Source organism: Pseudooceanicola batsensis HTCC2597 (assembly GCF_000152725.1).
Classification (GTDB): domain Bacteria; phylum Pseudomonadota; class Alphaproteobacteria; order Rhodobacterales; family Rhodobacteraceae; genus Pseudooceanicola; species Pseudooceanicola batsensis.
On sequence record NZ_CH724132.1, the window covers coordinates 1 to 54,682 of the forward strand.

Consider the following 54,682-nt stretch of genomic DNA (forward strand, 5'->3'; position numbering starts at 1 on the left):
TTCGGCAGGACGTGGACGCGGATGGTGGCGACTGCGTGATGGCACAGGTCAATCGGGTCCCTCCTTTTTGCTATGCATGTGGATCGCACGGGGTCGGCCCGTTCGTGCCCTCAGCTCACGCTTCGGCAAGCACAAATACGGTTTCCACGGCGGGGCCGCGGGTCCTCCGCATTTGCGCTTGCGACCGGTCCTCTTGCCCCCGTGCTGGGTGATCCTCATCGCAATAAGGAGTAACCCAAATGACCAACCACTACGTCGCCACCGTTCCCGTCAAGTTCACCGATACCGATGGCCAGGAGCGCACCCGATTCCAACGCGTGGGCGCCATGTTCCGCAACACCCGCAACGGGGACGGCTCGGAGTTCTTCAGCCTCAAGCTCGACTTCCCGGTCGCGGTCTCGGAGCTGGTGATGTTCCCACCGAGCGCGAAAGATCCCCAGGACTAAATCCTCTGGCGAGGATGGGCCGCCCCAGGACGATCTTGGGGCGGCCCGATCCCTGTTCCAGGGATGCCGTGTCCGGCGGTCAGTTCGCCCGAGGTGACCTCCTCTTGGTGCCGGTCGCTGCGCGCGCAACGGACGATCGCCGCTCGGAATGATCAGGCCGCGACAGACCGGCCAGTCAGCCTCAAGGGGGCCATCCACAAAAACCTATCGGCCAGGGCCTCCCGGTTTTTGCGGCAGAGATTTGGCGGAGCCAAATCTGGCCCTCCTTGACCCTGCCTGTCCGCTCTGTCGGTGGGGTTTGCGCCCGCCCGCGGTTCCGTCCGAACACTTGGTGTTCGGCCAGACCTGCGGGCGGTGCTGGGGAAGGGGGCCTATTGGACAGGTGGGTCGCCCGGTGGCGAGGGGGTAGGCCCGCGTCCCTGCGGTCTGCGGGGGAAGCGGACACCAAGGCTGCCTGAGCCCGAATGCAACGTAAGTATATAATTGACAGTGCGGTATATTATCGTAAGGTGGGGGCAGCCTTGGTGGAAGGTGGCAGGAAATAGGGGGTCTTTCTTCCGCATGTCCCGAACAAAACGCCTGACAGAGATCGAGAAGATGCAGATCGTCCGCGAGGCCGCGGAGGGTGTGTCGACGTCTGAGCTGGCTGAGCGTTTCGAGGTCACATCGCGGGCCGTGCGCTACGTTCTGAAAGCCGATGCCGAGCGTCAGATGGATGCCGCGATCCCGGTCTCGGCGGTCAGTGTGAAGGTCACGGCTGCGGAGCTTGAGGCGCTCGACGAGGTGTTGGCGAAGGCCGGGATCGAGAGCCGTGCCGAGGGGCTGCGGCGGCTCATTCAAGCGGCCGGCGGGGTGTTCGTTCCGGACGCGCAGATGGCGGCCGAGATGGCGCGCTACCGCGCCTCTTTGCACGAGGTTGGCAATGGGGTCGCGCAGATCGCCAAGCAGATGACGCGGGCCAACCAGATGGGGCAGGGGGCTAATGGTGGCACGCGTGCGGAGTTCTCCGAATTGCGCCTCGCGCAGATGCGCGGACTGGCGCGGTTCATCCTCGACTCCGCGGATGAGATCGACCTGCTCCTTCGGCGCCGTCGGGACGCGATGCAGCTCGAGGCCACGGCCGCGCTGAGGGAGTTTGCCCATGCGGCTGAATGATGCGGTTGACGCGGTCACCGGGGAGGTCTTCAGGGATGGCTGGAGCCGAATCCGAGGCTCGATGCAGGGGCTGTATGTCGCCAAGCAGAGCCAGCTTGCGCGCGCGGCAGCAGGGCATCGGCCAGCGGTCTTCAAGGCGATCCAGGGTGGGGGCACGCATACCAAATCGCAGCTGATGAACCAGCTCGACTACCTCACCACCAAGTCTACCCATATCGTGGACAGTAGCGGGTTCCTCGATGGCAAGGCGAAGCTCGAAGCGAAGGACATCAAGGACCTCACCGAGCGCTTTGCCAAGCGGTGGGACGCGGGCTTCAAGCCCAAGCTTGGTCAGACCACTCACATGCTCATGTCCTTCCCCATCGGCACGCGGGGCGAGGATGTGCGCGACATCGCGACGGATGTGGCTGAGCGGTTCTTCCAGACCGATGCGGGGCATTTCGACTACATCATCGCGGTGCATGAGGACCGCGATCATCCCCATGCGCATCTGGTGCTGAACCGCCGTTCGCAGGAAGGTGAGTTCTTCTTCCTCGGGCGCAACCATCGGTTCAACTATGACGATTTCCGCCTCGCCATGGTCGAGGAGGCGGAGAAGTATGGTGTGCGCCTGGAGGCCACGCGCCGGGTGGATCGCGGGGTTGTGCATTACCCCGCCCGGACCAGCGAAGTCTATGCGGCGAAAGAAGAGGGGCGCGCACCCCGCGAGCGGGAACGCGTGGGGCAGGACCTGACCCGGACGCTCGCGGAGATCGCCAACACCAGAACCGTCTACCATTCGCTTGCCGCGGAGGCTTCGCGCGAGGCCCGCGAGGATATTGCCGCAGCCCTCTTCCGCGCGGGCGAGGTGCTGGCGCGGGGCGGGCAGGTGGATCGAACAGGAGATGTCTATATGGCCGAGGATCAAAGTTTCGAGGATCTGAGAAGCCTCTATGCGGAGAAGCTGGCGCGGGTGCAGGGCATGATTGCCGAGAAGCCCGATGCGGAACGTCCAGTGCTGGAAAAACGCCTCATCGAAATTCAGGCGCAGGTCCAGCACATGCAGCCTCTCGGTTTGCGATCATCCACGCTGTCAGAGACACCCTCGGATGGTGGGATCTATTCCGAGGCGAACATCGACACCAACCAGCTTGAGCGTTTGGCCGAGCCCGACCTGAGAGCGCGCATTGACGCGGCGCTGCGGGGCACCGGGATCAGCACATCGGAAGTGGTGGCCCGGATCGAGACGGGCGCCTCAAATGCGGCTCTCGAGCATCAATGGATCGCCGATGATCTCTCCAAGGTGGCCGAGGCGCGCGATCTGAACCTCGAACGCCGCGCCGACTTGGAAAAGGCGCGTGACATCCTGAATGACGTGCATGTCGAGCTTGGCACGCTTCTGGAACGGCAGAACGTGCTGCGCCGGGATGGGGTCGTGGAGGAGAAAGCGGTCAGCGAGCGCTTCCACTATCACGAGGACGCGGTCCGGGCGATGGAAGGGACAATCCGACAGGAGATGCGCGCAGACGGCCTGACAGCGCAGCAGATCGAGGACCGGGATTGGCAGGTCGTCTCGCGGGCGGAGCGCCGGATCGAGACGGAGCAGCGCGCGTATCTCGAGGCACACCCGGAGCTGCTCGCACGTCCGGGCGATGTGATCGACCGGTCTGAGCCCTATAGGGAGTCCATCACTGATGCAGCCCGCGCCAGCGAGATCACCCGCGAGGTCGACCGGATCATGGAGGCACGCGACGTCCGCACGCCCGTTGCAGATGCAGTCGCGGATGACTTGCGCGCGCGCTATCCGGACATGCCGGCCCACCTTGCCCGTGGGCTCGGAGCGACCTACGCGGCCGTCGTCGAGATACGGGACACGGAGGCCATCAACCAGGTCCGCCGCGACAATGAGTTGCGCGAGGGGCTCAGGTCTGCCAAGCGCGACGACCTCCTCGCGGCCCGCGATGAAACCGCGCCGCAGTCTGACCGTTCCGACCGGCTCGCTGAAGAGATTACGCGTGTTCTGGAGCATGAGCGGGCGGGAGAGTTGTCCGCGCCCTTCGAAACCGAGGCGGAGCGGGACGCCTTCCGCGAGGAGATCGCGCGGGTGCTGGATGACCGCCAATTGGGCCGGCTCACATCCGGCGATGCCGATGCGCTGGACAAGGTTCTCGAGGACCGTCTCGACCGGCTCTATGTCGCTAAGGTCTATCTGCAATCCGATGCCGCGACGGCCAACACCGAGGCCTTGCGCCAGGTGGTCGATGAACTCGCCGATGCTGAGTACGAAAAACACCGCGCGACAGACGTGGACGGTGAGACCGAGCGGGGTCAGGTCCATTGAGCGCCGCCATGGGAAAGGCGCGGATCGCGACCGGCGTTTTGCTGGTGACGCTGGTGACAGCCGCCATCGGCTACACCATCGCCTCGGCGGTGCTGACCTACCAGGATCTCGGCTTCGGGGCCGAGATCGACTTTGCCTATATCGCGCAAAACTATCTGGCGATCCTGGACCGCCGCCCGGAGGACGCCCAGCTTATTCACCTGATCATCGGCAGCTTCGCCGCCGCCGGCCTGATGCTGAGCCTCGCCCTCTCAGGGTCCGCCCTGACACGCTTTGGCCAGACCCATTGGCAGACCGCGCGAGAGATGAAGGCCAATGGGTTTTTCGGCGCACCCGGAACTGGGTTCATTCTCGGCAAGCTCGGTACTCCAAAATCCCGCGCGAAATACATCTGCTCGAAAGTCTTCCCGCACGCGCTGATCGTGGCGCCCACGGGCCGCGGCAAGACCACGGGCTTTGTCATTCCGAACTTGCTGACCTGGCAAGGCTCTGCCGTGACACTCGATGTGAAGGGCGAGTGTTTCGAGGCCACGGCCCGCCACCGCGCGGCCCAGGGCGACAAGGTCTATCGCTTTGCCCCCACCGATTGGGAGGGCAGGCGCACGCATCGCTACAACCCGCTCCTGCGCATCTTTGAACTGAAAGACCCCGCGCGCCAGCAAATGGAATTGCAGCTCCTGGCGACGCTCTTCCTGCAAAGCGACAATGACCGGGTGCAGGGCCTCCTCAAAGGCGGGATCGATCTCTTCGTGGCCGCAGGGCTCTTGGCCTTCCAGCGCAAGCGTCCGACGCTAGGCGAGATCTACCGCATCGCCGCCTCGGGCGGGAACAAGCAAAAGGAGTATTTCGCGCGGGGTCACGAGGTCGACAACAGGGCGGCCAAACTGATCTTCACGCGGCTCGCTTCGACCAATAACGACACGCTGACCTCCTATGTCTCGCTCCTGATGACCTCGGGGCTCGACCAATGGCAGAACCCTGCCATCGACGAGGCGACGGCGGTGTCGGATTTTGATTTCCGGACGATCCGCAAGAAACCCTTTTCGGTCTACCTCGTGGTCCAGCCGCTGATGGTGAAGCCGCTTGCGCCGCTGATCCGGCTCTTCTTCTCGGACCTTCTCTCCGCAATGCAGGAAAGGGATCCCGGGCCCGACGAGCCGTGGCCCGTGATGATCATGCTCGATGAGTTCAATCGCCTTGGCAAAATGCCGATCGTAGTCGAGAGCATCGAAACCCTGCGGACCTATCGTGGCCATCTGGCCGTGGTCACCCAAACCATCCCCGCCCTCGATGAAATCTATGGCGAAAACACCCGCCGCGCCCTGCAGGGCAACGCGGGCGTGAAGCTCTATCTGACGCCTTCTGACGAGAAGACCGTCGAGGAGCTGAGCAAGGCGGTCGGCAAGACCACCAAGACTGTCGTCACGCGGTCGCAATCCATCGGCAAAAACCCCTTCGAGGGCCGAAGCCAATCCACACGGACCGAAGAGAGCTCTCTGCTCCCCGAAGACGAGGCGCGCCGCCTGCCGCTCGACGAGATCGTCATGGTCATCGATGCGCAGATGCCCGTACGTGCGAAGAGAATCCAGTATTTTGACGATCGGCTGTTCAAGGCGATCCACGCGGCGCAGACGGGCGAGTTGCCGTTCCCGGAACCGGGGGGAGGTGGGTCGCAGGGCACGCTGCCGCTGAGCATGCGCGCCATGCCGATGACACCGCCACCGGACGGCCCCCGTGGTTCTGAAGCTGATGTGGAGCGGGCACGCGAGGGCGTTGACGGTCAACCGTCAGGGCAATCTGATGTAGTTCCAAAGAAGACCGCGCCTGTCGTTCAAGCCGTTATCGCCGAGGAACAGCGCCAGATGGAGATGGATTTTGGGGGACAGCTTGCGGATGCCGAGACAGTGGGGGTGGATGATGAGGCGCAGATGCGCTCTGCCGTTGATGGCTTGGACGATATGGAAGCGATGCTGCGAGAGGGGGATGTCGAAAAGCTGGTTGCTCGATAGCGTGGTGTGCATCGCCATCTTTCAGGGACGGCGGATTCCGGACCTTCTCTGCACGCGCGAACCGATCTCTCTCAGATCAGGGAAGCGGACACTCCGCCAGTATCGCGCCGCGGAACCTTGGTTCACCCACAGGAACAACGGAAAGCTGACTTGCGGCAGTGAAACGTGGCTTTGGCATTTACCATGAACAAGCAGTCATTCGAGCCGGTTGCGGCTGGAAAATAAATGGATCAGTCCGTCACAGACGGCGAGAAAACCGTTGATGCGGCCCGCAAAAGTCTCAGTTACAATCGCAAACTGTAGAGCCGACCATAGCAATTCATTGCCTAAAATCTGTTGCTAATGCATATACTTGAGGCAAAATAACCCAATACCAGCGGGATGGAGTGTTACTCCTTAAGGGACATTATGTATCTGGCATCACTTACAATTAACAATTTTCGGCGCATTAAATCTGCAACAATAGAATTCGAACCGGGCCTCAACGTCATTGTCGGCCCAAACAATATCGGAAAGACGGCCGTTGTTGACGCTTTGAGAGCGCTTCTGGCCGGAACAGATGATCCCTATCCGCGCTTCAGCGTCGATGACGTTCACCTTCCTAAGGGGGGCTCGGCAGCGGGTGATATTGTCTTCGATTATATCTTCAAAGACCTGTCTCTCGACGATGAAGCCGACTTTATGCATGGGTTAAGGGCTGATGGCATGGGAAAGGCGGAAGCCCTTCTCCGAGTGACCTATGGCGATGCGGATAAATCCGGACGGCTGCGGTCAAGAAAAACCTGCGGCGTCCATCACGACATCGCGATGACGGCGACCATGCTGGAAAACCTGCGCAGCGTCTATCTACAGCCTCTGCGCGATGCAGAGCTTGGCCTCCGCCCGAGCCGTTCAAGCCAGTTGTCTCGGTTACTGCACCTTTTGTCTGATGACGCTGGAAAAGATGAGATCACCCAGAAACTCGCAGACCTCGATAAGGATATAAAGGCGCTTAAAGCAATTGTTGAGACGCAAGACGCCATCACTGGGCGCCACAATAGCATGCTGGGCGATCAGCTGGCCCAGATGTTGGCGGTTGAGCTTAGTGGTTCTGATTTCACGAAGCTCGCCTCGCGCCTATCGTTACTGGTCGACAGCTTCGAGATAGAACGTAACGGCCTTGGCTATAACAACCTTATCTTCATGGCTGTGGTTTTGAGCGAACTCGCGAAGAACGCGGATTCGGCCTATCGCAGCTTGATCGTCGAAGAACCTGAAGCGCACCTACATCCGCAATTACAGGCCGTGCTCTTGCGGTACCTATCAGACATCAAGGTCTCGGAAGGCGAGCGGCCCGTGCAAGTCTTCGTCACAAGTCACTCTCCGAATTTTGCTAGCATCGCCGATCTGAACGCCGTCGAATGCCTGGTTGAGACGGATTCAGGTGTAGAGGTCTTCCATCCGAGGTCAGTCAGTTTTGGCAAGGGCAAGAAGGAGAAGCTTAGGCGCTACCTCGATGTAACGCGCGCAGAACTCTTTTTCGCACGCCGTGTCATCTTCGTCGAAGGTGCCGCCGAACTGATGATGATCAATCTGCTGGCCAAGAGCATGGGCTATGATTTGCGAGACCACGGCGTCAGCCTGATAAGTGTTGAAGGATTGAACTTCGACTCCTTCATGCCACTCTTCGGGGAAACGGCCATCAAGATACCAGTTGCCGTCATCACAGACGCTGATCCATACACCGTCGACGCCGATGGCAAAAATCAGCCTCACTATCCATCCGCAACCGAGAGCATTACGATTTCAAGCAACACAGCGTCGATGAAGGAGCGAGAAGACGAATTTGTCAAAGTCTTCCACGGCCAGAAGACCTTTGAGTACGACTTCGCGCTTCACGAAAACAACAGAATGGCCATGCTCGCAGCCCTCAAGGACCTGCATCCTCAGATCGGCGATGACCTTGAAACTGAGCTCGCGTCGAAGACGGACGACAGGGACAAAGCAGAGGCGCTGTTCTCGGGCATGTTCGAGCGGCCCAAAGGTAAAAAAAATGTTCAGAAGGGTGCATTCGCGCAAGCGCTCGCGGCGCAAATTGAGGACAACAGGCTGAACGTCGAAATTCCAACCTACATCCAGAATGCCGTTTTACATGTGTGCAAGCCATGATCGAACTGTCGTCGCAGCAACGGGAGATCGTGGAGGCGCCGCTCAAACCCATGGTGGTAATTGCCTGCGCTGGAAGCGGTAAGACCGCGACCGCGGTTCGGCGGCTCGCTGAGATGCGCAAGCGCATTGACGATCGGCACGGACACTGCGCGCTTTTGTCTTTTTCAAATGTGGCCGTCGACACATTTAACAAGGACTACAATGCCTTGCTGCAGGCGGAGCCCAGCGATAACCGTCGAGGCGGCGTCGAAATAGCCACGGTCGACGCATTTATCACCTCGAATATTATCCGCCCCCACGGCCATCTTGTCATGGGATGCACGAGGACGCCTTTCCTCGTGCATGGCAGCGAACCTTTCCTGGCGAACTTCAAGGTCTGGGACGGCAAGAGACCTCAGCCAACAACCGCGCTTCAGCCCGTCATTGTGAAGGGAGTGGGTCTTCAGTTTGAAGTCGGACGGGCCAATACCGTTGTTGATCCGAAAACTGCCGCCGAGGCGATCCGGAAGCTGGCAGGTGTCGGTGCTTACTCGCATGCTTTGGGAAGCTTATGGGCGCTGAAAGTCCTGAAGACCCAGCCGCTAATCCGCCGCGCACTGGCCCGACGCTATCCGCACATCCTTGTCGATGAGGCCCAAGACATCGGCAATCTGCACCAAAGTATCCTAATGTCGTTACAGGATGCTGGGACGCAGGTCTCATTGATCGGAGATGTCAATCAAGGCATCTATGAGTTCTCTGGCGCGACCGGTGCGTTTATCCAACAGCATGCCGATCGCGATGAAGTCGATGAACGCAGGCTCGAGACTAATTTTCGATCGGTCCCGAGTATCGTCGCGATCGCAAACGAACTCTCAGGGCGCACAGACACGGCCGCGCGCACGGCGCCCGCTACTTTGTCCGGCGCATATTATTTCGCTTACAAGAAAGAGGAGAAAGACAATGCAATCAAATCCTTTGCAGCACTGCTAGGTCAGGCGGGTATAGGTGTCGACGATGCGGCCGTGCTCTGCCGGTCTGCGGAATGGGCTGCCGATTGGGCCGGCGGTGAGAAGGAGCAAGGACAGGGCGTCTTGCGACACTTCGTGAACGCTGCAATCCAGCGAGACAAGTTTAGTCGCTTCGATGACGCCTTCGAGCACTGCTGCGCTGGCGTCGTCGGCCTGCTGGATGACAGCCATGGGGCTTTGCTCTCTGAGCTTACCCGCCACAGCGGAGTTGAGCGGAATTTTCAGGCGCTGCGGCGGGTGTTGTGGTCGTTCGTGAAAGATCCAGCCAGGGGGGTACCTCATGCGTCTCTTGTGGCGGATACTGATTGGCAACCTGCCTTGCTGGCGCGGGCCGAAACCATGCTCGCCATTCTCTCGGCAGAACATGGTTTCAAGGCTGCTGCCACTTGGAAAGCCAAACTCGCGAAGCGGAAAATTTTCAACCAGCCGCTAATGCGGCCGGCGGAATTGGGGATTGAGGTGCTGCCAACGTTCCGCGTTTCCACCGTTCACAAGGTAAAAGGCGAAAGCATCAGGGGCGTTCTTTACGTGTGCAATCAGTCGCACCTCGACGAAATGCTCGGTGGCACAGAGACAGAAGTCGGCAAAATCGGATATGTCGCGCTCACCAGAGCGCGTGATCTGTTCGTCTTGGGTGTACCTGCCACCAATCTAAAAAAATATGCTCCCAGGCTCGACGAACTCGGATTTACAAAGGCTGGCGGGGCTTAGTTTAGGGGCAAACTTTGGGTGGAAAGCGGAGCGAGACTAGCTGGGTACTGCATTTCTAAACTGACCCTGCTGCGCAGGTTCTGAGTGACCGCTTCCGGGAGCGCTGTTTCGCAGAATCCTTCGATGTTGAAAGTCCGCTATGGGCCTATTTTGTTGAAAAACTCGCGCTTGATCGCGTGGTAAGTCGCTGATTCAATTCTCTCGACGAGCGGGAGGATTGGCGATGATGGGACCGAGGCAGGAAGCGCAGGCGGCTCTGTTCTACGAGTTCTCGCTCGAGGATCATGTCCCCCAAGACAACCTGCTGAGGTCGATTGATTGGTTCGTCGATCTGAACGGCATCCGGGCCCATCTGGCGGATTTCTACAGTCACACCGGCCGCCCGTCCGTCGATCCTGAACTGCTGATCCGGATGCTTCTGGTCGGGTATTGCTTTGGCATCCGGTCGGAACGGCGGCTCTGTGAGGAGGTACATCTCAACCTCGCATATCGCTGGTTCTGCCGTCTCGATCTCGGCGACCGCGTTCCCGACCATTCCACCTTTTCAAAGAACCGGCATGGGCGGTTCCGCGAGAGCGAACTGTTGCGCCACTTGTTCGAGACGACGGTGGCGCGATGCATCGAAGAAGGCCTGGTCAGCGGACAGCGCATGGCCATCGATGCCAGCCTGATCGAGGCGGACGCCAACAAACAGAACTCGACGCCCAAGGAAGAATGGAATGTGTCGACCATCGATCCGGCAGATGCGCCCCGCGCAGTGCGCGAGTACCTCGATACGCTGGACGAGGCGGCCTTTGGTGCCGCGTCCCCGGTACAACCCAAGTTCACATCCCATTCCGATCCGGCCAGCCAATGGACGGCTGCGCGCAAAGGCCCAGCATTCTTTGCCTATTCCGACAATTACCTGATCGATACGGACCACGGCGTCATCGTCGATGTTGAAGCCACCAGATCAATCCGTCAGGCCGAGGTCGGATCGACCAAGACCATGCTGAGACGGGTGAAGGATCGGTTTGATCTGCATCCCGAACGGCTGATCGCCGATACTGCCTACGGAACTGGGCCGATGCTTGGCTGGTTGGTCGAGCAGAAGATCGCCCCACATATTCCGGTGTTCGACAAGGCTGGCCGATCCGATGGCACATGGTCCCGTGCCGACTTCGAATGGGATGCCGAGAACGATCAGTACATCTGCCCCGAAGGTCACGCCCTCAAACAGTTCCGCCGCAACTACTCGGACCCGAACCGAGGACCGACAGGCAAGGGCACCGCCCGTTATCGGGCACTGAAAGAGGTCTGCCAGGCCTGCCCATCCAAAGCCAGGTGCTGCCCCAACACCGACGCGCCCAAGATCACCCGCGAGGAACACGAAGACGCCCGTCAGGTCGCGCGCGACATTGCCAAGACCCGCCAATACGACACCTCGATGAAGCTCCGAAAGAAGGTCGAGATGCTCTTCGCCCACCTCAAACGCATCCTCGGCCTGGGCCGGCTTCGATTACGAGGTCCATGTGGCGCCAACGACGAATTCCTCCTCGCAGCCACCGCTCAAAACCTCCGCAGACTGGCCAAGATCTTCCCTGCACCGCAGAAACCATGCAAAGCCTGATCAGAAAGGCGCTTGCGCCACGTTCGACGCCGCACTTTCTGCGCCAGCATCATGTTGTTTTTCCACAGAATCGGCCGTCACCGGCGTCCAAGTCGACCCAGTCTTGCCAGCTGCGCCAGCATTTTTGACCCCGAGTCTGCGGATCCTGTGCCTCCTGCGGAACCCGTCTGCCCCATCCCTTGCCGAACAGGCATCTGCTGCACACCGAAGAACTGCCGCGCTCTGAGGGCTGCATATTCCGCACCGCTTGCCCCACCGATCAGGTAGCGATTGTAGGCCTGCTGGCTGCCCATTGCGGCGCGGGCAAAGCTGTAGCCGCCGCCGAGACCACCGGAGAGGGCGGGCATCATGATGTTTCCGGAGATCGCGCGGACGATGAAGGGCGTGGCAATGATGAAGCCCTTGGCCATGAGGACCATCATGAAGAAGGGGATGAGCGCGCCTATGTTTGAAGCCCCTTCCGGGTCGCCAAGCTCACCGATCAGAGCGGAAGAGACGCCAGTGATCGTTGCGAACACGCCGGCGACGACGATGGGGTAGAGTGCGAAGGAAACCAGTGCCGAAAGCCATCGCGCGAAGTAATCTTTGGTCACTTCGAAGAGGGTCAGGAAGATCATCACCGGGGCAATCCCAATCAGGAGTGCGATCATCAGGCGGGATGCCACGAGAATGAAGGCGGCGAGCCCACCGAGGATCGAAAGTAACAGCACCCCGACAATGTCGAGCATGGCACCTGCCATCCAGTTCAGCTCTGATCCGGCTGCATTGAGGTAGTCGCCGAGTTCCGCGATCAGCCGGTCAAACTCTTCGGCAAAGGTCCCAGAGGGACCTGGGGTGCCGCCACCGACTGAGGCGACAAGCGCGCCCGCAATGCTGTCGATGCCGGCCAGGATGGCGGTGGAGAGGGCGTTGAACTGCACCCAGTTGGTCGCGAATATCCCGATGAGGCCGATCTTGACTGCCAGCCAGAAGGCCGTGCGGCCGTCCATCGCCTTGTATTGGTAGATCATGTTCAGGAAGACGAGAATCACCACGAGCGTTGTTCCCAGGACGAGAAGCGTGCCGACCGTTGCCGCGACCGACCCGAACTGGGTTTCTGCTGCGGTGTCGAGATAGCCCTGGGAGGTTTCAACGAAATAAGTGACGACGCTCATAACGGGACTACCCTACCAATTGCCTGCAGCTTCGCAGATGGCTTTGGCGGCAGGGCGGACGGCGCTGGCGCGGCGGTTGTAGGCGTCCGAGGCCTGCAGCATTTCCCAGCGTTCGTCACTGGCGTGGCGCTCACGAAACGCCCCCTCGGCATCGTCCCAGGACGGGAACCGGATCTCGCAAGCGCAGCTGCCAGTCTCTACGATGCGTTCAAGATTTTGGGCTCGGTAGATGTCTTGAACCAGCACGCGCTGATAGGCTTGGCGCAGGGGGATCTCCTGCATCCACACGGGTTCAGCGGGCCGTTCTGGACAGACGTCGAAACTGCGCTCGAGGGTCGGCACGAGATTGCGCTCAGCGAAGCCGGGTGCCGACGTCAGGCCCAGGACCAGCGCAGCCAGTACGAGGGTACAGCCCGCCTGCCTCATGCCGTGGCTCTGGCGGGTGTGGTCTCGCGCTTCAGGAAGACAGTGTGTCCCACATTGGCGAATTCCGAGGAGCTGATCGACACGACCTCCCAGCCTTCGGCCCCCTTCACATTTAGGCTGGCCTGCATGTCGGCAAGACTGGTTTTGCGGGTCATGGGAAAGGACAGGATATCGTATTCAAAGGTTTTCATTGGGAAGCTCCGATCTCATTGTTGCCGGGGAGGTAGAATTCGGTGATGCCGCGTTTGCCGTCATGGCGCCCGGCCTGGATAATCACATCGATGGAGTTCTCGATGTACTGGATCATGTCGGCATAGGTCATCGGGATCTCGGTCTTGAGTGCGGCGATGGCCAGACGCTGCACGGCAAGTTGCGGGGTTTCTGCGTGCAGCGTGGTCATTGAGCCGCCATGGCCAGTGTTGATGGCTTCGAGGAAAGTCATCGCCTCCTTGCCGCGCACCTCGCCGAGGATGATCCTGTCAGGGCGCATGCGCAGTGTTGCGGTGAGCAGCACATCGGCGGTCTGGAACTCCGCGTCACGATTGGCGATGAGGGTCACGGCATTCGGTTGCGTCGGCAGAAGCTCGGCGGCTTCCTCGATGGTGACGATGCGTTCCTCGGCCGGTACGTGAGAGAGGATCTTCCGCGCGGCGACGGTCTTGCCGGTGGAAGTGCCGCCCGAGACGATCATGTTAAGCTTGTTTTCGACGCAGAAGGCAAGCGCATCGTCAATCACGCCCGCGGCCACCACTTCACGCAGTTCTTGGGTTTTCTCGAGGCGCAGTTCCTCGAGCTTGCGCTCCTTGCCATAGAGGAAATCGAGCGCGATCCCATCGAGCGGCAGGCTCGAGAAGAACCGCAGGCTGATCGACATCGCCGAGAGCACGGCAGGCGGTGTGATGACCTGCGCCCGGATCGGGCGGCCTTTGTACGTGATCGAGACCGAGACGATCGGGCGGTCCTTGCTCATGGTGGTATTGGCGGAAGAGGCGATCTGGTTGCCGAGGTCTTTCACTTCCGTTGCGGTCAACGCCTGATCAAGCCTGCGCATGAAGTGATCGCCCTGGAATTCTCCCCAGCAGGTGCCGTCTGGGTTGATGCAGATTTCGATGACATCGTCGCGGGCGGCGGCGTCGATCCGATCAAGCGAGGTCTCGAGATAGCTCAGCGACATGGACTCAGAAAATCTCCAGATCGCGGTCGACCATCACCGTGACGCGCGCGCCCTGGTCGACATAGATAACGGGGCCGATGGAGAGATAGTCGCCAATCACGCTGTCCGTGGCATCGGCAAGATCATCGCCCACGTCTTCGAGCACGTCCGCAGCGGACTCGTCCTGAACATTTGCGGCGGCGGCGCTTGGCGCGGCGGAGATCAGCGAAATCAGCGCTGCCGAGCCAAAGCGCTCATCAAAGCGCGTGTCGACAAAGCCGGTCACGCCGGAGCGGCCAAGTTCATCACCTCCGAAGGAGCTGATCTGGATGGTTTGGTTGTCAGGCAGGATGATCCGGTCCCAGGCGATGGTGACCCGGCGCTGCGCGATATCGACGCCGGAGCGATAACGCCCGATAAGACGGGACCCGCGCGGGATCAGGAGGCGCGCGCCATCGATACTGAACACGTCTTCGGAAACAACGGCCCGGGTCTGGCCGGGCAGGGAGCTGTCGAGGGCGGTTTCCATGACGGCCTGGATCATCGTGCCCTGGATGATGGTGTTGGAGGGATTGGCGATGACTTCTGCCTGCGTCACCGAAGTGGGCAACGCGCCGTTCAGCACAAAATCCGTCACTTCCCCAAAGGTCCGTTCGGTCAGAGCCGTCTCATTCGCACCCGAGGCACCACCAAAGGCGATAGTGGGCGAGGCGATGCGCCGCTCCTGGAAGGCGCGTTCCTCCGCCGCGCGGCGTTCAAGTTCTGCCAGCCGCCGTGCCTCTTCCTCGCGGCGGAGCCGTTCTTCCTCCCGCGCGCGCAATTCGTCCTCGGTAGGACCGACGGGTGCCGGAAGCGGGCGGTTAGCCTCGAGCTGCGCAAGTTCGAGGTCCATGCGGATTTGCTCCAACTCCCGATCGCGGGCAGTGAGTTCGTCTCGGAATTGCTGCTGTGCGGCTTCCGAGGCGGCTTGCAGCGCCGCGATCTGCGTGGTCAGCGCATCGATCGCTTCGGCGGCAGCCGTGTCTTCCTCGACCACCGGTTCGGGGGCGTTGCGCAATTCCTCGATCTGGGCCTGAAGGGCGGCGAGTTGCGCCAAAAGCTCGGCGTTCGGTTCCACCGGTTCCGGTGCGACCAGAACGACTTCGGGCTCGGGTGGGGGGAGGGTTTCGATCGCGCCAAACCCGTCGCCTTCGTTCTGGAACACGTCCGGCGTGGCCGTAGGCAGAGCTTCCTCTTCCTCGGGCTGGGAGAGGAGATAGAGCAATGCACCGCCGGCACCGATCACGAGGACGACGACTAATGCGAGCAGCGGTGAGCGCCGTGGGGCAGGGGGCGAACCTGCGCCTTTGCCCTGCTCGAGGGCGGCGAGTCGTTTTTCGAGGTCCGCGTTTCCGGTATCGCTCATGATCCCACCCCCGCAGGCGGTGTGGCCTCGATACAGACTACCTCTTCCCCGATCCGCAGGACCCACTGCCTGTTCACCCCCGAGACTCGGATCACGCCGTCCTCGGTGGCTTGCGTGTTGACCGTGCGCTCACGGCTATTGGCGTAACGGAAGATCGCGGGCACCGGCGCGTTCCGCGGAAATTCAAAATACGTGAAGGTCCCGTCATCCCAGACGCGCGTTGGGGTGAACTCGGTGCGGGCGCTAGCACTGTAATTGTAGTTTGGCGCTTGGGCCGCGATGGCATGCGTGGGCCGCGCATTGTCTTCGGGGTAGCGGAACTGCACGACGTAGAAAGTCGGGCTGCGGGTCTCCTGGACATTGAAGTAGTAGCTGCGGCGGTTGGTATAGACGGTCACATTGGTATGGACACCGCGCGCAACGGGCTTGATCGCGAAGGCCTGGCCGCCCGGCACGCCGTCGATCTCAAAGCCCTCCGTGTCGCCCGCGATGATTGAGCGGATGCTTTCGCCCTCGCCGAACTCGACCGTGGTCACATGGGTGAGCGACACGCTGAGGCGGTAGACCTGACCCTCCTGGTAGGTGGCCAGCCGCACCCGATTGTCGTTGGGCCCGCCGCGCGGGATCGCTTCGGCATGGGCGAGGACCGGCAGCAGGGCAACTAGGCCAGCAACAAAGAACTTACTGATCAAACTAGTTCTCCAATCTGTCGGAGCGGATGGAATATTCGAGCACGGTGAAGCCGAAGGGGTTGGTCCAGACCTCATCGATGGAGCGGCGGGTCTCGGGACGGAACTCGAAGAGAAGCGTGGCGGTGAAAAGCCCAGTCTGGACGCCGTTGATCGAGGTCAGCCGCTTGCGTAGGCGGACCGTGGCGCGGTTGGTGCCGATCCGGTTGATGCTGAGGATCTCCACATCAAGCCGGGCGTTCGGCCCGTAGACTGTCGGCGGGTAATTCTCGTTGGCGCTGTTCCAGATCTGGCGCAGCCCGCTCTCGGCCGCACCGTCCGAGCGGCGCAGGACGCTGCGGATGCGCAGATCGTTGTCGAGCTGGTTGTAGACCTCGCGGTCGGTAACGTAACGGAAGACCTCCGCCTCAATAATGGCTTGGTTGGCTGTGACCGAAGTCGCGCCCACTGAAGCCTCGGGCAGGGCAAAGCCGGTGGCGGGATCATAGGGCACGACCACAGGCGGCGGATCGACATCGAGAATTGCGACAGCCGCCGCACTCAGGCATCCGAGAATGCCGAAGACGAGCCCGATGAGCCCAAGGCGCTGCCAGAGCCGTTCACGGCGCAGGGCACCATAGACCAGCTCTTCTTCGATGATTTCTTGTTCACTCGCCACGCGTCACACCTCACGTCAGTCCGCGCGCAACTCAGGAAGCGTAAAGTCCATGAAGCGCTGTTCCTCGGCGATGGTGGCGGCATCGATCACGCCGCCGGTGCCATCACCCACGGTCTGCACCGCTTCAAGCTGCCACATGGCGACCAGCGCAATGGCGAGTTCCGCCGTCACGCGTGTGTTGAGGTCGATGCTTTCCTTCAGTTCGTCCATGTCATCGATCAGCCCGACAAGGCGGTCGACCCGCTCGAGCGATTGGCCGGCATCTTCATAGCTGTTCTGGGCCGCGGCCGAGACGAGCGCGCCGGTCGTGGCTTGTGTGGCCACGCGATTGGCGCCCGGATTGCCGCTGGTGGCCATTTCCGAAAGCGTGTCATCGTCAAATCCGAGATCGGCCAGGACCCGGTCCATCTGGGTTTCGATCTCGCCCGCGCCGGAGCCAGAGAGGCCAGAGAAGTCTCCGGTCTTGATGGCTTCGATGGTGGCGAGGATATCACCGAACTCCTGGTCGAGCAGGCCGTTCAGCTCGTCTTCCATCTCGGTGCGGATGATTTCCGGCAGTTCGGCAAGGCGGGTGAGGGCTTCATAGGTTCTTTGCAGCTCCGCGAGTTGGTCCGTGAGTGTCGCAAGCTGTTCGCGGAGCTGCGTCAGCTGCTCGTTTTGCAGGATCTCGTCTTCGATCATCTGCCGCAGCTGCTGGATGTTTTGTGCGATGTTCTGGGTGTCGACGACGGGCACGCCTTGCGCCAGGGCAGGGGACAGGGTGCCGAGATGCAGGCCAATTCCAAGCGTCGTGGCCAAGGCCGTCCTCACGAGTAAATCTCTCATCAGTCTATCTCCCTGATCGTGAATTCCATGAACGCGCCCTCGGCCATGCGGGCGCTGGCCTGTGCCAGCTCTTCGGCCGAGAGTACGCGGGTCCGCGCCGCCTGTAGCCGGATGCGGGCCGCGACGAGACGCACGAGTTCGGCGCGGGCATAGGTATTGAGCGCGACGCTTTCCTGTACGTCTTCCGTCGCGGAAATCCGCGTGACGATGTCTTGGATACGCAGGGCAGCTTGCCTGATCGCGGCGGGCGAGTTGTTGCCATAGAAAGCCGCGCCATGCCCGGTCATCGAGAGGTTGGCATTGGCCAGAAGCGCGGGGTCGATCGTGCCGAGCGCGTCTATCCCGCCGATGCGGCTCAGATAGAGATTGTAGCGTTCGGGAATGACCGTGACGTAGTGCTGGGTCTCGGCGAAAGGCGGCACGCCCCCATATTCGAACACGCGACCGGGTCCGGCGTTATAGGCCGCGAGGGCGTTGATGATGTTGCCATCGAAGGTGTTGAGTTGTGTCGCGAGATAGCGTGCACCGCCATGCACCTGCAGGTAGGGGCTGTCATAGTATTCCGGATTGATGCCCAGATCGCTGGCGGTACCGGGCATGATCTGGGTGAGACCATAGGCGCCGACGGGAGACCGTGCCCCAATCGTAAACCGGCTTTCCTGCCAGATCAGCGCTTGCAGCAACGCGCGCCACTGGACGGGCGAGAGCCCTGCGCGGCCAACACCCGCAAAGCCGCTGGTCTCCTGGGCGACCCGGATGATGAGCTGCTCGATGGTCTCAGACGCATCCCCGAACATCTGCGCACCGCCGCGATTGGGATCGATCTCGCCCGTTCCATAGACGGCTTCCACGGCGCGGTCGGGATCGCCGCTGCCGCTTTCCAGCCCCGAGACCATGGCGGGCAGGCCCTGACCGCCGAAGCTGGTCTGGGCATCGAGGATGCGTCGGAGGGTTTCCAGCTGCTCCCGTTCGATCTCGGCGATGAGTTCGCGCACTGCAAGCTTGTCGGCCTGAACAGCTAAGTCTGCCTCGCGATCGCCGGTCTCGACGATGTCACGCGCGGTCAGCCCACTGTCATTGGTCGGCACACCTTGAGACAAGGCGAGACCAGGCAGCAGGCAAAACGCGAGGATATGAGGCAGCCTAGACTTCAATGTCGGCCTCCGGGGTGCCAAGGGGCGTGAAGTCACAATCGGGCGCGTCGGGTGCCGTGGACGCAAGAAATGTGAAGCAGTTCGCCTGCGGCTCCCGGTACTGGGTGCAGGAGGCCAGCGCGCCGAGCGCAGCCAAAGCGACAAGAATACGGATCATGAAAGCCTCCAAAAATCTGGGCGGTCGCGGTAATCGGCGCCGACAAGCGCCTCGCCTTTCTCCATGCCGCCAAGGATGGTGAGTGTGGGGCCAAGGGCGCTCAGATCGGCATCGACGACGATCGAGCCCTGATCGTCGCGGATCAGCGCCAAGCGGCTGTTGCTGCCCGTGTTGAGAAGGACGTCGAGTTCCTTCTCCGTGAGGTTCAGCATTGCGTAATCCGCAGGCTGCGCGCGGATATTGGGCAGCAGGATCTGCGTCGGCACGGCTTCGACGATGGTCTTGCCGGTCCGGGTGCGCTCGAGCTGGCTTGCGTATTGCGTCATCATCACGGCAACCGTGTTCTGCTTGCGCGCGGTCACCAGCCAGTTTGACAACCGTTCGGCGAAATATGCGTTGTCGAGCGCCTTCCAGGCCTCGTCGATCACGATGATGGTGGGGCGGCGGTCCTCGATCTCGCGCTCGACCCGGCGGAAAAGATAGGACAGGACCGCCATCCGTTCCTTGTCGGCCTCGCTGTCGAGAATGCCGGTCAGATCGAAGCCCACGACATCGCCCTTGAGCGAGAACGTGTCCTCGAGACTCTGCCCGAAGATCCAGCCGTAGCGGCCGTCCTCAGACCACTCGAGCAGGCGCTGGTGCAGATCGCCGCCATCATCGGTGGACACAAAAAGCGACGCGAAATCCCGCCAGTTCCGCAGGGCCGGATTGGTGGCCTGGGCATTCTGGCGCACGACCTCCTGGATGCGGTTGGTCTGCGCCGGGGTCAGGGGTTTGTCAGCGCGGTAGAGCAGGGTTGTGAGCCAATCCGAGAGCCAGGCGGTGCCGCGCGCATCGGTCTCTGTCCAGAGCGGGTTGAGACCCGTGGGCTGGCCGGCGTTCAGGGAGGCGTAGCGCCCGCCATTGGCGCGCACCGCCATCTCCATGCCAAGACGGTAATCGAAGACGAAGATCCGCGCCCCTGCGCGACGGGCCTGGGTCATCAGAAAGGCTGACAGCACCGATTTGCCGGACCCAGGCCGCCCCATGATCAGGGTATGGCCGCTGGTCGGTTCTTTGTCGGGCGATCCCTGCTCGTGATAGGAAAACCGGTAGGCGCTCTGCTCCGGCGTGGGCAAATATGTGACGACCCGGCCCCAGGGGGTAAGTGCTGCAGGTTTGCCGAGCTGTGTCCGGTGGAAGGCCGCAAAATCCGCGAAGTTGCGGTTGGTGACGGCGCTGGCGCGGACGCGCTTGGGCTGGTTGCCGGGATGCTGGCTGAGGTAATGGGCCTTTGCGGCGACCCGCTCGCCGATCATCTTCACGCCTTCGGTTGCGGCGGCGTTCACGATCTCCGCGCTGAGGGTTTGCAGTTCTTCGAGCGTGTCGCAAAAGAGCGTCACGACCATGTGATGCTCGCCGAAGCTTTGGCGCTTGGCCTCGAGATCATCGGCGGCGATGTCGAGGGCTTCCAGGAGGGAGAGGGCCGCATCCTGGCTGGCCTGCATCTGGCGCTTTTGCCGCTTGATGCGGCCCGCCATGAGGTTCGAATTGATCGGCGTGAAGGAGTGCGTCACGATCATGTCGACCGGCAGGTTCAGCATGTCGAACATGGTGCAGGAGGTGCCTTCCGAGTATTCCCCGATGGTGAAACTCTTGCCGTAGCGATGCCCCACGACGCCTTCCGAGAGCTCGAAATGATCGCCGTGAAACGTCACGCGGGTATTGGCGACGTTGACGGACAAAAAGCCGTAGGTGTTGGCCGGGTAGAGCGGCAGCTCGGTGCCCGTGTTGAGCGCCCCCAGAAACCCTACCAACTCCCCCGATGCGGCCGAGAGGACCCGCGGCTTGAGCTCGGTAAGGCCTGACAGGAAGACGTTCACGGCCTCACCCAGGCGCTGCAGGCGTTTGCGGGTCTCCTCTTTCAGGCGATCCGGCGCGCTGCGGCTGAGGAACGGCAGGAGGCTTTTCGGGGGCGGGCGGTGAATGACGGTGAGCGTCAGGGTCTTGTCGCGGAGCCCGCTGGTCTCGAGTTTCGCGCGCCAGCGCCGGTCCACCTCGCCTGCGAAGCTGTCCTCGCGGATCCGGTCGAGATCAGGTTTGATGGCCTTGGAGACCTTGTGGACGTAATAGCTGAATTCCGGCCCAAGTTGCGCGACGATGCGGGCAAAAAGCGCCGTCACCTTGTCGAGATAGGCATCGTCCGTCGTGTAGCTGTTGATCCCCTCGAGCCGGATGCAGCGGAAGAGCTCATTGACCCGGGTGCGCACGGTCTGGCCATCGACGAGGCTCACATAGGGCAGCATATGCGCGAGGCGGGTCTCGCGCGCATACCATTCCGGCGCCATCGTGCGGGGATCGAGCGCAGCATCAGGGGCTTCATCACGGGGCATAGCTGTCCCCGCCATGGATGGACCTGTTGCGCGTGGGCGGTGTCTCCTGCAGCGACGTCATCATCACATCGATGAAGCGCGGGTCCCAATCTGCGGCCTTCCAAAGCACCGGATAGAGCAGAGCCGCGACAGCCAGCACCGCAATATGCTGGACCCAGACGAAGAGAAGCACCGAGCCGAAGAGCCAGACCATCGCATACATGATGGGCAGGCCCAGGAGCTTCGGCGGACGCACGAGGCCGAGGAAGAGAGGCGCGCGCTCAGCCACCGGCAAAGACCGCGGCAACGATGGTCGGGGCGGCGGCGACACCAGCGATGCCCACGAGAACCCAGAGCGCCTGGCGCAGGTCGATGATGTTGAAGAACCAGCTCAAGAAAACGCCGAGGACCGCGAGCGTCGCGATCACAACACCGAGCGGACCTGTCAGCGCATCGACGATACCCTGCAACAGGCTCTGGATCGGGGAGAGATCGATGCTTTGAGCAAGGGCCGGTTCGGCAATGAGCAGGAATAGCGCCAGCGAGGCGACAAAGAGGTTTGAAATCTGTTTCATGAATTTGATCCTTCCAATCGGGCTACGACAGCCATGACGCGGGCCACGTGGTTCTGGGTTTCTCGGTAGGGGGGAACGCCGCCATACTGGCGGACCGCATCGGGCCCCGCGTTGTAGGCCGCCAGCGCCAGATGCGGATCGCCGAAGGTTTCCAGCATCATCGCGAGGTAGCGGGCGGACCCGTCGAGGTTCTGCAGCGGATCACGCGGGTCGACGCCCAGATCACGCGCAGTTGCTGGCATCAATTGACCAAGGCCAATGGCACCCGCACTTGAAATCGCATCCTGCCGGTAGGCGCTCTCAACCTCGATATTGGCGCGGTAGAGAGCCAGCCAATCCCTCACGGAGAGCTCTGCGCGCCGCAGGCCCGGATGGCCGGCATAGCGCAGGGCCGTTGCCTCGATGCCTAAGAGAACGTCTGCGCGGGGCAGGGGTGCTGGCTGGGCGAGTGCCGCAAACCTCAGCGCGTCAGGTTCGGAAGCTGCTTCAGTCTCGCCAAGAATGGCCAAACCATCGGACGCCGATCCCTGACCAATGCCGTCATTGTAGTGTCGAGCAAAGCTGCTTTGGGAGCGTGACGGGATCAGGGAGCCGTCGCTCTCCATGACCAGGACCATTTGAGCTGAGGCAGGTGCTGCGACCAGCCAGAGACAGACGAGGTTAGCTGCCAGCGCCCTTGTCTGATGGGGCTTTGTCTGGCGGCGCAAGTTTGTGCGTACGGCTTGTCCCCGCCTCAAGCGGCAGGTCGACATGCGCAAAACCAAGGCCAATGAAGAAAGACACCACGCCGGAGATCGTCTTGAACTCGCGGATCTTGATATCGTTGTAGGTCGTCCGCGTGCGGGCAGTGACCAGGAGCTTTTCCACCCCGTCATCAGAGACAACGCGCATGATCCAGACCCCGTAATAGCTGGGGCCTTTCTTATGTGCCGACTCCTGGCACAGGATTTCTGCGCTATAGCCGCTTTCCACGAGCTCGCGGAACCTGGCTTCCGTAACCACATTTGGTGCTTCGATGTCCCAGTTCATGGCCCGGCTCACGCTTTCTCCAATGGCGCGACCCCAGGCATTCCCACTTGAAGCCCAGAGTTACGATAGTATACTATCAACCGCAAGATGTAATATCGTGCTTTAGCTGTAGTTTGGTCACGCAAACACTAGTCACGGCCAGTGTCTGCGATCAAGGAGATAACAGGTTTGAGAAACCCAAGGTTGACAGGCCTGCTCCCATTGCAAGCTCTGGCCCTTCTGATCTGCGTTCCCGGGCCGGTTTTGGCGGAATCCTGCTTCGCCCCGGCCCGTCCTTTCATGCCAAGCGATTCGCAGGCCGCGCGGGACTATTCGGACATCATCCGTGGCGACTTCGAAGATTACATCCAGGATATCCAGAGCTACTTCCGTTGCCTCGACAGCGAGCGCGCCCGCGCCTTCGAGGAAGCGCGCGAAGTCAGCGAGGACTATGGCCGATTTCTGCAATTGGTAGGGGATTGATGGGCAACCTCGGGAGCATCAGACTTGCAGCCCATGGAAACCAGACGCCGATAACACCCTCATATATCTACTTTTTAGATAACAGATTTCATCCGCTAGCGACGTCACAAAAGGTATGTGACGCGTGGCAAAGACAATCAGAAGCAAAGGGCAAGTGGCACTCTGCCAGGCGTTGGTCGACGCGCGCATCAAAGCGGGCCTCGGCCAGAAAGACTTGGCGGATAGGCTCAGATGCCACCAATCCCTTATTGCCCGTCTTGAAAGCGGTCAGCGCCGGGTCGACGTTGTCGAACTGGTCGTTTTGGCGCGTGCCATCGGCTTTGATCCGTTCCAGCTTCTGGCGATCGTTGAAGCCGCCACGGAGCCCGACCACAGGATTTGAAGCCAATGAATTGTTGAGAACACGGAAACCCATTTTCCCGGTCTGATGATCATTCCCTCCTTGAGGACCAGTTAGCCAACATCAAAGAAGCCCGGCGCGCGGTCGTAGTGAACGCTCTGCAACCCCACGCCGCAATTCGCAGCGCCACAGTGCAGGAAGTCAGTAAACAGTGAACGATGATAGGGGTGAGGGCGTCGCGATCGCCAATCTGATCGGGACCGATGGGTGCAGTGTTGTTGGTTGGGTTTTTCGCTGGAGTACAGGCTCACATGCGGTGATGTGGGACGTCCATGGGCCTCAGCCGGTATCGGAAATCCGGCCAGATCTGGGTGCGGAACAGAAGCAGGAAATCGACTTCGATGCGCTCACGCGGATCGGAAAAAGTGACAGTGGATAGGCTTCTCAGGCTGCCGCCAGTTCATATTGATGGAAAGGGTCTGCGAGCGTACCGGTCATTGGAGTAGATGGCAGCGAAGGTCTCGAAGGAGCCCTTTTTGACGAATGCTGCCGAGCGACTGGACGGCCGCTTCGGCGGACCCGCAGCTTAGCGAGGTGTTCTCCGTTCGGGTCTAGACATACTCCGTAATGCGTTTCAACAAGGCGACACCGGCACCTGATAGAACGCCGCAAGAAGACGTAAGCTCTTGACGACGCCCGGTTTCGAGCGGGTGGGGTCCTGTTATGTGACCGTAACCTGCCCCATCATGCCCGCATCCTCGTGTTCGAGGATGTGGCAGTGATACATGAATGGTGTCTCTTCCGAAGCCAGCTTGTCGAACCTCAGCAGGATTCCGGTCGGACCCTGCACACGGACAACATCTTTCCAACCGATCTGCGCCGAGTCGACCGGCCGTCCGTTCTGACTCACGCCTCACGATAATTGTCACACGCCTCAACGCCCTCTGCGACCACGTCGAGAAGTGCGTCCACATCGCTCAGAAGAACCGTGATGCGCGGGCTGCTGATACGGTAGCGGATGAAACGCCCATGGCGATCGCTGGCGACAAGCCCGCACTCCAGCAGGCACCTCAGATGGTTGGAGACGTTGGGTTGCGATAGTTTCGTCCGCTCGACGAGCTCGTGAACGGCCAATGGCTCGTTACAAAGTGCACCGAGGATGGCCAGGCGGCTCGGGTCCGCGAAGCCGCGAAACAGCTTCGCCCGTCGCTCGATGGTTGCGCTCTTGCGGTCATCGACGAATTGCGCCATATCACTCCTCGCTGATATGTTGTTCTTTGATTCATCCTAGCAGGAATAGCGCGACCATGGCCAACACCGAAAGTGCCGGATTGACGGCAGATGCCCCGCCCGTCCGTTACCGGGTTTCCGGTATGGACTGCGCCAAGGATGCCGCACAGATCGAGCGGGCGGCACAGTCGGCCGGAGTCGCGCCCGGCGATGTGAAGGTGTCGGCCGCAACTCACATCATGACACTGAATGCCCCCGAAGCGCGCCTGCCGGACATCGAAAAGGCAGTCGCGGTGACAGGCTATGGCTTCGACCGGATCGATGGCGATGAAGACATTCCGCCGAATCCTGCCCATCAGGACCCGGCCTACCGCCGCGCCCTCTGGATCGTCGTGATCCTGAACGTGGGATACGGGGTCCTCGAAATGATCGGCGGTTTCATTTCCGGATCGCAGGCCGTGAAGGCCGATGCGCTCGATTTCATCGGCGATGGCGCGATCACCTTCCTCGGCCTGCTGGCCATCGGCTGGAGCCTCGCTTGGCGGGCACGGTCGGCTCTGATCCAAGGCATCTTCCTCGGGCTCCTCGGTCTTGGCGTCCTCGGCACGACCATCGTCCGGGTCTTCGAACAGACGACGCCGGATGCAGGTCTCATGGGCCTGCTTGGCATGATCGCCCTTGTCGTCAACGCCATCTCCGTTCTGCCACTGCTGCGGTTCCGCAAGGGCGACGCGAACATGCGGGCCGTCTGGCTCTTCTCGCGCAACGACGCCATCGGTAATGCGGCGGTCGTCGTTGCCGCCGGTCTTGTGGCGTGGCTGGGCAGCGCATGGCCAGACCTCATCGTCGCTTTCGGTATCGCCGGGCTGTTCCTGCACTCGTCATGGGCGATCATCCGCGACGCGCGGGCCGATCTGAAGGCAGCGGCATGAACAGCCGCGTTCTGGGCGGGCTCTGCGCGATCGCGGCGTTCGGCCTCGATCAGGGTACCAAGGCGCTTGCGCTGAACACACCGGCGCTTGAGCGCGGCGTCGAGGTTCTACCCTTTCTCAATCTCGTGCGGGTTCTGAACGATGGAGTCAGCTTCGGTATGCTGGGCGGGATCGTGCCTTGGTGGGGTCTCATCGCGCTTGCTGGCGTGATCGTGGCATGGCTGCTGATCTGGTTGTGGCGCGCGCCGGACAGGCTGACGGCTGCCGCTCTCGGTCTGATCATCGGCGGCGCGCTCGGCAATGTCCTCGACCGGCTGCGTTATCAGGCCGTCCCGGATTTTCTGGATTTCCATTACGGAACATACCACTGGCCGTCCTTCAATCTTGCGGATGTGGCGATTTTCTGCGGTGCGGCCCTGCTGTTCTGGGACAGCTTCCGCTCGGCGCAGAACAAGCCCGAACGTAACCACCGAGAAGAAAACGTTACGGGGAAATAATCGATGTCCAGCATCGACAAGCGCGGATTGAAATGTGCCTGCGTCGGCGGGAACTCCAACGTGCCGCTCGGGTTCATTTCCTTGACCGAGAACCTGATGATGATCGTGATGGGGCTCGGGATGGGCCTGCGCGCCCTCGGGGGCTGAGGTGAGAAACGGGGGCGTCGTCGTGACGCCCCCGGTGCCTTTCTGGGTTAGCCGACGTGCTCAGGTGCGACTGTGGACGTGAAGGTCGCGGTGACCAGCAGGATCACGAGGAAGGCCGCTACCTCCCATCGGATCGACGCCCTCAGCGGGCCGGCGTTTCCGGTCTCGGCCAGGGCAGGGGTCAGCCGAAGCTTGTTCAGCCCGGCGAGGCCGAGAAGCAGGGCCACGACTGCCAGTTTCAGCATCAGGAACTGCCCCCAGGGTTGGGTCAGGACCGCGATGGGATCGCCCGCCAGGATCACCAGGATGACGACGCCCGCCACGACAAGTAGCCCGACCATGACAAGCGCTGCCTGACCGAACCGTTCGACAGTACGCCAGGCTGCCTCGTTGCCGCGCCGCGCCATGTCATAGAGCGGATAGAAGCCCCCGATCCAGAAGCTCGCAGCCAGGATGTGGATGACGAAAAGCGTTGCAAGCGCCAGCCTCGGATCTTCGGTCGCGTGACCACGCAGCGCGAAACTGATGGCAACAAGAATGACGCCAAGGACCGCCACAGGTCGTGTCCAACCGCGATTGAGCGCGATGGTCGCGATGCCGAGAAGGCCAAGAATTTCGGCCTCCACCGACAGGCCGAGCGGGCTGAAGAGCGCGACCTGAAGCATCATCGGATCAAGCGCGCCGCCGAAGCCCCCGTAGAAGAAAGCCGCCCGCAGCGGAATGTTCAGCGCGCTGAAGACAATGCCGACGAAGGCTGACCATGCTGCAAGTCGCCTGAGGCGACGGCTTGCAGGGGCATCCAGCTCCGTCAGGAGCCAGAGGTTGATCACGGAGCCCGCCGCAAGCAGGACACTGACATACATCCCCGCCTTGACGAGGATCGAGGCGATCTGCACCGGTTCCAGTGCGGCAAGAACTCCGCCCATGATCAGTTAGCGACCTTAAACGCGAAGCTGCCGTTCATCGGGTGGCCGTCCGGCGACATGCCGCGCCAGTCGATCTTGTAGCTGCCCGGTGCGAGCTTCGGCAGCTTGCCTTCCCAGGTCTTCACGGCCTGGTTCGCGGCAGGACCGTTGATCTTGTAGGTCTTGCCATCAGGTGCGGCCATCGTGACGGTGGTGATCTGCATGGGATCGGTGAACATCAGGTGCATGACCTTGGTGTCCGCGCCGACCGTCTGGCCGTTGCCCGGCATGGTCATCATGCCCTTGCCGTGGGCCAATGCAGCGCCTGCGCTCAGGGCCATACCGACCGACAGTGCGGCGGACGTCAGGATAGTACGAAGTTTCATTGGGGTGCTCCCTTGGTTGGTTCAGGTTGAAAAGGCTGCGCCCTCTCCGCGGCTTCGAAGTAGCCGAGAGGGCGCAGAAAAATCAGAACATGAAGTTGATGCCGACGACGCCGGTCAGCTCGTCGACTTCATGGCCATGATCGCGGAGAATGTCGGCTGTTCCGCCGAAGGCGCGTTCGTAGTTCACGCCGACATAGGGCGACACGCTGCGGCCGATCAGGTCGTAGCTCAGTCGCAGTCCCAGCTCGACAGAGCCGCCGCCCGCCGCGATTTCGCGCGCGGGATCATCCGCCAGCGGCAGGCTGACTTCGAGAGACGGCGTCAGGATCAGCCGGTTGGTCAGCAGGCCTTCGTACTCCACCTCCGCCCCGATGTAGGGGTATTCGGAAACGTAGAGCGCCGCCTCGACCTCGAACCACTGTGGCGCGAGGCCGGTGACGCCGAAAGCGCCATAGTAGCGCTCGGGCGCGCCGTCCGGCGTGGAGGCGGCGATCCCGATGAAGCCATCGAAGAAGTCGGTGATCGGTTTCTGGAGGCGGATTTGGTTGTCCATCTCTTCGAAATCGCCGCCTTCGATCTTCGCGCCTTCGCTCTTCCAGACGAGCCGCAGTTCGTCGTTTCCGACCCATGCGTCGAATTCCCAGGCAAAGGAGTTCTCTTCATCGCCCATCCGGTATTCGAGCTTGTCGGTCCGGACGCTCCAGACGGTTGGCGACATTCCTGGGTCAGCCATCGCAGCAGGTGCAAAAGCCAACGCAAGTGGAAGCCCGAGGGCCGTTCCAAGAAGTCGTTTTTTCATGTGATTGTTTTCCTTGGAATACGCGCGCATCAGGACGGCCCACCTTCGACGATAACCTTGCGGAACATGCCGCCCGCCATGTGGTAGGAGAGGTGGCAATGGAACGCCCACTGGCCGGGGGCATCGACTTCGGTCTCGGTGTAAAGCGTTGTTCCAGGGGCCACGCTGACCGTATGCTTCACGGGGTCATAGGCCCCTTTGCCGGTGTCGAGGAGCGACCACATCCCGTGCAGGTGCATCGGGTGCGCCATCATGGTTTCGTTGACGAACTTGAACCGGACGCGTTCGCCGTACTTCAGGCGGATCGGGTCGGCGTCCTCGTATTTCACGCCGTCGATGGACCAGATGTAGCGCTCCATGTTGCCGGTGAGGCGGATCTCGATCTCGCGGGTGGCGGGGCGATCACGGTAGAGCGGCTTGCGCGCCGTGAGGTCTTCGTAGCCAAGGAACTTGCCGCCATTTGCCGCCGTCGGGATCAACCCGCTACCCGGTGCATAGAAGGCAGCGCCCGGTGCGCCTTCAGCAGGAACGACGGGCATGCCAGCGGACATGTCCATGCCGCCCATATCCATCCCGGAATGGTCCATGCCAGACATATCCATGCTGCTCATATCATGGCCGGAGTGATCCATCCCGGACATGTCGAACCCGCTCATGTCCATGCCAGAGTGGTCCATCCCAGACATGTCCATGCCGCCCATGTCCATTCCAGAATGATCCATCCCGGACATCATGCCCCCCATGTCGGCCATCGTAAGCAGAGGCTGTGGCCGCATCTTGTAGTAGGGGCCGACCATGCCTGCGGACGGTGCCAGCGTGCCCCGCACCATCGCGGTGCGGCCCGCACTTTCGCCAATGATCGAATAGGCCTTGGCCTCGCGCGGCTGGACGATCACGTCATAGGTTTCCGCCACGGCGATGCGCAGCTCATCCACCACGACCGGCTTCACGTCATTGCCGTCGGCCTGCACCACCGTCATTTTCAGACCGGGCACGCGCACGTCGAAATAGGTCGTCGCCGAGGAGTTGATCAGGCGCAGGCGCACCTTCTCGCCGGGCTTGAAGATGCCGGTCCAGTTCTGCTGGGTGCTGGCCCCGTTGATCAGCGCCGTGAAGCCCTGAACATCCTCGATATCCGTGGGCATCATGCGCATGGCGCCCCACATCTTCCGATCCTGAAGGGCGGCTTTCAGACCCTCCGCGCCCGCGTCCTCGATCAGGTCCTGCGCCGTACGTTGCGCCCGGTTGTAGTAGTCTGCCGATGCTTTTAGGTTGCGGAAGATCCGCGATCCGCTGTGCGGATGCTTGTCCGTGAACTGCACCACGTAGTCGCGGTCCGTCGGCACGGCCTCGCCGCCTTTTGGGGCGATCACGATGGCGCCGTAGGCGCCGTCGGGCTCCTGGAAACCCGAATGACTGTGGAACCAGTAGGTGCCTGCCTGTTCGATCGGAAAGCGGTAGGTGAAGGTTTCGCCCGGCTTGATGCCGTTAAAGCTGATGCCCGGCACGCCGTCCTGCTGGAACGGCAGGATCAGGCCATGCCAGTGGATGGACGTGCTTTCGCGCAGATTGTTCTTCACGCGGATGACGACGTCTTCGCCTTCCTGGAAGTGCAGGATGGTAGGAGTCTGGCTACCATTGTAGCCGATCCCGTTCTTCTTGAAGGTTCCGGTGTCGATCCGGACCTTGTCGACGGTGATGTCATAGGTGCCAGCCTGCGCGGGCAGTCCGAGGGCAAGCCCCAGCACTACGGCGAGAGGCCGCAGGAAGTTCGTGTGTTTCATGTGTTTTCCGTGAGCGCGGACCAAAAACATGGCCTCGCAAAGAGGAGATCACTGCCGAGCAGTGAAGGGAGGGAGAAGGATCAGCTGGGCCAGAGGTTCGAAACTGAAGAAGACCGCAAATGATCGGATTGCCGGACGTCGCCGCTCGGGCACGCCGCAATCAACGCCGTACAGGCGCGCTCAGGCCAGAGGAGGCCGAAGGAAGGAGAGAAGAACGGACTGCAGAGCCATGCTCGGTTCGGCTGGATTCAGGTCCGCGATCCGGAAGTCTTTGTGCAGGTCGATAGCAGACGTATTTCCAGACTGATCTGTGCAAGCAACGCTGGCACAATGAAGCAGTCCCATTGGCTTGGGCTGCTGCTCAGTCTCGAAGGCAGTGTCGACCATCTGATCCTGAAGAACGGATATTTCGTCACTATGCACATGCTGAGCCGCAGCAGGCTCTGCACAATGTTCGGCCATCGGCATCACATGCGCAAATGCACTCGTCACAACGAGCTGCAATGCAACAAGAATGATGAAGACCCTACCGAGCACACAGTTTCCTTTCGTCCATCGAGGATAAACACTTCTCAGCGGTCAGTCGTCAAGTCTAAAGAAGCCCTCCAGTTGCTGGAAGCTCACGACTATGTGGGAAGTGGCGTGCTGATATCGCTATCCGCTATCTGCGCATCGCCGACATCCACTCTTGAAGATGTCGCAGGCGCAGCGAACGGCGGAAAGGTCCGGATGGTGTTGAAAAACTCGACCCGAATTTCCGGCCGGCGAGTTAGGCAGAGCGTTCCTGCTGATGTCTCACGCCGGTGACGGCCTCAGCTTGGCGAGTTTGCGGAGGTTCTGGACGGTTGCGGCTATGTGGAACTCGTCCTTGGCGCCGTTCGGTCCTCGGAGGCGAAGGCGGTCGAGACCGAGTATACGCTTGAGGTGGGCGAAGAGCATCTCGACTTTCTTCCTGGCATAGCCCGACGCAACATATGCGTCGGTCGTGGCGATCTCCCGCGCCTTTTGGCGCGCGTGCTCGTGTCTTGACCGAGAGATTTTGCGGGTCGTCTGATTGGGCGTGCATCGGGGTTTCAGGGCGCAGGCGGCGCAATCCTGTTTTCGGGCGAAGTATTTCTTGAAGCCGTCCTTTCCGAACTCTGGTCGGCCCTTCGAGATGTCCCGCCAGTAGGGCTTCAGCGCATGGCCTCCGGGGCAGTGGTACTCGTCTGCCGCTTCATCGTAGGCGAAGTCGGTGGCCGGATACGCGCCGTCCTTGCGCTCGGATTTGTCGAAGACCGGGATGTGCGGTTCGATGTTCTGTTCGTCGACGAGCCAGCCGAGCATCTCGGCCGTGCCGTAGGCCGTATCCGCGGCCAGCGTGTCCGGATGAAGGTCGAACCGCTCTCTGGTTCTCGTCAGCATGTCACGCACGGCGCCGACCTCGGCCTGCCGGATCGGAACGGTAGCCTCGACGTCGACGATGATCGCGTTGTCCAGATCCACCAGGTAGTTAGTGCTGTAGGCGAAGAAGGGTCTGTCACCGTTGGCTCCGGTAAACCGTGCGGCGGGATCGGCAGGCGAGATCGCCTTCGGCTTCACGGGCGTGGCTGCGCCGAAAGCCGCGTCGTCGAGGGTGTCGAGGTATTCCTGCGTTGCTCGGCTGGCCCCGTCTTCCGCCGACCATTCCGAGAAATCCGCTTTGGTATAACGGCTGGCATCCGCCTTGATCAGCGACGCATCCGCCCCGAAACTCTCGCCACCCACCAAGCCCTCGGCGATGCAGCGCGCCAGCACCGCCTCGAAGAGATGTCGGAACAGATTGCTCTCACGGAACCGTCCGTGCCGGTTCTTCGAGAAGGTCGAATGGTCGGGCACCGGATCGGCCAAGTCGAGCCGACAGAACCAGCGATACGCTAAGTTCAAATGTACTTCCTCGCAAAGCCGCCGTTCCGACCGGATGCCGAAGGCGTAGCCGACGATCAGCATCCGGATCATCAACTCGGGATCAATCGATGGCCGACCTGTCGTGCTGTAGAAAGGCGCGAGATGGTGGCGCATATCACCGAGATCGACGAAACGGTCGATGCCCCTGAGCAAATGATCCGCCGGGACATGGTCTTCTATCGTGAACTCGTAGAACAGCGCGCCCTGCGCAACCTGCTTCGACCCCATCATCGTCAGTTCTCCCATGCCGCAGGAGAAGTGAATCAGCAGCCAAGCCATCACTCAAGTGGAGTTTTTCAACACAATCTCCGCTCTCCGGACATACGCACCGAAAGCAGCGAAGGGCCGGTATTTGAGCAACTCAGAACGCTCAAATTCTCGTAGCATGATGGCAAAGCTGTCTTTGTCAGCGCTAGTAGTTCACCTGTTCGAAGCCGTAGTTGCCCTCATAGTCACGCCAATCGACGAAGACAGATCGGTGATAGATACCCGGGCAATTCTGGCCCCAACGTTCAAGTCCCACATGGGCCTCGGGCAGGGCAGTTATGGAAGATCGCTGCCATGAGAAATCGCCTTGGGTCCCGTAGGTGCCGAGGACCACGGTCGCGCTTCGGTTACAATCCCCATCGCGCCCGGAATCGTGCTGTCGTGCATACCGTACATCGAAGACGCGGATGGACCGAACGAAATTGAACTCTGGCCCGCTGATATCGATGTCCGCGCGGTCCTGAACAAGCCGCAGGGTGAAATCTGTGGGAACGAGATTATCTACTGGCAAGGATTGGAGCGGTCGACGGCTGTCGGTCCGGTACAAGGCTTGAATGATGCGGTCAGCATTGTTTGATTGCCGATCGCTCTCATAGGACGCGCCCATGGGACAGCGCCAGATTTGCAGTGGGGGTTCCACCGGCCAAGGCGTAATCCGCCGGATGAATTCGGCGCGGGCTCGGGCGCAAGGGACGGAAGCAGGCCAGCCGCCAGACAGGCACAGGAGGATCGCGCAATCGATCGGGTATGTCTGCGCGCGGGCGGGTACCGGCAGCGAAAAACCTGTCACGGTCAAAGCGACTGCGACCGAGGGGAGGAGCTTCTTGAGTAAATGGCGCATGCTGTGGAGCCTCCGTGATAGGAGTTCAGCATACATACGATAATATACTATCGCAACACTAAGTATAAAGACGCATAATGAAGTTTATGTTAACCAACTGGCGCCCTGAGCCGCTAAAACATTACGATTTGATAATGCCCCGGCAAGGGCAGTGCCACCGTACCAAAGTTACTCCTTTGCGAAAGGAGCGACCATGTTCAGAACTTTCGGATTGCTCTTGGGTCTCGCAACTGCTGTAGTTCTTTTGTTTATGGTTTCGAACAGATGCTGTCTTCTGCGAAGGCATCTGATTGAAAGCTACTCTACCTTTCACTTGCCCAGGCGATTGCCGCCTTCATTTCCGCCGGGTCGAACTAACGGAGTTCTGCCGTGGTCAGCACGTCGGCGAACCTGGTTCCCCACTCCAACAAAGCCCCTTCGCCCACCACAGCGACGCGGCGGAAGTCATTCCTATGGGCTGTGTCGATTTTCAGATCTTCGAGCAGAGCGGACGGCCCATCGTAGCCTTCGAACCTCGTGAGATCGAGAACCAGGCCGGGCTTACTTGTCTCTTGCAGGCGCTCATGAAGCAGGGCGTGCATCCGTTTCAGGTCGCTTTCGCTGAGCTTGCCCTCGCAGGCGAGGCCAATCGTGTCGTCATGAGCTGTCAGTGTCTCGGTGAACATGGTTTTCCTCCTCTTTTTCCGGTTTGCCGTGACCGTAAAGGTCAGCGTTTTCGTGTGCGCGGTCTTCGTGCTCAAATTCCAGACTCGAATGACCGATGCTGAAATCGTCCTTCAGCCGGTCCTTGATCGCGGCCTTGATCTTTTCGATTTGACCCCAGCCGTCCGCTGTCAGCACGACGTGGCAGTCCAGAGCCGCCTCGTGCTCCTGCATCTGCCACAGATGCACGTGATGAACGTCCGCGACACCATCCACACCCCGCATCGCCTGAACGACGGTTTCATTATCGATGTCCGGTGGACTGCCGAGCATCAGCGTCCGAATCGGACCGCCGATCTCGGTAAATGCGAGGTAGAGGATGTAGAGAGCGATGCCGATGGTGATCGCCGGGTCGACCCACCGCATGTTGTAGAGGAGGATGAGCGAGCCGCCGATGATGACCGCCACGGAGGCCAAAGCGTCCGATAGGTTGTGCAGGAAGAGCGCACGGATGTTCACGCTGCCTTTCTGCATCGAATAGGTGAGCAGCGCCGTCAACGTGTCGACGACCAGTGCCACACCGCCCAGGATCACCACCGTCCAGCCCTGTACCTCTGGTGGGTCGATCATGCGCATGCCACCCTCGTAGATCAGGTAGAAGCCGATCAGGATAAGTGTCGTGTAGTTGATGAGCGCTGCGACGATTTCTACCCGCCCATAGCCGAAGGTCATGCGCTTGTCCGCCGGGCGGCGAGCGATCTTACGCGCGAAGAAGGCGATCACCAGCGACGCTATGTCCGAGAAATTGTGGAGGGCATCCGCGATCAGCGCGAGGCTGCCGGAAAGGATCCCGCCGACGATCTGCGCGACCGTCAGGAGGCCGTTGGCCCAGATGGCGATGGAGACGCGACGATCACCGGATTGAGGATCGATGTGGGCGTGGCCGTGATCATGCGGCACGGTTCGTCTCCTCATGGCGGTGGTTCGGCCGATCGAATCCGGGGACCGGCGGCAAGATTCCGCGGCGGATGCGGCGAACCCTGGCATTCATCCAGTGACGGATGACGTGGCGATAGAGCAAGTCGCGCACAAATCCGAAGTTCTGGCGGTGATTGACCCATCCGTCGCCCAAGTCCACCTCTACCCAGGAGTGGAGGATTTCGGACGGCGCGAGGGGATAGACGAGTTCCGGAACGACGCCTCTCTGAAGCGCCTTGTGGATTGTGAACCCGTGCAGTCGGCAGCGAACTCCCACGCCACGCAGCAGGGCCATGAGGAGCGTGCCCTTGGTGTTGCACTGCCCGTGGCCATCTGCGAGGACCTCGGACGCCGGAATGTCGTCGGCGCGGTTGTAGCCGAAGGTAATCTCGTTCCTGACGAAATCGTAGATGGCCCCAATTCGGTCGTCGCTGGGAAGGTCTGCCCAGCCGCGCTCCTCGATCAGTTTTGCAATTGAGGTCGCGTCAAAATCCAGCAGCCGGGTTTTGGCCAAATGAGGGTCGGCGGGGTTCACGGGATACCTCCTCGAATCGTTCACGAGAATATGTAGTTGCTACAGTCACTGTAGCTTCAAGCCCCGATTTCAGGCCGAGTCCTTGGTTACCTGATCGTCATTGTGCACCGCCTTGTGGTGTTCACCATGCGCGTCTCTCAGGATTCCGACGCCACCCCAGGCCGCGATGCCGGCGACAATCACGCCCACGACAAGGTCCGGCCAATTCGTTCCGAGCCAGGCTACGAGCCCGCCTGCGACGACGATTCCGAGATTGGCCGCGAAGTCGTTCCAGCTGAACGTATTCGCCGCTCGGATGTTTACGTCTGGATCGCGAAGCCGTGCCAGCAGCCAGACGCAAAGTGCGTTGATGGCCGCCGCTACCAGCGCCATGACAATCATGATCGTGCCAAGAGGATCCGATCCGCCGACGTAGCGGCGCCACGCGTCATACAGGATTCCAAGGGCGAAGAGGATCAGCAGGCCGCCCGAAACGTTCGCCGCTCCGCGCTTCCACTTGGCGGAGCGGGACAGCGCGAAGAGGCTGATCGCGTAGACGAAACTGTCCGACAGATTGTCGAGGCCATTGGCGATAAGCGCGCTTGACTCGCCGAATGCGCCCGAGGCGAAGAAAGCGACTGCCAGCCCGATGTTGAGACCCAGCACGATCCAGAGTGTGCGTCTTTCCGTTGCGTTTCTCTGCTCCGCCATGCCGGGTATCCAAATTAGTGAATTGCCAATGAGTAACTAACACCGGGCTTTTTGCGTTCCGATCAAAGGTCGTCGAAATTGCTCAGGCGCCGATCTCTTCATGGTCGGTCAGGCATTCGGAATGGTCGCGCAGTACCTCGAGCACACGGCAATCAGAAGTCTGTCCGCCGCTGCACTCATGCACCATCCGCTTCAATTCCGTCCGCAGCGCCTCGAGCCGCGCCAATCGTTGCTCGACCTGTTTGAGTTGCCGACGGGCTATTGCATCCGCCTCAGCGCAGGACTTTCCCGGATGATCGCTGAGATCGAGGAGCTCACGGATCGCGTCCAACGAGAACCCCAGTTGCCGTGCGTGCCGGACGAATGACAAGCGGTCGAGTTCGGCGTCGCCATAGCGTCGTTGGCCCCCCTCGGTCCTGCCGGGCTCAGGCATAAGTCCGATCTGCTCGTAATACCGGATGGTCTGCACCTTTGTTCCGGTCTTCTTCGCCAGCGTCCCAATCGTCAGCATTTCCGCTCCCCACATTACCTACAGTGGGTGTAGCTTTATGCGGTGCGCATCACAAGCTTCACCCGAGTTTCACAGATCGGTGATTGTTGGCCGATCGATGACAATCACGCTTGAACCTACAGTAGCTAGAGGATGTAAACGCACACAAAATATAGAATCAGGTTCGGGCGGAGCGGCGTGAGGCTTTCAGGTCTTCAGAAGGTATTGTGGGTGTTGGCGGGCGCGGCGGCGTTCGTTTTCATCTGGCTGTTGCTATGGTCCGACTACCGTGCCGATCTTGCCCGCACCGAGAGTGAACCACCGTTTCTTGCTGATTTCGAACTGACCGATCATCGCGGCATGGTCCAAACGGACGAAGATTTCGCAGGGCGCTGGATGCTGGTCTTCTTTGGCTTCACCAATTGCCCCGACGTCTGTCCGACAACACTGTCCGAAGTCGCGGCCGTGATGGAGGGCCTGGGCGATGAGGCAGCAATGGTTCAGCCGATTTTCATAACGATTGATCCGGAGCGGGATACGCCGACTGCACTTGCCGAGTATGTGCCCCTGTTCGACGCAGGGATCATCGGGCTGACCGGTACACCGGAGCAGATCGCCGCGACATCCGAAACCTTTCCGATATTCTTTGAGCGGATCGAGCAGGCGACTGCGCCGGGCGGATACACGATGGGTCACACGTCGCATCTTTTCCTTTTCGACACGCAAGCAGGCTTCGCGGACTCCTGGCCCTACGGCACGCCCGCCGAAGAGATCCTCGCCGATCTGAGACAGAGGATCTGATCGTCATGACCCGACTTTCCGGAGAGACGGCCCTTGGCCTGGCCTGGATCATCGCGCTCACCGCGTCGCTTGCCGTGCTCTTCATCGGCGAGGTTCTGGGGCAGACACCTTGCGTGCTCTGCTGGTTCCAGCGTGCCTTCATGTTCCCCTTGGCCATCATCCTCGGGCTTGGGCTGTGGTGGCAGGATCGGCGCGTGGGTCGCTACGGGATCGCGCTGGCTTTGGGCGGTGCCGCCGTCGCGCTTTGGCACTTGGGCCTCTATGTCGGCGTTATCCCCGAGCGTATCCAGCCCTGCACGGCGACCGGCCCATCCTGTACCGACGACAATCAACTGGTCTTCGGCATTCCGATTCCTTTGATGGCGCTCGTCGCCTTCGCGATGATCGGTCTGCTGTCGGCTCTCTCACTGAAGGAAACACAAAAATGAAACGACGCGGCCTCATCCTGTCCGTTCTCGCGCTCGGGGTCGCCGGTTTCGGCGGTGCCGCCTGGTATGCCACCCGCCCCGACCCGATTGCCGCGTCCGATCCCATCGACCCTGAAATGGCCGACGCGCTGATCCGACCCTATTCCCCGATCCTCGGGCCCGAGGATGCGCCCGTAACCATCGTTGAATTCTTCGACCCGGCCTGCGAGGCATGCCGCGCTTTCTATCCGGTCGTCGAGGATATCATGGCGGAGCACGGAGACGCGGTGCGCGTTGTAATCCGCTATACGCCTTTTCACGGCGAGGCGTCGGTAGAAGCGATCCGTGTGCTCGAGGCGGCGCGCATGCAGGACGTGTTTGAACCTGTGCTCGAGGCAGTCTTGCGAGAGCAGCCCAGATGGGCGTCTCACGGGACCCCGGCACCCGGATTGATCCTTGAGATTGCAGCAAGCGGAGGTCTGGATGTCGAAGCTGCCCGGACACAGATGCTGGCCCCCGGTGTTGTGGCGGTGCTCAACCAGGACCGCGCCGATGTCGAGACAGTCGGGGTCCGCCAAACGCCCACGTTCTTCGTGAACGGCAAGCCTCTCGATCCGTTCGGTGAGGCCGAATTGCAGAGGCTGGTGGCAGTGGAAGTTGCGGCAAGCCAAAGCTGATTTGCGGAGGCAGGAGAAACGAGTGGTGAAGAAGTTGAGATATACCAATGCATTGGCCGTGCTTTTGACGGTTGCAGGGCTGTCGGCCCCCGCACTGGCCGGTTCGGAGGATGTCGTGGTCGAGAATGCGTGGTCCCGCGCCTCGATCGGCGTCAACAGGCCAGGTGCCGCCTATATGACCGTGCGCAACACGGGTGAAGACGCCGTTACGCTGACCGGACTTGCGACACCGCTGGCAATGATGCCCGAGATCCATGAGTCGAAAACCAACTCCGATGGCGTCAGTTCCATGGCGCCTGCAGGCGAGATCACGATTGAGCCCGGCCAAAGCGTGGCATTGGAGCCGGGCGGGTTGCACGCCATGCTCATGAAGCTGCAAGAGCCGATGACCGAAGGCGAGAATTTCCCGCTGACACTGACCTTCTCGGATGGCGGCAAGGTGACGGTCGAGGTCCCAATCCTCGGAATCGCCGCGCGTGGACCGGAGGGCTGATGCAACGTCGGCAGCTCCTTCTATACGGCGCAGCCGGTGCCGGCGTTCTTGGCCTGACGCTCTTCGTGGGCTGGTGGCGGGTGGACGGGCCCGGTGCGCCTGAACCAAAAGGGCAGCGGCCCCTGCCCCTATCGGCGATGGAGTTCCGGCTGACCGACCACGAGGAAAATGAGGTAGGGCCTGGCAACCTGATCGGTCGTCCCACAATGGTGTTTTTCGGGTTCACCTACTGCCCGGACGTCTGCCCGACGACCCTATCGGATATTTCCGGCTGGCTTGAGGAACTGGGCGACGAAGCATCAGAGATGAACGTGGTCTTCATCACGGTCGACCCGGAGCGGGACACGGTCGAGGCCATGGCCGAATATGTCGGCTATTTTCATCCGGTCATTCGTGGCTGGACGGGGCCGGAAGACCAAATTGCCCGCGCTGCAGAAGGGTTTCGTGCCTCATTTGAGCGCGTCCCGACTGAGGGCGGCGGCTATACGATGAACCATACGGCAAGCGTATTCCTGTTCGATGCCGAGGGTGAGCTCGTCACCATGATCGACTATCACGAGCAAAGAGAATTCGCGGTGCCGAAGATCCAGCGCGCACTGACAGAAGACGTAGAGGGGGCAACATGAAGATAAGAACTGTCTTGGCGGCCGTTGCGGTCGCAGGCGCATTTTCGGTGACCGCCATCGCCATCTCTGGCGTTCTGTCCAAAGAACCGGTGCCCCCTGCGATTGCTGAAGCGACCCTCTGGACTCCCAATCCGCTTGCGCCGCCTCGGATTACCGAAACCAATTCGGTCCGCCCTACACTCGCCCAGGCGGATATCGCATTCGAGTTCAGACCCCGGCCGCTCCTGACCGTTTCCCCCGCTGATACCTCCTTGCCATCTATCGAGCCCCCGCTGGTCACCTGGTCGCGGGAGATTGCGTCCGGCGAGACGCTTGATGCGGTCCTTTCCGATGCGGGGCTGGATGCTTCGGATCGCGCCGAAATCGCCTTGGCGATTGGCACGGAATACGATCTGCGCCGTCTGCGTCCGGGTCACATCATTACGGTGGTTTCCACAACGGACGACAACCCGCGTCGTGTAGAGCTCGCCGTCGAAGACGGTGTCCGGATAGAGGCGGTCTTCGGCGAACAGCTTGCCGCCCGCGTGTTGGACCCGGATCCCGAATTGGTGACTTTCGCCGGCGAGGCGGTGATCGAGAGCTCGATTTTCGCCGCCCTGAACACGGCAGACATCCCCGCCCGTTTTGCGGTGGACCTGGCGCAGATGCTGGGCGGCACCGTGGATTTCCGTCGTGATCTTGCGGGTGGCGAGACGATGCGCCTCCTTTGGCGCGAGGCCCGAGACGGGAACAAGAGGATTGGTCAGCCCGAGCTTGCCTTTGCCGCACTGGATATCGATGGCTCGGTCTATGAAATCGTCTGGCCGAACGACGGCAGCGGCCAAGCGACGATCTATGTCGACGGAGAAGTCCTGCGCGTGTTTGCGCAACCGGTCGAAGGTGCACGGCTGAGTTCTGTGTTCGGGCGCCGCACCCATCCGGTCTACGGCAATGTACGGATGCACACAGGAGTCGACTTCGCGGCGGCGCGCGGCACGCCGGTACAGGCGACGGCGCCGGGCCGCGTTAGCTTCATCGGCCGACGCGGTGGGTATGGCCGGGTCGTCGAGATCGCTCATGGCTCCGACACCCTGACGCGCTATGCGCATCTGAGCGCCGTACCGGACGGGCTCACACAAGGGCAACGCGTGATGGCCGGAGATATGATCGGGCGGGTCGGTGCGACGGGTACCGCGACAGGCCCCAACCTACATTACGAAGTGCTGGTGGACGGTCGCCCAACCGACCCTCTCTCTGACGACCGATTGGCAGAGGCGGCCGAGCGTGAAGCGGACGACACGGCCGCGCTTGAGCGACTGCGTGAGGCGCGTTCACTTCTTGCTGAGAGGCTCGCCAGCGAATTTGCACAGACGACAACCGAAAGGCTTTGATCCATGAAACGATTTACTCCCGCCCTTGCCATCGCATTTGCCTTGCTTCCTGCGGCGCAGGCCGTCGCAGAGGCGATTCAGATCGACGTCCGGAAGACAAACGGCTGCGGCTGTTGCCTGTCCTGGATGAAGCACCTCGAGGAGAATGGCTTCGCGCCGATGGGCGAGGACATGTTCGGAGGATCTCTTGTGCGCTTCAAACTCGACAATGGCGTGCCGCAGCGCATGGTCTCCTGCCATACGGCTTTGGTCGACGGCTATGTGATCGAGGGCCACGTGCCGGCGGCTGACATCCAACGCCTGCTGGAGGACCGGCCAGACGCGGTAGGCCTGGCGGTGCCGGGAATGCCCTACGGGTCGCCCGGCATGGGACCGGAGGACGACCGGGAGGCTTACGATGTCTTCCTGATCCACGAAGACGGATCGACCGAGGTCTACACCAGCTACTCGGCTCCTGACTGAACTCGCGGCAGAACCTTAACAATTGGAACCCCTCTCCCCCATAGCGCTTGGCTTTCTTGGAAGCCTGGCCGCCGGATCGCTGACCGCGGTCGGGGCGGTCCCCGTTCTTTTTGGGCGCATCCCGTCCCGGGCCACGCGCGATCTGCTGCTTGGCTTCGCGGCGGGTGTCATGCTCGCGGCTTCGTTCTTCTCGCTGATCATCCCGGCTCTCGACGCAGCTGAAGGACAGTTCGACAACGGTGCTCTCCCGGCGGCCATCGTATGTGTTGCGATCCTGCTTGGCATGGGCGCGATCGCTCTGATGAACGAACGGCTACCGCATGAACATTTCAAGACGGGGCGGGAAGGTCCCGACGCCGCATCGCTGCGGCGCGTCTGGCTTTTCATCATCGCGATCACTATCCACAATTTTCCCGAAGGGCTTGCCGTCGGCGTCGGGTTCGGGGCTGACGGTTTGTCGGGCGGGTTGCCACTTGCGATCGGTATTGGATTACAGAATGCCCCCGAAGGTCTGGCGGTGGCGGTTTCGTTGCTCGGCGAGGGCTATTCCAGGCTTCGCGCCTGGGGCATCGCCGCTCTGACCGGTCTCGTCGAGCCCGTCGGTGGACTTCTCGGCGCAGGGATTATCAGTCTTTCGCAACCGCTGCTGCCCTGGGGTCTCGCCTTCGCAGCAGGTGCGATGCTCTACGTCATCAGCCACGAGATCATTCCGGAAACCCACCGATCCGGCCATCAGAACAGGGCGACGCTCGGCCTCGCCGTTGGTCTTGTGATCATGTTGTTCCTCGACGTCTGGCTGGGATAAGCTGATGAGAACTTGCCTCTTCGTCGGTCTGCTTGCTGCGCTGATCGCCTTTCTTGTCGATCAGGCAACGAAGGCAATCGTTGTGTCCAATGCGACTGTTCTTAGTTCCGGCGTATCGGTCTTTCCCGGCTTCAATCTCATCTACCTGCGCAATGACGGAGTGACCTTCGGGCTTCTCGGCGGCGCGCCGTGGTGGAGCCTTGTCTTACTGGCGCTTGGCATCTGCGTCTGGCTGGCGTTCATGCTGGTCCGTACCAGCAGCCGGGTCGAGGCCATTGCCTATGGTGCGATCATCGGCGGTGCACTCGGCAATATTCTGGACCGCCTGCGCTATCGTGCGGTGACGGATTTCCTCGATTTCTACATCGGGACGGCGCACTGGCCTGCCTTCAACATGGCCGATGTTTTTGTGGTTGGCGGCGTGATGCTGCTGCTCATTGCGCCGTGGGTTGGCGCTCGACTTCAGACCGATTCATGAAGCCGGGATTGCCGCAGTTCGTTAGTGAGGACCTGAACCTGTTCCAGCGCATGGGTCTTGCCCTTGCTGCCGGCGGATTGACGGTTTTGACTCTTCCGCCGTTTTCTTGGCTCATCGCGGTCCCTGTCGCCTTCTCCGTGCTCTTTATCGTTCTCCGGAACATCTCAACCTCGCGCGCTTTCCTTGTCGGTTGGGCTTTCGGACTGGGCCAATTCGGGATTGGAATTTCCTGGATCGCCGAGAGCTTTTACGTCGATGCCGAACGTTTCGGCGCACTGGCGATTCCGGCGGTCGCGGGTCTGTCCGCCGGACTTGCCATCTTCCCGGGCATGGCGGCGATGCTTTTTGCCGCCATCATGCAGCGCCGAGCTGTCGGCGGCATTGCGGCGGGCCTGCTGTTTGCAACCTGCTGGGTGGCCACGGAATGGCTGCGGGGTCATGTCCTGACAGGGTTTCCCTGGAACCTTGCCGCTTATGCCCTTGTCGACTATGCCGCCCTGCGCCAACCCGCCGCCTGGGTCGGAAGCTACGGTTTGGGCTTTCTCACGGTCTTCATCGGCATATTGCCAGGTGTGTTGACTGTGGCGGCGCCAAAGAGACGCGCGCCTGTTCTCGTGCTCTTCGCCGTTGCTGTGGCGGGTTTCTGGGTTGGCGGTGCGCTTCGGTCAGGGCAGGACGTGCCGCCGACAGACGTTGCTTTGCGCATCGTCCAAGGCAATGTGCCACAAGTCGAGAAGTGGGTACCGGGCAGCCGCCAGCGAACCTTGGAAAAATACCTGGGCTTGTCCGCGCAACCCGGACGTTTCGATTTGCTGCTTTGGCCGGAAACGGCCTTCCCCGGCTTTCTGGACGAAGATGCTGCGGCACGCGCGCGGATATCTGCAGCTTTGCCAGACGGCAGGATCCTACTGACAGGTGCGCCTGACCGAGTGGAGGGCGATGGGGGAACCAGATATTTCAACACGGTTCAGGCCTATGACGGCAGCGGCGAGGTTCTGACGGGGTATGCAAAACATCATCTTGTTCCGTTCGGGGAATATGTGCCCCTGAAAGGCTGGCTGCCCATCGAGCGGCTGACCGAAGGGTTGGGCGATTTCACGCCGGGACCAGGGCCGCGCACGCTGGCGATCCCTGGCGCGCCTCTGGTCGCGGTGGCGATCTGTTACGAGATCATCTTTCCGGGCCACGTGGTCGATGACCTTTTCCGCCCCGACTGGATATTCAACGCCACAAATGATGCCTGGTTCGGAACCAGCATCGGACCCGAGCAGCACCTCGCCTCCGCGCGGATGCGCGCGGTCGAGGAGGGACTTCCCGTGGTCCGGGCGGCCAACACTGGGATATCCGCGATCATCGACGCCAATGGAAATGTCGTCGCGCGTCTTGATACCGGGGAAACAGGCACCATTGATGCCGGCCTGCCGGGCGCGCGTACTCCAACGCCCTATGCGCGGTTCGGCGACTGGACCTTGTTGGTTCTTGTTTTTGGGTGCTGGGTCTTCGGCTGGCTGGCCAGTTTGCTCGGACGAGATCCCGATGCGCGGCATTTTGGAACGGAGGTATCCTGATGCTTGTGATCGTGAGCGCTATCGGAGGCGCGATCTGGGGTGGCTATCTGGCACGACGGAGGAGGGGGAATCACCTGGATATCCTCCAATATGCGGTAGCGTCTGCGATCGCCTTCGGACTTGTCGCCCTGTTTGCAACCATCGTGCTGTCGCGGGTCCTCGGCTAGCGAGCTTCGAAATTGCGCAAACGTGTCAGCGGCTTGAAGACCTGATAGCTCGAGGTCCCGATAGAGAATCGCGCGAATGTGCATCTAGGCGAGCTCATTTCTGATTGAGCCGTCGCTCGAACGCCTCCAATGTCGTCCCGCTGACGTGATGCTCGATCCCTTCCGCATCGCGTTCCGCGGTCTCTTCGTCGATTCCCAGGCTCAGAAGAAAGGCGACGACGACCCTGTGGCGGCGTCGACAGATCTCCGCGAGGTCCTGCCCGGCATCGGTGAGGAATATCGCGCGGTATGGCTCCCGCCGGACCAGACCAGCAGCCTTGAGCCGCGAGATGTTCTTGGTCACGGTCGGCGGCTTCACGCCAAGCCGCTCGGCGATCTCGACCGGTCTGGCCTCCCCGCGCGTCTCGATCAGTTCCGCGATCAGTTCGACGTAATCCTCCGCCATCTCGCTTTCATGTGCCTGACGCACGGTCGCAAAGCCATCGGCCTGCGCCTCGGGAGCCCGGTCGACCGCTTCGAATGGCTCACGCCCTTGTGATTGTAGCTTTGTCATACTCGGGACTTTGCAGCGAAACAGCGGGATTGACAACTTGTTTGCTTCGGGTAGATAAGTTAGCCATGTCTAACTTTTTACTTTGGAGGCCGTGGTGATGCGAAATATTATGAGAGTGCTGCTCGCCACACTCGCAAGTGCGCTCCTCCTGTCCGGACCTGTCGCCGCGACGCCGGCCAAGGAGGCGCCTTGGCTTCCCGAGGCAGCGGCCTACCGTCTGACGCTCTTTCTTGGAAATCTCGAGCCTCTGCCCTGGGACGACATCGAGACCGCCTGGACGGAACCCTACCGGGGTTCGGAATTCTCTGTCGGGGCGCTGGCGTGGCTGGACCGCAAAAGCGATATCGAGCTACCGAAACCGCCGGATCAATGACCGTGCGCCAGTGCTCCTTTCGCCATCTGCTCGCCCACCGGTTCTCCGCCTGAAGGCCCGGCCTCAACCTGATGGCCGTTCAGGAGCCGAAGTGCGTTGGCGACCACCAGCAGAGACACGCCTACATCCGCAGCAATGGCGCCCCACATTGAGGCCATACCGAACGCGGTCAGCCCGACGAACAGCGCCTTGGTCGCCAGCGATATGCCGATATTCTGGTGGATGATCGTCATGGCACGGCGCGAATGGCCGATAAGCCAGGGTACCTTGCCGATGTCGTCGGTCATCAGCGCGATGTCGGCCGTCTCGATCGCGGCATCCGATCCGACAGCGCCCATGGCGATGGCATAATGCGCCCGCGCCATGGCCGGTGCGTCATTCACACCGTCGCCGATCATCGCCACCATGTCGTGGCTTTCGACGAGTTCCTCAATGGCCGTCACCTTGTCTTCTGGCAAAAGTTCGGCGCGCACCTCGTCGATGCCGACTTCGGCTGCCACCGCGCGCGCGGTGCGTTCGTTGTCGCCCGTCAACATCACGATGGTCTTCACACCCTGCGCATGCAGACGCGCAACGATCCCCTTTGCATCTGGGCGGATGCGGTCGCGAAGCTCCAGTACGCCGGTCACGCCGGTCTCGTCACCCACGGCAACGAGGGTGCTCCCTGCCCCTTCGATCCGATCCCGCAGATCCGCCGGAATGGCATTGCCGAACCCCTTCTCTTCGGCGAAGCGATCCGAGCCGAGCCAGATAGCGCGCCCGTCGGCGCGTCCTTCCAGACCGCGCCCGGGCACGGTACGGGTGTCCTCTGCGGCAGACACGGAAACACCATCGGCTTCGGCGCGCGAGAGGATGGCGCGTGCCAGCGGGTGTGAAGACCGCGCCTCCAGGCTTGCTGCCAGCGCCATGAGATCGCGTGCGGAAACGCCGACCAGTGGGTGAACCGCCGCCACCTCAGGCTCGCCCATGGTGATCGTCCCGGTCTTGTCCATCGCCAGTGCCGTGGTCCGCCCCGGCGCCTCGACATAGGCGCCGCCCTTGATGAGCACCCCCGCCCGTGCCGACGCGGTCAGCGCTGCCACGATGGAGACCGGCGTAGAAATGACCAGCGCGCAAGGACATGCGATGACCAGAAGGACCAGAGCATTGTAGAACCAGTAGTCCCAGGCGCCGCCGAGCAGCAGTGGCGGCACCAGCGCGATGGCGATCGCCAAAGCCATCACGATGGGTGTGTAGATGCGCGCGAACTTGGCCACCCACTGTTCGACCGGCGCGCGGCGGGCATGGGCATCGCCCACCATGCGAATGATTTTCGCGAGCACCGTGTCCGAGGCGGCCTTCGTCGCCCGCACCGTCAGTGTGCCCTCGCCGTTGATCGTGCCGGCATAGACCTCGTCGCCTGGTTCCTTGGGCACTAGCGCGCTTTCCCCAGTAATTGGGGCCTGATCGACGGCCCCTGCCCCGTCCACGACCTCACCGTCGAGGGGGATCCGGTCGCCGCCGCGCACGATAAACCTTGCATTGACTGCCACGGCCGCGGCCGGAACGTCGGATTCAGATCCGTCGTCGTAAAGAACCCGCGCCGTTGGCGGCGCCAGATCGAGGAGCGCGGAAACCGCATTACGCGCCCGCCCCACGCTCCAGCTCTCAAGATAAAGCGAAAGCGAGAAGAAGAAGGCGACCGTCGCGGCCTCAAAAAACTCGCCGAGGCCGATGGCGCCCGCGACGGCCACCACCATGAGCAGGTTCATGTCGGGGCTAAGCCTCCGCGCCGAAGACCAGGCCTTGGGCGCGACAAGCCAGACGCCAAAAAGAATCGCGACGGCGAAGATCCCTGCTTCCACCATAGGCATAGGCACCTCGCCATGGCCCGCAAAGAGCCCGAGCGCGCCGCCCATGCCGGTCTCGACAATGTGAAAAAGGAATCCCGCCGCCCAGAAGCCGCCGCTCAACGAGGTAAAGCGCTTCTGACGTGCCAGATGCGCCGCCTGGTCCTCTGCTGCGTTGTCGGCATCCCATGGCTTGGCGCTCATGCCGGTCGTTGCGACCAACTGCGTGACTTCGTCGTCTGGTATCCTCTCGGCGCTATCGAGGATGGTCATTCGCCCGTTGATCACGTCGAATGCCAGGTGTTCGGTTCCGCCCACTTTCGGCCCGACAACCCGGTTCAGGATCGCCACCTCTTCGGCGCAATCGAGCCCGGAGACCTGAAAGCTCCTTCCGCCAGACGGCGCTGGCGCCGTGGACGCGACGTCCTTGCTGGCGTCGCAACAGGAGTTGCCTCTTGGGTCAGAATGCTCTTGATCACCCGGATGGCCGTGATCGTTGCGGTTGCCGTCGGAAGACATGGATTGACCTCAGGATTCATTGATTCCACATTGACATAGCCCCTACAGTAACTAGAGCTTCAAGGGCAACAAGTGGATATTCGTCCAGCAAGAAAGGCGCCCTGCGGAGGCTTGAAGCTAGCCGCCCCCTTGAAACGACGCGGTTGGAGCAACGCTTGCCGGTACGAAGCGATCAGAATGAGTGAGGTAGACATGCAGAAACGAAACGCGCCGATTATCGCAGCGACATTGGTGCTTGCTGGCTGCGCGGTGCCAACGCTGGACGACGGCGGCGCTCGCAACGAAGTGGGAAGTGTTCCCGAGGCCGTCATTGCCCTTGCTGCGCCTGGTCAGGATCTCACCACGGCGCGGCTTCGTCCCGAGGATGGCTGTTATTGGTATGAACACAGCGGTCCGGTGGAAAACACCTTGGTTCCGCTACGCTCGGCAGGTGGCAACCCCATCTGCACTTCGCGCCAGTCCTGATCAGCCCATAGATGCGTCAAGCCCACGCGTAACACATGATGCGCCAGTCAACTTCTCGGGGTGACGCTGTCTTCCGCCGAGTACAGGAATGCCGTCGAGCCAATCTCGACGTTGGGATAGAGATCATTGATGTGTGCCATGACCATTCGGACGCAGCCGGAACTCGCACGGCCGCCAATGCTTCTTGGATACGGTGTCCCGTGAATCCTTAGATAGGTGTCTCGGTCGCCGACGAAGAGATAGAGGGCTCGCGATCCGAGCGCGTTTTCAGGTCCGGGTTCCATACCGTCAGCGATATCGGCGTAAAGCTCTGGGTCGCGGTCGATCATGTTTTGTGTCGGCTGCCAATGCGGCCACCTGACCTTGCGCTTGATCGTATAGGTGCCCGGTTCGTAAAGTTTACCGCGCGCGATCGCCACGCCATAGCGCATCGCCGTGCCGCCTTCTTCGATGTGGTAGAGATAGCGCGCAACAGCATCGACATGGATATCACCGGGTACAAGTCCGTCCTTCGCGAGGACCCGCTGTGGCAGGAAGCGAGGGTGAAGGCCCCAAGGGTTGGACGTGGCCGGGTCGTAGCCGGGAGGTGTAACCTGTGCGTCCCAAGCTGCCTTCTGCGCATCGGTAGGCCACGTGTCTGCAAGGAGCGGGCTGGATATCGATGCCGAAAACAGCGCGGTGGTCGTCTGGATGAAATGTCGTCTTGTCAGCATATAGATTGCTCCGTTCACGCATTGGACGGCAAACCGAACCTTACCCCGAACGCAGTGTTGTTCGCCCGGGAAGGAGTGAGGCGTTATTGGCAACTTGCTCCATGGTGCCGTTCTTTGTCGGTGGCTTAACTCCTAAAGCTACTAGAGGTTCAAGAAAATTTTCTGTTATCAATAGACGCTGCTACTAATGGAGCTATCCGATCCGTCCCAGAACCGGAAATACGTCGAGCATCCAGTATGACAGCGCGCTCAACTGCCCTGTCATCATCGCCAGCCCCATCAAGATCATCACTATGCCCGCAAGCTGGTGGAGGCGGCGGCCAACCCGGCCGATGGCCCGCAACCGTCCCGCGATCTGGTCGGTGAATCCGGCCACGATCAGAAACGGTATTCCAAGGCCGGCGGAATAGACGGCAAGCAGCATGATACCTTCGCCCATCGTGGCACTCGCCGCACTGGCTGTCAGGATCGCGCCGAGGATCGGGCCGATGCACGGAGTCCAGCCGAAACCGAAGGCAAGACCGAGGACATAGGACGCAGCGGGTTGGCCCCCGGGGATGTTGAGATTGAATCGGAAGTCGCGTTCCATGACCGAAACACGCGCGGCTCCTATCATGAAGAGCCCGAAGAAAATGATGATGCCGCCCCCAACGAGGTTGAGTTCATACCGCCACCGAAGCAGGGCCTGACCCATTGCAGTCGCGGATGCGCCAAGTCCCATGAAGATGGTGGAGAAGCCGAGGACAAAACACAGGCTCAGCCAGACCGCGCGCGACGGCGAAGCGCCGACCACCCCGCCCTCAGCGGCTGTGCGCCCGGTTACGTAGGAGACATAACCTGGCACAAGAGGTAGCACGCAGGGGGACAGAAATGATATCGTGCCGGCTAGGAGGGCGGCGGTGAGGGCGCGCGCCAAGTGATGTCTTCGTCGACCCAGATCAGCAGGGACCCCCGCTTGCGCAGCGATGCGTTGTAGCTGGACCAGTTGGTCGTACGATAGCGGGCGGGAGATGGGTTGCTCATGGAATGCGGCTAACAGCATGGGTTCGCGAAGGGAATCCTGAGGCGTCAGACTTGTGCAACAACGCCCCGTATCATCGACCTAGTGGTGCCCACATGGCAGGCTATTTCAATGGATAGATTTTTCTCTATCAGTATGCCCGCGGCTCAGTTTGTTAGAAATGTCCTGCTGTTCAGCTTCGCTGCATTACTGCCGGTCCTGTTGTTCTACGTCTTACTGGCTCCGGGCTTTGCTCCGGCTCTTGCTGCCGGCGGACCGGCACTCATGCGCTTACTAAGGCAGGTTGCGACCAACGGTTTGCCCGTGGTTTTTGCCGTCAACTATGTCAGTTTTTTCCTTTTCGCTATGACAAAGCAACCAAAGGCGGGCTCAAGAGACACGGCGTTTTTCGTGCTGGTCGATGTCTTGCTCAGAGCCCTTCTCTTTCCAGGTCTCCACGTGCTGATATACGTTCTATCTGCCGACTGGTTCGGGTCATTCGGCGGCAATCGTTCAACCGCTTTGGCGGTTGTATCCCCGACTCTTGCGCGTTCGGCGTTTTTCGAGAACATCTCCGGCGTTTACCTCTATGCGACTATGATAAGCGCGTTGCCGCTCTACGTCTCGGCTTTCGGGCGGTCGGAATTTCTTGGACCGGTTGTACGTCGCTTGCCCATGAACACGGGCGTGATGCTGCTTGCCCTGGCTGCGTTTGCCTTGTCGGTCGGGCTGATCACGATCGGCGCACAAGGCATCGCATCTCTTCAGGCCAGGTGATGGCAGGCTAATCACCGTGGGCGTGGGCGGGGGCGGGGGCGACTTGCGGTGCCACCCATTGCGACAAGTAAACGCGCTCGAAGGCGAACACAGCGATCATCCCGACAGCGGCGTAGAGAACGATCATCGGGTCGCTTTGAAGCTTCATCACGGTGAAAGCTGCCAGTACTATCGCATCGAGCGCCAGGGCAGTCAAAAGCACGATACCGAAGGCGCCGACGTCTGCTCGACGATAGCGGAACACGCCCCAATGTATGATCATGTCCATGACGAGGTAAAAGAAAGCACCGAGGGATGCGATCCGGCCTAAATCAAAGAGCACGGCCAACGTCGCGGCGATGACGACAGTATAGACCAGGGTGTGGCGTTGGATGGGACCTGGCATACCGAAGTGGCTGTGCGGGATCATTTCCATGTCGGTCAGCATCGCCAGCATACGCGACACCGCGAAGACGCTGGCCAGAACGCCGGACGCCGTTGCGACAGCGGCCAGGATCACCGTGAGTATGAAGCCGGTTTGTCCAAGGGCGGGCTGCGCCGCTTGTGCCAGCGAATAGTCACGCGCTGAGATGATCTCCTCGATCGTGAGACTCGAACCGACCCCGTAGGCGACCAACAGGTAGACGACGACGCAGATTCCGATAGAGAACATGATCGCTCGGCCAACATTGCGATTTGGTTCAGTGATCTCGGCTCCGCTGTTGGTGATCGTGGTGAATCCCTTGAACGCAAGGATGGCCAGCGCCGTAGAGGCGATGAACCCCGTGAGCCCGTAGGATTGTGAGGTCTCGGACGCCGCGGCGAACGCAAAACCACTGGACCACAGGGCCGCGATGCCAAACAGAGCTATGCCTCCGATCTTGATCGCGGCCATGATCAACGAGAACAGCCCGACCGAGCGGTTTCCGGCCATGTTCACCAAAAAGGCGAAAACGATCACGGCCACAGCCAGAGCGGGGACCAATGGGCCACCTTCGATATCGAAAGGGCGCAGGACATAGGTGGCGAAGGTTCGCGCGACGAGGCTTTCCGCGATCACCATGCTGAGCGCCATCAGCAGTGCGGCCCCGCCCGCGATGGCTCCGGGGCCATAGCATTTCTGCAGGATCATGGCGATGCCACCCGAGGACGGCCATTTGTTCGACATCCTGATGTAGCTGTAGGCGCTGAAGCTTGTGACGACCGCGCCGGCGATGAATGCAAGCGGGAAAAGCGGGCCGGCGAGCTGCGCGATTTGCCCCGTCAACGCAAAGATTCCAGCGCCGATCATCACGCCTGTCCCCATCGCAACGGCTCCGCCCAGACTGATGGAATTTTCGCGGTACGTTTCTTTTTCGCTCTGCATAAATGGCCCCCTTTTAATTTTGGTTCATCCGAACGCTGTTGCGCGCTTCTAGATACGAACGCCGCGAAGGCGCAGCGAATTGAGCACCACCGAGATTGACGACGCGCTCATGGCGAAGGCAGCAAACATCGGACTGATGAGGATGCCAAAGAAGGGAAACAGAACTCCCGCCGCGACCGGCACGCCGGAGGCGTTGTAGATCAGCGCGAAGAACAGGTTCTGGCGGATGTTGCGCATCGTGGCCCGGGCGAGCCGCCGCGCACGCACGATACCATCAAGGTTGCCCTTGACCAGCGTGACGCCCGCGCTTTCGATGGCCACATCGGCGCCGGTGCCCATGGCGATGCCGACATCGGCCTGCGCGAGCGCGGGGGCGTCGTTGACGCCATCCCCGGCCATGGCGACCTTGTGGCCCGCCTCTTGCAACTCAAGGATGATCCGCGCCTTGTCCTCCGGCAGCACGTCGGCCCGGATCTCATCGATTCCGAGCCGCGTGCCGATGGCCTTGGCCGTGCGTTCGTTGTCGCCGGTCGCCATGATGACGCGGAACCCCAGTTCATGCAGATCCTCGATGGCTTCTGGCGTGGTCTCCTTCACTGGGTCGGCGACAGCAACTAGACCGGCGATCTCGCCATCCAGCACAACGAACATGACCGTCTCGCCTTCGTCGCGGCGGGCATTGGCCTTGGCGGTCAACGCGCCCGCCTCGAGCCCCAATTCGCGGATCATCGCCAAATTGCCGAGCGCGACCGCTTTGCCGTCAACGACCCCCTTGACGCCCTTGCCAGTGACCGCCTCGAAGTCCCGTGCCTCGTCCATTTTGACATCTCGCTCCTCCGCACCCCTGACGATCGCTTCGGCCAAGGGGTGCTCCGATCCGCGCTCAAGCGATGCGGCGAGACGCAAGACCTCGGCTTCGTCGTGGCCGGGTTGCGGGAGTACGTCGACAAGCCGCGGCTTGCCTTCGGTCAACGTGCCGGTCTTGTCGACGATCAGGGTATCGACTTTCTCGAACCGCTCCAGCGCCTCGGCGTTCTTGATCAGCACCCCTGCCTGAGCGCCCCGTCCTGTCGCTGTCATGATCGACATCGGTGTCGCCAGGCCAAGCGCACAAGGACAGGCGATGATCAGAACCGCCACCGCCGAAATCAATGCGTAGGAAAGCGCAGGCGCGGGCCCCCAGATCGCCCAGGCGATGAAGGACAGGACCGCGATACCGATGACGGCCGGAACGAAATATCCCGCCACCTTGTCGGCGTATTTCTGGATCGGGGCGCGCGAGCGCTGCGCGTTCGACACCATCTCGACAATTTGAGCCAGCATCGTGTCGGACCCGACACGCGTCGCCTCCATCACCAGACTGCCGGTGCCATTGATCGTCGCGCCGGTCAGCGGGTCGCCCTCGGTCTTCTCGACCGGCACGGGTTCACCGGAGATCATGCTTTCGTCGACCGAGGACCGGCCGTCCAGAACCACGCCATCGACCGGCACCTTGTCACCGGGCCGCACGCGCAGCCGGTCCCCGACTTGCACGTCCTCCAGCGGGATTTCCTCCTCGGATCCGTCGTCCCGGATGACCCGCGCGGTCTTTGCCGCCATGTCGAGAAGCGCGCGGATCGCCTTGCCGGTCCCCTCGCGGGCGCGTAGTTCCATCACCTGGCCGAGCAGCACCAGCGTCACGATCACCGCCGCCGCCTCGAAATAGACGCCGACATGGCCTTCGGAGTCTCGGAACCCATCAGGGAATATGTCCGGTGCGAGAACGGCAACGACGCTGAAGAGCCAGGCGGCAAGAACGCCCATGCCGATCAGGGAGAACATGTTGAGGTTCAATGTGCGGAACGAAATCCATCCGCGTTCCAGAAACGGCCAGCCGCACCACAAGACCACTGGCGTTGCCAGGATCAATTCGATCCATTGTGTGGTGCTTTCGCCAAAAAAAGTCCGGACTGCGGGGAAACCGACGAATGGCCCCATCGTGAGGACAAGGAGCGGGATCGTCAGGACTGTGCCGACCCAGAACCGCCGTGTGAAATCCACCAGTTCGGGATTTGGACCTTCATCGCCCGGCACACCGGATTCCAGTTCCAATCCCATACCACAGATCGGACACGCGCCCGGATCAGGCTGCCGCACCTGAGGGTGCATCGGGCAGGTGAAAATGGGACCATCATGTCCTGTAGGAACCAGATCATATCGGCCATCGGCCGGCGTGGCACCCGCGTGGTGTTCGTGATGATCATGTGCTGAATGGACCTCGAGCTCCGATTCCGGCACGAGGTGCATCCCGCATTTCGGACAATTGCCGGGCTCGTCCTGCCGCACCTCAGGGTGCATGGGGCAAACGAATACCGAAGAAGCTGCTGTGGTTTCAGAACTGTCGGGAGTGCTCATTTTGCGGTCCTTTCCGAGAATGCTT

60 protein-coding genes and 1 pseudogene are annotated in these 54,682 nt (G+C 61.1%); 26 read left to right on the forward strand and 35 right to left on the reverse strand.

Translation table 11 applies throughout. From position 1 onward, the window contains the following. Positions 1 to 239 precede the first annotated feature (239 nt). From OB2597_RS20135 to OB2597_RS20165, 7 genes are all read left to right on the forward strand, one after another. Positions 240 to 446, forward strand: a complete 207-nt coding sequence (locus tag OB2597_RS20135) for a hypothetical protein (protein ID WP_007120662.1) — start codon at positions 240 to 242, stop codon at positions 444 to 446. Positions 447 to 1,007: 561 nt separating this feature from the next. Then, a complete protein-coding gene (locus OB2597_RS20140) occupies positions 1,008 to 1,601 on the forward strand; it encodes a transposase (protein ID WP_009807524.1) in 594 nt (197 codons plus the stop codon). Continuing rightward, a complete protein-coding gene (locus tag OB2597_RS20145) occupies positions 1,588 to 3,921 on the forward strand; it encodes a relaxase/mobilization nuclease domain-containing protein (RefSeq protein WP_009807523.1) in 2,334 nt (777 codons plus the stop codon). The genes OB2597_RS20140 and OB2597_RS20145 overlap by 14 nt, the downstream gene beginning before the upstream one ends. Positions 3,922 to 3,929: 8 nt before the next feature. Then, positions 3,930 to 5,930: a type IV secretory system conjugative DNA transfer family protein gene (locus OB2597_RS20150; protein WP_009807522.1), complete on the forward strand. Its 2,001-nt coding sequence runs from the start codon at positions 3,930 to 3,932 to the stop codon at positions 5,928 to 5,930. 408 nt (positions 5,931 to 6,338) lie between these two features. Further along, positions 6,339 to 8,078, forward strand: a complete 1,740-nt coding sequence (locus OB2597_RS20155; protein ID WP_040610020.1) for an ATP-dependent nuclease — start codon at positions 6,339 to 6,341, stop codon at positions 8,076 to 8,078. Then, positions 8,075 to 9,799, forward strand: a complete 1,725-nt coding sequence (locus OB2597_RS20160; RefSeq protein WP_009807520.1) for a UvrD-helicase domain-containing protein — start codon at positions 8,075 to 8,077, stop codon at positions 9,797 to 9,799. Before OB2597_RS20155 ends, OB2597_RS20160 begins: the two co-directional genes overlap by 4 nt. 223 nt (positions 9,800 to 10,022) lie before the next feature. After that, on the forward strand, positions 10,023 to 11,408 hold the full coding sequence (locus tag OB2597_RS20165; RefSeq protein ID WP_009807519.1) for an IS1182 family transposase: 1,386 nt from the start codon (positions 10,023 to 10,025) through the stop codon (positions 11,406 to 11,408). Positions 11,409 to 11,485: 77 nt separating this feature from the next. On the opposite strand, the gene OB2597_RS20170 is transcribed toward OB2597_RS20165, so the two are convergent. From OB2597_RS20170 to OB2597_RS20235, 15 genes are read right to left on the reverse strand one after another with little or no spacing between them, the layout of a single operon-like run. Next, entirely contained in the window at positions 11,486 to 12,562 is a 1,077-nt protein-coding gene (locus OB2597_RS20170) for a type IV secretion system protein (RefSeq protein WP_009807518.1), read from the reverse strand. Positions 12,563 to 12,574: 12 nt separating this feature from the next. Beyond that, positions 12,575 to 12,988, reverse strand: a complete 414-nt coding sequence (locus OB2597_RS20175) for a hypothetical protein (RefSeq protein ID WP_009807517.1) — start codon at positions 12,986 to 12,988, stop codon at positions 12,575 to 12,577. After that, complete coding sequence (locus tag OB2597_RS20180; protein WP_009807516.1) at positions 12,985 to 13,179, reverse strand: hypothetical protein; 195 nt, start codon at positions 13,177 to 13,179, stop codon at positions 12,985 to 12,987. Before OB2597_RS20180 ends, OB2597_RS20175 begins: the two co-directional genes overlap by 4 nt. Beyond that, a complete protein-coding gene (locus tag OB2597_RS20185; RefSeq protein WP_009807515.1) occupies positions 13,176 to 14,162 on the reverse strand; it encodes an ATPase, T2SS/T4P/T4SS family in 987 nt (328 codons plus the stop codon). Before OB2597_RS20185 ends, OB2597_RS20180 begins: the two co-directional genes overlap by 4 nt. Before the next feature lie 4 nt (positions 14,163 to 14,166). Then, positions 14,167 to 15,546 (reverse strand): TrbI/VirB10 family protein, encoded by a 1,380-nt coding sequence (locus OB2597_RS20190; RefSeq protein WP_040610011.1) that lies wholly within the window; start codon positions 15,544 to 15,546, stop codon positions 14,167 to 14,169. Further along, positions 15,543 to 16,238: a TrbG/VirB9 family P-type conjugative transfer protein gene (locus OB2597_RS20195; RefSeq protein WP_009807513.1), complete on the reverse strand. Its 696-nt coding sequence runs from the start codon at positions 16,236 to 16,238 to the stop codon at positions 15,543 to 15,545. The genes OB2597_RS20190 and OB2597_RS20195 overlap by 4 nt, the downstream gene beginning before the upstream one ends. Position 16,239: 1 nt before the next feature. Then, the gene (locus tag OB2597_RS20200; protein ID WP_009807512.1) at positions 16,240 to 16,893 is read right to left on the reverse strand and encodes a virB8 family protein; all 654 of its coding nucleotides are present in this window, start codon (positions 16,891 to 16,893) and stop codon (positions 16,240 to 16,242) included. 15 nt (positions 16,894 to 16,908) lie between these two features. Beyond that, positions 16,909 to 17,718 carry a type IV secretion system protein gene (locus OB2597_RS20205; protein WP_040610012.1) on the reverse strand — a complete coding sequence of 270 codons (810 nt, stop codon included), beginning with the start codon at positions 17,716 to 17,718 and terminating at the stop codon, positions 16,909 to 16,911. After that, entirely contained in the window at positions 17,718 to 18,872 is a 1,155-nt protein-coding gene (locus tag OB2597_RS20210; RefSeq protein ID WP_193371892.1) for a lytic transglycosylase domain-containing protein, read from the reverse strand. The genes OB2597_RS20205 and OB2597_RS20210 overlap by 1 nt, the downstream gene beginning before the upstream one ends. Continuing rightward, the gene (locus tag OB2597_RS22325) at positions 18,862 to 19,029 is read right to left on the reverse strand and encodes a hypothetical protein (protein WP_193371893.1); all 168 of its coding nucleotides are present in this window, start codon (positions 19,027 to 19,029) and stop codon (positions 18,862 to 18,864) included. The genes OB2597_RS20210 and OB2597_RS22325 overlap by 11 nt, the downstream gene beginning before the upstream one ends. Then, the gene (locus tag OB2597_RS20215; RefSeq protein ID WP_009807508.1) at positions 19,026 to 21,401 is read right to left on the reverse strand and encodes a VirB4 family type IV secretion/conjugal transfer ATPase; all 2,376 of its coding nucleotides are present in this window, start codon (positions 21,399 to 21,401) and stop codon (positions 19,026 to 19,028) included. The genes OB2597_RS22325 and OB2597_RS20215 overlap by 4 nt, the downstream gene beginning before the upstream one ends. Continuing rightward, positions 21,391 to 21,669 carry a type IV secretion system protein VirB3 gene (locus OB2597_RS20220; RefSeq protein WP_009807507.1) on the reverse strand — a complete coding sequence of 93 codons (279 nt, stop codon included), beginning with the start codon at positions 21,667 to 21,669 and terminating at the stop codon, positions 21,391 to 21,393. The genes OB2597_RS20215 and OB2597_RS20220 overlap by 11 nt, the downstream gene beginning before the upstream one ends. After that, positions 21,662 to 21,955: a TrbC/VirB2 family protein gene (locus OB2597_RS20225; RefSeq protein WP_009503803.1), complete on the reverse strand. Its 294-nt coding sequence runs from the start codon at positions 21,953 to 21,955 to the stop codon at positions 21,662 to 21,664. The genes OB2597_RS20220 and OB2597_RS20225 overlap by 8 nt, the downstream gene beginning before the upstream one ends. Continuing rightward, positions 21,952 to 22,572, reverse strand: coding sequence for a lytic transglycosylase domain-containing protein (locus OB2597_RS20230; protein ID WP_009807506.1), 621 nt, complete (start codon positions 22,570 to 22,572; stop codon positions 21,952 to 21,954). Before OB2597_RS20230 ends, OB2597_RS20225 begins: the two co-directional genes overlap by 4 nt. A gap of 43 nt (positions 22,573 to 22,615) precedes the next feature. Beyond that, positions 22,616 to 22,984: a hypothetical protein gene (locus OB2597_RS20235; protein WP_009807505.1), complete on the reverse strand. Its 369-nt coding sequence runs from the start codon at positions 22,982 to 22,984 to the stop codon at positions 22,616 to 22,618. Positions 22,985 to 23,194: 210 nt separating this feature from the next. Between OB2597_RS20235 and OB2597_RS20240 the strand changes: the two genes are divergently transcribed. Continuing rightward, complete coding sequence (locus tag OB2597_RS20240) at positions 23,195 to 23,446, forward strand: hypothetical protein (protein ID WP_193371894.1); 252 nt, start codon at positions 23,195 to 23,197, stop codon at positions 23,444 to 23,446. Positions 23,447 to 23,570: 124 nt separating this feature from the next. Then, the gene (locus OB2597_RS20245; protein WP_040610014.1) at positions 23,571 to 23,828 is read left to right on the forward strand and encodes a helix-turn-helix domain-containing protein; all 258 of its coding nucleotides are present in this window, start codon (positions 23,571 to 23,573) and stop codon (positions 23,826 to 23,828) included. Between the two features lie 679 nt (positions 23,829 to 24,507). On the opposite strand, the gene OB2597_RS21580 is transcribed toward OB2597_RS20245, so the two are convergent. Continuing rightward, entirely contained in the window at positions 24,508 to 24,696 is a 189-nt protein-coding gene (locus OB2597_RS21580; protein WP_084658968.1) for a multicopper oxidase domain-containing protein, read from the reverse strand. After that, on the reverse strand, positions 24,693 to 25,037 hold the full coding sequence (locus tag OB2597_RS20250; protein ID WP_009807501.1) for an ArsR/SmtB family transcription factor: 345 nt from the start codon (positions 25,035 to 25,037) through the stop codon (positions 24,693 to 24,695). Before OB2597_RS20250 ends, OB2597_RS21580 begins: the two co-directional genes overlap by 4 nt. A gap of 56 nt (positions 25,038 to 25,093) precedes the next feature. On the opposite strand from OB2597_RS20250, the gene OB2597_RS20255 reads away from it, so the two are divergent. Genes OB2597_RS20255 through OB2597_RS22330 form a run of 3 tightly spaced genes read left to right on the forward strand, consistent with a single transcriptional unit; the run spans position 25,094 to position 26,592 of the window. Continuing rightward, positions 25,094 to 25,948: a cation transporter gene (locus OB2597_RS20255; protein ID WP_009807500.1), complete on the forward strand. Its 855-nt coding sequence runs from the start codon at positions 25,094 to 25,096 to the stop codon at positions 25,946 to 25,948. Next, the gene (gene lspA / locus OB2597_RS20260; RefSeq protein ID WP_009807499.1) at positions 25,945 to 26,445 is read left to right on the forward strand and encodes a signal peptidase II; all 501 of its coding nucleotides are present in this window, start codon (positions 25,945 to 25,947) and stop codon (positions 26,443 to 26,445) included. Before OB2597_RS20255 ends, lspA (OB2597_RS20260) begins: the two co-directional genes overlap by 4 nt. A 3-nt stretch (positions 26,446 to 26,448) precedes the next feature. Next, positions 26,449 to 26,592, forward strand: coding sequence for a response regulator (locus OB2597_RS22330; protein WP_009807498.1), 144 nt, complete (start codon positions 26,449 to 26,451; stop codon positions 26,590 to 26,592). Positions 26,593 to 26,639: 47 nt separating this feature from the next. Here OB2597_RS22330 and OB2597_RS20265 read toward each other — a convergent pair whose 3' ends face one another. The 4 genes from OB2597_RS20265 to OB2597_RS20280 all read right to left on the reverse strand — a co-directional run bounded on the left by OB2597_RS20265 (position 26,640) and on the right by OB2597_RS20280 (position 30,466). Further along, positions 26,640 to 27,518, reverse strand: coding sequence for a CopD family protein (locus tag OB2597_RS20265; protein ID WP_009807497.1), 879 nt, complete (start codon positions 27,516 to 27,518; stop codon positions 26,640 to 26,642). Between the two features lie 2 nt (positions 27,519 to 27,520). Continuing rightward, the gene (locus OB2597_RS20270) at positions 27,521 to 27,883 is read right to left on the reverse strand and encodes a copper resistance CopC family protein (protein ID WP_009807496.1); all 363 of its coding nucleotides are present in this window, start codon (positions 27,881 to 27,883) and stop codon (positions 27,521 to 27,523) included. A gap of 82 nt (positions 27,884 to 27,965) precedes the next feature. Then, positions 27,966 to 28,601, reverse strand: a complete 636-nt coding sequence (locus tag OB2597_RS20275) for a copper resistance protein B (protein WP_009807495.1) — start codon at positions 28,599 to 28,601, stop codon at positions 27,966 to 27,968. A 110-nt stretch (positions 28,602 to 28,711) separates the two neighbouring features. Continuing rightward, positions 28,712 to 30,466: a copper resistance system multicopper oxidase gene (locus tag OB2597_RS20280; RefSeq protein WP_009807494.1), complete on the reverse strand. Its 1,755-nt coding sequence runs from the start codon at positions 30,464 to 30,466 to the stop codon at positions 28,712 to 28,714. Positions 30,467 to 30,739: 273 nt separating this feature from the next. On the opposite strand from OB2597_RS20280, the gene OB2597_RS22120 reads away from it, so the two are divergent. Next, complete coding sequence (locus tag OB2597_RS22120; RefSeq protein WP_154653349.1) at positions 30,740 to 31,273, forward strand: hypothetical protein; 534 nt, start codon at positions 30,740 to 30,742, stop codon at positions 31,271 to 31,273. Here the strand turns inward: OB2597_RS22120 and OB2597_RS20290 are convergent. From OB2597_RS20290 to OB2597_RS20320, 7 genes are all read right to left on the reverse strand, one after another. Next, complete coding sequence (locus OB2597_RS20290) at positions 31,262 to 32,623, reverse strand: IS1182 family transposase (protein WP_040610021.1); 1,362 nt, start codon at positions 32,621 to 32,623, stop codon at positions 31,262 to 31,264. The two genes, OB2597_RS22120 and OB2597_RS20290, sit on opposite strands and share 12 nt — an antisense overlap. Positions 32,624 to 32,804: 181 nt before the next feature. After that, the gene (locus tag OB2597_RS20295; RefSeq protein ID WP_238529769.1) at positions 32,805 to 33,500 is read right to left on the reverse strand and encodes a hypothetical protein; all 696 of its coding nucleotides are present in this window, start codon (positions 33,498 to 33,500) and stop codon (positions 32,805 to 32,807) included. Positions 33,501 to 33,853: 353 nt separating this feature from the next. Continuing rightward, a complete protein-coding gene (locus tag OB2597_RS20300) occupies positions 33,854 to 34,165 on the reverse strand; it encodes a SpoIIAA family protein (protein ID WP_007803481.1) in 312 nt (103 codons plus the stop codon). Continuing rightward, complete coding sequence (locus tag OB2597_RS20305) at positions 34,137 to 35,102, reverse strand: cation diffusion facilitator family transporter (protein ID WP_009807491.1); 966 nt, start codon at positions 35,100 to 35,102, stop codon at positions 34,137 to 34,139. Before OB2597_RS20305 ends, OB2597_RS20300 begins: the two co-directional genes overlap by 29 nt. Beyond that, positions 35,092 to 35,655, reverse strand: a complete 564-nt coding sequence (locus tag OB2597_RS20310; protein ID WP_007803479.1) for a transglutaminase-like domain-containing protein — start codon at positions 35,653 to 35,655, stop codon at positions 35,092 to 35,094. Before OB2597_RS20310 ends, OB2597_RS20305 begins: the two co-directional genes overlap by 11 nt. Positions 35,656 to 35,724: 69 nt before the next feature. Next, complete coding sequence (locus tag OB2597_RS20315; RefSeq protein WP_008327361.1) at positions 35,725 to 36,345, reverse strand: cation transporter; 621 nt, start codon at positions 36,343 to 36,345, stop codon at positions 35,725 to 35,727. 82 nt (positions 36,346 to 36,427) lie between these two features. Further along, complete coding sequence (locus OB2597_RS20320) at positions 36,428 to 36,856, reverse strand: MerR family transcriptional regulator (RefSeq protein WP_007803476.1); 429 nt, start codon at positions 36,854 to 36,856, stop codon at positions 36,428 to 36,430. A 213-nt stretch (positions 36,857 to 37,069) separates the two neighbouring features. On the opposite strand from OB2597_RS20320, the gene OB2597_RS20325 reads away from it, so the two are divergent. From OB2597_RS20325 to lnt, 10 genes are read left to right on the forward strand one after another with little or no spacing between them, the layout of a single operon-like run. After that, positions 37,070 to 37,636, forward strand: coding sequence for an SCO family protein (locus OB2597_RS20325; RefSeq protein ID WP_007803475.1), 567 nt, complete (start codon positions 37,070 to 37,072; stop codon positions 37,634 to 37,636). A 5-nt stretch (positions 37,637 to 37,641) separates the two neighbouring features. Beyond that, positions 37,642 to 38,064, forward strand: coding sequence for a disulfide bond formation protein B (locus OB2597_RS20330; RefSeq protein WP_007803474.1), 423 nt, complete (start codon positions 37,642 to 37,644; stop codon positions 38,062 to 38,064). Further along, entirely contained in the window at positions 38,061 to 38,720 is a 660-nt protein-coding gene (locus tag OB2597_RS20335; RefSeq protein ID WP_007803472.1) for a DsbA family protein, read from the forward strand. Before OB2597_RS20330 ends, OB2597_RS20335 begins: the two co-directional genes overlap by 4 nt. Before the next feature lie 22 nt (positions 38,721 to 38,742). Continuing rightward, positions 38,743 to 39,213, forward strand: a complete 471-nt coding sequence (locus OB2597_RS20340) for a copper chaperone PCu(A)C (protein WP_008327335.1) — start codon at positions 38,743 to 38,745, stop codon at positions 39,211 to 39,213. Continuing rightward, entirely contained in the window at positions 39,213 to 39,839 is a 627-nt protein-coding gene (locus tag OB2597_RS20345; protein WP_007803468.1) for an SCO family protein, read from the forward strand. The genes OB2597_RS20340 and OB2597_RS20345 overlap by 1 nt, the downstream gene beginning before the upstream one ends. Then, entirely contained in the window at positions 39,836 to 41,209 is a 1,374-nt protein-coding gene (locus OB2597_RS20350; RefSeq protein WP_007803467.1) for a M23 family metallopeptidase, read from the forward strand. The genes OB2597_RS20345 and OB2597_RS20350 overlap by 4 nt, the downstream gene beginning before the upstream one ends. A 3-nt stretch (positions 41,210 to 41,212) precedes the next feature. Beyond that, positions 41,213 to 41,671, forward strand: coding sequence for a DUF411 domain-containing protein (locus tag OB2597_RS20355; RefSeq protein ID WP_007803465.1), 459 nt, complete (start codon positions 41,213 to 41,215; stop codon positions 41,669 to 41,671). Between the two features lie 22 nt (positions 41,672 to 41,693). Continuing rightward, positions 41,694 to 42,476 carry a ZIP family metal transporter gene (locus OB2597_RS20360; protein WP_007803463.1) on the forward strand — a complete coding sequence of 261 codons (783 nt, stop codon included), beginning with the start codon at positions 41,694 to 41,696 and terminating at the stop codon, positions 42,474 to 42,476. Between the two features lie 4 nt (positions 42,477 to 42,480). Next, positions 42,481 to 42,954: a signal peptidase II gene (gene lspA, locus OB2597_RS20365; protein WP_007803461.1), complete on the forward strand. Its 474-nt coding sequence runs from the start codon at positions 42,481 to 42,483 to the stop codon at positions 42,952 to 42,954. After that, positions 42,951 to 44,522, forward strand: coding sequence for an apolipoprotein N-acyltransferase (lnt, locus tag OB2597_RS20370; protein WP_009807490.1), 1,572 nt, complete (start codon positions 42,951 to 42,953; stop codon positions 44,520 to 44,522). The genes lspA (OB2597_RS20365) and lnt overlap by 4 nt, the downstream gene beginning before the upstream one ends. A gap of 261 nt (positions 44,523 to 44,783) precedes the next feature. Here the strand turns inward: lnt and mntR are convergent, their stop codons facing one another. After that, a complete protein-coding gene (gene mntR, locus OB2597_RS20380; protein WP_008327326.1) occupies positions 44,784 to 45,242 on the reverse strand; it encodes a manganese-binding transcriptional regulator MntR in 459 nt (152 codons plus the stop codon). Between the two features lie 97 nt (positions 45,243 to 45,339). Here mntR and OB2597_RS20385 point away from each other — a divergent pair, with 97 nt between their 5' ends. Then, a complete protein-coding gene (locus tag OB2597_RS20385) occupies positions 45,340 to 45,615 on the forward strand; it encodes a hypothetical protein (protein WP_012187175.1) in 276 nt (91 codons plus the stop codon). On the opposite strand, the gene OB2597_RS20390 is transcribed toward OB2597_RS20385, so the two are convergent. Then, a complete protein-coding gene (locus OB2597_RS20390; protein ID WP_207287124.1) occupies positions 45,609 to 47,963 on the reverse strand; it encodes a heavy metal translocating P-type ATPase in 2,355 nt (784 codons plus the stop codon). The two genes, OB2597_RS20385 and OB2597_RS20390, sit on opposite strands and share 7 nt — an antisense overlap. 177 nt (positions 47,964 to 48,140) lie before the next feature. Here OB2597_RS20390 and OB2597_RS21585 point away from each other — a divergent pair, with 177 nt between their 5' ends. Next, entirely contained in the window at positions 48,141 to 48,428 is a 288-nt protein-coding gene (locus OB2597_RS21585) for a hypothetical protein (protein ID WP_369817429.1), read from the forward strand. Between the two features lie 47 nt (positions 48,429 to 48,475). Here OB2597_RS21585 and OB2597_RS20395 read toward each other — a convergent pair whose 3' ends face one another. The 3 genes and pseudogenes from OB2597_RS20395 to OB2597_RS22010 form a co-directional block, all read right to left on the reverse strand. Then, positions 48,476 to 49,141 carry a L,D-transpeptidase gene (locus tag OB2597_RS20395; protein ID WP_007803448.1) on the reverse strand — a complete coding sequence of 222 codons (666 nt, stop codon included), beginning with the start codon at positions 49,139 to 49,141 and terminating at the stop codon, positions 48,476 to 48,478. A 193-nt stretch (positions 49,142 to 49,334) separates the two neighbouring features. Further along, a complete protein-coding gene (locus OB2597_RS20400) occupies positions 49,335 to 50,057 on the reverse strand; it encodes a cytochrome c biogenesis CcdA family protein (RefSeq protein ID WP_007803446.1) in 723 nt (240 codons plus the stop codon). Then, a pseudogene (locus tag OB2597_RS22010) lies at positions 50,045 to 50,164 on the reverse strand (IS5/IS1182 family transposase); the annotation flags it as partial. The pseudogene OB2597_RS22010 and the gene OB2597_RS20400, both read right to left, overlap by 13 nt. A 109-nt stretch (positions 50,165 to 50,273) precedes the next feature. Here OB2597_RS22010 and OB2597_RS20405 point away from each other — a divergent pair. Then, on the forward strand, positions 50,274 to 50,918 hold the full coding sequence (locus OB2597_RS20405) for a hypothetical protein (RefSeq protein ID WP_007803445.1): 645 nt from the start codon (positions 50,274 to 50,276) through the stop codon (positions 50,916 to 50,918). A gap of 7 nt (positions 50,919 to 50,925) precedes the next feature. On the opposite strand, the gene OB2597_RS20410 is transcribed toward OB2597_RS20405, so the two are convergent. Together OB2597_RS20410 and OB2597_RS20415 are read right to left on the reverse strand one after the other, a co-directional pair. After that, the gene (locus tag OB2597_RS20410; RefSeq protein ID WP_007803442.1) at positions 50,926 to 52,263 is read right to left on the reverse strand and encodes an APC family permease; all 1,338 of its coding nucleotides are present in this window, start codon (positions 52,261 to 52,263) and stop codon (positions 50,926 to 50,928) included. 48 nt (positions 52,264 to 52,311) lie between these two features. Next, a complete protein-coding gene (locus OB2597_RS20415; protein ID WP_012187177.1) occupies positions 52,312 to 54,657 on the reverse strand; it encodes a copper-transporting P-type ATPase in 2,346 nt (781 codons plus the stop codon). Positions 54,658 to 54,682 lie beyond the last annotated feature (25 nt).

What these genes read in the sequence shown, in the direction of transcription:
- OB2597_RS20135 (WP_007120662.1), top strand. Translation starts at nt 240, where the DNA reads ATGACCAACCACTACGTCGCCACCGTTCCCGTCAAGTTCACCGATACC.
- OB2597_RS20270 (WP_009807496.1), bottom strand. Translation starts at nt 27,883, where the DNA reads ATGAAACTTCGTACTATCCTGACGTCCGCCGCACTGTCGGTCGGTATG.
- OB2597_RS20170 (WP_009807518.1), bottom strand. Translation starts at nt 12,562, where the DNA reads ATGAGCGTCGTCACTTATTTCGTTGAAACCTCCCAGGGCTATCTCGAC.
- OB2597_RS20300 (WP_007803481.1), bottom strand. Translation starts at nt 34,165, where the DNA reads ATGTTCACCGAGACACTGACAGCTCATGACGACACGATTGGCCTCGCC.
- OB2597_RS20280 (WP_009807494.1), bottom strand. Translation starts at nt 30,466, where the DNA reads ATGAAACACACGAACTTCCTGCGGCCTCTCGCCGTAGTGCTGGGGCTT.
- OB2597_RS20355 (WP_007803465.1), top strand. Translation starts at nt 41,213, where the DNA reads ATGAAACGATTTACTCCCGCCCTTGCCATCGCATTTGCCTTGCTTCCT.
- OB2597_RS20250 (WP_009807501.1), bottom strand. Translation starts at nt 25,037, where the DNA reads ATGGCGCAATTCGTCGATGACCGCAAGAGCGCAACCATCGAGCGACGG.
- OB2597_RS20395 (WP_007803448.1), bottom strand. Translation starts at nt 49,141, where the DNA reads ATGCTGACAAGACGACATTTCATCCAGACGACCACCGCGCTGTTTTCG.
- OB2597_RS20255 (WP_009807500.1), top strand. Translation starts at nt 25,094, where the DNA reads ATGGCCAACACCGAAAGTGCCGGATTGACGGCAGATGCCCCGCCCGTC.
- OB2597_RS20265 (WP_009807497.1), bottom strand. Translation starts at nt 27,518, where the DNA reads ATGGGCGGAGTTCTTGCCGCACTGGAACCGGTGCAGATCGCCTCGATC.
- OB2597_RS21585 (WP_369817429.1), top strand. Translation starts at nt 48,141, where the DNA reads ATGAGTGAGGTAGACATGCAGAAACGAAACGCGCCGATTATCGCAGCG.
- lspA (WP_009807499.1), top strand. Translation starts at nt 25,945, where the DNA reads ATGAACAGCCGCGTTCTGGGCGGGCTCTGCGCGATCGCGGCGTTCGGC.
- OB2597_RS20215 (WP_009807508.1), bottom strand. Translation starts at nt 21,401, where the DNA reads ATGCCCCGTGATGAAGCCCCTGATGCTGCGCTCGATCCCCGCACGATG.
- lnt (WP_009807490.1), top strand. Translation starts at nt 42,951, where the DNA reads ATGAAGCCGGGATTGCCGCAGTTCGTTAGTGAGGACCTGAACCTGTTC.
- OB2597_RS20235 (WP_009807505.1), bottom strand. Translation starts at nt 22,984, where the DNA reads ATGAACTGGGACATCGAAGCACCAAATGTGGTTACGGAAGCCAGGTTC.
- OB2597_RS20295 (WP_238529769.1), bottom strand. Translation starts at nt 33,500, where the DNA reads ATGCGCCATTTACTCAAGAAGCTCCTCCCCTCGGTCGCAGTCGCTTTG.
- OB2597_RS20415 (WP_012187177.1), bottom strand. Translation starts at nt 54,657, where the DNA reads ATGAGCACTCCCGACAGTTCTGAAACCACAGCAGCTTCTTCGGTATTC.
- OB2597_RS22330 (WP_009807498.1), top strand. Translation starts at nt 26,449, where the DNA reads ATGTCCAGCATCGACAAGCGCGGATTGAAATGTGCCTGCGTCGGCGGG.
- OB2597_RS20290 (WP_040610021.1), bottom strand. Translation starts at nt 32,623, where the DNA reads ATGATGGGGTCGAAGCAGGTTGCGCAGGGCGCGCTGTTCTACGAGTTC.
- OB2597_RS20175 (WP_009807517.1), bottom strand. Translation starts at nt 12,988, where the DNA reads ATGAGGCAGGCGGGCTGTACCCTCGTACTGGCTGCGCTGGTCCTGGGC.
- OB2597_RS20155 (WP_040610020.1), top strand. Translation starts at nt 6,339, where the DNA reads ATGTATCTGGCATCACTTACAATTAACAATTTTCGGCGCATTAAATCT.
- OB2597_RS20230 (WP_009807506.1), bottom strand. Translation starts at nt 22,572, where the DNA reads ATGGTCCTGGTCATGGAGAGCGACGGCTCCCTGATCCCGTCACGCTCC.
- OB2597_RS20350 (WP_007803467.1), top strand. Translation starts at nt 39,836, where the DNA reads ATGAAGATAAGAACTGTCTTGGCGGCCGTTGCGGTCGCAGGCGCATTT.
- OB2597_RS20330 (WP_007803474.1), top strand. Translation starts at nt 37,642, where the DNA reads ATGACCCGACTTTCCGGAGAGACGGCCCTTGGCCTGGCCTGGATCATC.
- lspA (WP_007803461.1), top strand. Translation starts at nt 42,481, where the DNA reads ATGAGAACTTGCCTCTTCGTCGGTCTGCTTGCTGCGCTGATCGCCTTT.
- OB2597_RS20315 (WP_008327361.1), bottom strand. Translation starts at nt 36,345, where the DNA reads ATGGCGGAGCAGAGAAACGCAACGGAAAGACGCACACTCTGGATCGTG.
- OB2597_RS20390 (WP_207287124.1), bottom strand. Translation starts at nt 47,963, where the DNA reads ATGTCTTCCGACGGCAACCGCAACGATCACGGCCATCCGGGTGATCAA.
- OB2597_RS20345 (WP_007803468.1), top strand. Translation starts at nt 39,213, where the DNA reads ATGCAACGTCGGCAGCTCCTTCTATACGGCGCAGCCGGTGCCGGCGTT.
- OB2597_RS20320 (WP_007803476.1), bottom strand. Translation starts at nt 36,856, where the DNA reads ATGCTGACGATTGGGACGCTGGCGAAGAAGACCGGAACAAAGGTGCAG.
- OB2597_RS20335 (WP_007803472.1), top strand. Translation starts at nt 38,061, where the DNA reads ATGAAACGACGCGGCCTCATCCTGTCCGTTCTCGCGCTCGGGGTCGCC.
- OB2597_RS20225 (WP_009503803.1), bottom strand. Translation starts at nt 21,955, where the DNA reads ATGAAACAGATTTCAAACCTCTTTGTCGCCTCGCTGGCGCTATTCCTG.
- OB2597_RS20150 (WP_009807522.1), top strand. Translation starts at nt 3,930, where the DNA reads ATGGGAAAGGCGCGGATCGCGACCGGCGTTTTGCTGGTGACGCTGGTG.
- OB2597_RS20205 (WP_040610012.1), bottom strand. Translation starts at nt 17,718, where the DNA reads ATGAGAGATTTACTCGTGAGGACGGCCTTGGCCACGACGCTTGGAATT.
- OB2597_RS20385 (WP_012187175.1), top strand. Translation starts at nt 45,340, where the DNA reads ATGCGAAATATTATGAGAGTGCTGCTCGCCACACTCGCAAGTGCGCTC.
- OB2597_RS20160 (WP_009807520.1), top strand. Translation starts at nt 8,075, where the DNA reads ATGATCGAACTGTCGTCGCAGCAACGGGAGATCGTGGAGGCGCCGCTC.
- OB2597_RS20145 (WP_009807523.1), top strand. Translation starts at nt 1,588, where the DNA reads ATGCGGCTGAATGATGCGGTTGACGCGGTCACCGGGGAGGTCTTCAGG.
- OB2597_RS20410 (WP_007803442.1), bottom strand. Translation starts at nt 52,263, where the DNA reads ATGCAGAGCGAAAAAGAAACGTACCGCGAAAATTCCATCAGTCTGGGC.
- OB2597_RS20275 (WP_009807495.1), bottom strand. Translation starts at nt 28,601, where the DNA reads ATGTCGCCAACCGTCTGGAGCGTCCGGACCGACAAGCTCGAATACCGG.
- OB2597_RS20140 (WP_009807524.1), top strand. Translation starts at nt 1,008, where the DNA reads ATGTCCCGAACAAAACGCCTGACAGAGATCGAGAAGATGCAGATCGTC.
- OB2597_RS20190 (WP_040610011.1), bottom strand. Translation starts at nt 15,546, where the DNA reads ATGAGCGATACCGGAAACGCGGACCTCGAAAAACGACTCGCCGCCCTC.
- OB2597_RS20185 (WP_009807515.1), bottom strand. Translation starts at nt 14,162, where the DNA reads ATGTCGCTGAGCTATCTCGAGACCTCGCTTGATCGGATCGACGCCGCC.
- OB2597_RS20165 (WP_009807519.1), top strand. Translation starts at nt 10,023, where the DNA reads ATGATGGGACCGAGGCAGGAAGCGCAGGCGGCTCTGTTCTACGAGTTC.
- OB2597_RS20180 (WP_009807516.1), bottom strand. Translation starts at nt 13,179, where the DNA reads ATGAAAACCTTTGAATACGATATCCTGTCCTTTCCCATGACCCGCAAA.
- OB2597_RS22325 (WP_193371893.1), bottom strand. Translation starts at nt 19,029, where the DNA reads ATGATCCGTATTCTTGTCGCTTTGGCTGCGCTCGGCGCGCTGGCCTCC.
- mntR (WP_008327326.1), bottom strand. Translation starts at nt 45,242, where the DNA reads ATGACAAAGCTACAATCACAAGGGCGTGAGCCATTCGAAGCGGTCGAC.
- OB2597_RS20405 (WP_007803445.1), top strand. Translation starts at nt 50,274, where the DNA reads ATGGATAGATTTTTCTCTATCAGTATGCCCGCGGCTCAGTTTGTTAGA.